The 56,740-nt window shown below is 58.6% G+C and carries 52 protein-coding genes and 1 pseudogene (1 of these 53 only partly in view); 26 read left to right on the top strand and 27 right to left on the bottom strand.

Annotation, left to right across the window (positions count from 1 at the left end):
• Window positions 1–5: 5 nt before the first annotated feature.
• The 7 genes and pseudogenes from ROR01S_RS09385 to pptA all read left to right on the top strand — a co-directional run bounded on the left by ROR01S_RS09385 (window position 6) and on the right by pptA (window position 5,214).
• Window positions 6–515 (top strand): GNAT family N-acetyltransferase, encoded by a 510-nt coding sequence (locus ROR01S_RS09385; protein WP_064359373.1) that lies wholly within the window; start codon window positions 6–8, stop codon window positions 513–515.
• 9 nt (window positions 516–524) lie between these two features.
• Window positions 525–1,454: an amino acid ABC transporter permease gene (locus tag ROR01S_RS09380; RefSeq protein ID WP_004861632.1), complete on the top strand. Its 930-nt coding sequence runs from the start codon at window positions 525–527 to the stop codon at window positions 1,452–1,454.
• Window positions 1,438–2,214 carry an amino acid ABC transporter ATP-binding protein gene (locus ROR01S_RS09375; protein ID WP_004861634.1) on the top strand — a complete coding sequence of 259 codons (777 nt, stop codon included), beginning with the start codon at window positions 1,438–1,440 and terminating at the stop codon, window positions 2,212–2,214. The genes ROR01S_RS09380 and ROR01S_RS09375 overlap by 17 nt, the downstream gene beginning before the upstream one ends.
• Window positions 2,211–3,105 (top strand): annotated as a pseudogene (locus ROR01S_RS09370) (transporter substrate-binding domain-containing protein). The gene ROR01S_RS09375 and the pseudogene ROR01S_RS09370 overlap by 4 nt, the downstream one beginning before the upstream one ends.
• A 324-nt stretch (window positions 3,106–3,429) precedes the next feature.
• On the top strand, window positions 3,430–4,086 hold the full coding sequence (locus ROR01S_RS09360; RefSeq protein ID WP_049814439.1) for a hypothetical protein: 657 nt from the start codon (window positions 3,430–3,432) through the stop codon (window positions 4,084–4,086).
• A gap of 215 nt (window positions 4,087–4,301) precedes the next feature.
• Complete coding sequence (locus ROR01S_RS09355) at window positions 4,302–4,919, top strand: glutathione S-transferase family protein (protein WP_004861641.1); 618 nt, start codon at window positions 4,302–4,304, stop codon at window positions 4,917–4,919.
• 67 nt (window positions 4,920–4,986) lie between these two features.
• Entirely contained in the window at window positions 4,987–5,214 is a 228-nt protein-coding gene (gene pptA / locus ROR01S_RS09350; protein WP_004861642.1) for a tautomerase PptA, read from the top strand.
• Between the two features lie 208 nt (window positions 5,215–5,422).
• On the opposite strand, the gene ROR01S_RS09345 is transcribed toward pptA, so the two are convergent.
• Genes ROR01S_RS09345 through ROR01S_RS09335 form a run of 3 tightly spaced genes read right to left on the bottom strand, consistent with a single transcriptional unit; the run spans window position 5,423 to window position 10,051 of the window.
• Window positions 5,423–7,027 (bottom strand): carbohydrate porin, encoded by a 1,605-nt coding sequence (locus ROR01S_RS09345; RefSeq protein WP_032717399.1) that lies wholly within the window; start codon window positions 7,025–7,027, stop codon window positions 5,423–5,425.
• 44 nt (window positions 7,028–7,071) lie between these two features.
• Complete coding sequence (locus ROR01S_RS09340) at window positions 7,072–8,454, bottom strand: MFS transporter (RefSeq protein ID WP_032699948.1); 1,383 nt, start codon at window positions 8,452–8,454, stop codon at window positions 7,072–7,074.
• A gap of 25 nt (window positions 8,455–8,479) precedes the next feature.
• A complete protein-coding gene (locus ROR01S_RS09335; protein ID WP_044351475.1) occupies window positions 8,480–10,051 on the bottom strand; it encodes an alpha-L-rhamnosidase-related protein in 1,572 nt (523 codons plus the stop codon).
• Window positions 10,052–10,256: 205 nt separating this feature from the next.
• Between ROR01S_RS09335 and ROR01S_RS09330 the strand changes: the two genes are divergently transcribed.
• Window positions 10,257–11,078: a helix-turn-helix domain-containing protein gene (locus tag ROR01S_RS09330; RefSeq protein WP_064359372.1), complete on the top strand. Its 822-nt coding sequence runs from the start codon at window positions 10,257–10,259 to the stop codon at window positions 11,076–11,078.
• 8 nt (window positions 11,079–11,086) lie between these two features.
• Here the strand turns inward: ROR01S_RS09330 and ROR01S_RS09325 are convergent, their stop codons facing one another.
• From ROR01S_RS09325 to ROR01S_RS09310, 4 genes are all read right to left on the bottom strand, one after another.
• Window positions 11,087–11,605 carry a ClbS/DfsB family four-helix bundle protein gene (locus ROR01S_RS09325; RefSeq protein ID WP_015584398.1) on the bottom strand — a complete coding sequence of 173 codons (519 nt, stop codon included), beginning with the start codon at window positions 11,603–11,605 and terminating at the stop codon, window positions 11,087–11,089.
• A gap of 122 nt (window positions 11,606–11,727) precedes the next feature.
• Window positions 11,728–12,504 carry a DNA alkylation repair protein gene (locus ROR01S_RS09320; RefSeq protein ID WP_004861654.1) on the bottom strand — a complete coding sequence of 259 codons (777 nt, stop codon included), beginning with the start codon at window positions 12,502–12,504 and terminating at the stop codon, window positions 11,728–11,730.
• Window positions 12,494–13,003, bottom strand: a complete 510-nt coding sequence (locus ROR01S_RS09315; protein ID WP_004861657.1) for a MarR family winged helix-turn-helix transcriptional regulator — start codon at window positions 13,001–13,003, stop codon at window positions 12,494–12,496. Before ROR01S_RS09315 ends, ROR01S_RS09320 begins: the two co-directional genes overlap by 11 nt.
• A gap of 752 nt (window positions 13,004–13,755) precedes the next feature.
• Window positions 13,756–14,337, bottom strand: a complete 582-nt coding sequence (locus tag ROR01S_RS09310; protein ID WP_004861659.1) for a flavin reductase family protein — start codon at window positions 14,335–14,337, stop codon at window positions 13,756–13,758.
• 211 nt (window positions 14,338–14,548) lie between these two features.
• On the opposite strand from ROR01S_RS09310, the gene ROR01S_RS09305 reads away from it, so the two are divergent.
• The 4 genes from ROR01S_RS09305 (at window position 14,549) to nhoA (ending at window position 18,865) form a co-directional block, all read left to right on the top strand.
• Window positions 14,549–15,253: an ABC transporter ATP-binding protein gene (locus tag ROR01S_RS09305; protein WP_162098180.1), complete on the top strand. Its 705-nt coding sequence runs from the start codon at window positions 14,549–14,551 to the stop codon at window positions 15,251–15,253.
• A complete protein-coding gene (locus ROR01S_RS09300) occupies window positions 15,250–16,218 on the top strand; it encodes an ABC transporter substrate-binding protein (protein WP_064359371.1) in 969 nt (322 codons plus the stop codon). The genes ROR01S_RS09305 and ROR01S_RS09300 overlap by 4 nt, the downstream gene beginning before the upstream one ends.
• Before the next feature lie 69 nt (window positions 16,219–16,287).
• On the top strand, window positions 16,288–17,943 hold the full coding sequence (locus ROR01S_RS09295) for an ABC transporter permease (RefSeq protein ID WP_004861666.1): 1,656 nt from the start codon (window positions 16,288–16,290) through the stop codon (window positions 17,941–17,943).
• A 76-nt stretch (window positions 17,944–18,019) separates the two neighbouring features.
• Complete coding sequence (gene nhoA, locus ROR01S_RS09290) at window positions 18,020–18,865, top strand: N-hydroxyarylamine O-acetyltransferase (protein ID WP_064359370.1); 846 nt, start codon at window positions 18,020–18,022, stop codon at window positions 18,863–18,865.
• A gap of 454 nt (window positions 18,866–19,319) precedes the next feature.
• Here the strand turns inward: nhoA and ROR01S_RS09285 are convergent, their stop codons facing one another.
• The gene (locus ROR01S_RS09285) at window positions 19,320–19,730 is read right to left on the bottom strand and encodes a tautomerase family protein (protein ID WP_015584395.1); all 411 of its coding nucleotides are present in this window, start codon (window positions 19,728–19,730) and stop codon (window positions 19,320–19,322) included.
• Between the two features lie 10 nt (window positions 19,731–19,740).
• Window positions 19,741–20,055 carry a carboxymuconolactone decarboxylase family protein gene (locus ROR01S_RS09280; RefSeq protein ID WP_064359369.1) on the bottom strand — a complete coding sequence of 105 codons (315 nt, stop codon included), beginning with the start codon at window positions 20,053–20,055 and terminating at the stop codon, window positions 19,741–19,743.
• A gap of 105 nt (window positions 20,056–20,160) precedes the next feature.
• Here ROR01S_RS09280 and ROR01S_RS09275 point away from each other — a divergent pair, with 105 nt between their 5' ends.
• A complete protein-coding gene (locus tag ROR01S_RS09275; RefSeq protein WP_015584394.1) occupies window positions 20,161–21,069 on the top strand; it encodes a LysR substrate-binding domain-containing protein in 909 nt (302 codons plus the stop codon).
• 45 nt (window positions 21,070–21,114) lie between these two features.
• Here ROR01S_RS09275 and ROR01S_RS09270 read toward each other — a convergent pair whose 3' ends face one another.
• The 7 genes from ROR01S_RS09270 to ROR01S_RS09240 form a co-directional block, all read right to left on the bottom strand.
• On the bottom strand, window positions 21,115–21,387 hold the full coding sequence (locus ROR01S_RS09270) for a hypothetical protein (RefSeq protein ID WP_032717404.1): 273 nt from the start codon (window positions 21,385–21,387) through the stop codon (window positions 21,115–21,117).
• A gap of 192 nt (window positions 21,388–21,579) precedes the next feature.
• A complete protein-coding gene (gene narI / locus ROR01S_RS09265) occupies window positions 21,580–22,260 on the bottom strand; it encodes a respiratory nitrate reductase subunit gamma (protein WP_064359368.1) in 681 nt (226 codons plus the stop codon).
• Window positions 22,257–22,952 (bottom strand): nitrate reductase molybdenum cofactor assembly chaperone, encoded by a 696-nt coding sequence (gene narW / locus ROR01S_RS09260; protein WP_004861686.1) that lies wholly within the window; start codon window positions 22,950–22,952, stop codon window positions 22,257–22,259. Before narW ends, narI begins: the two co-directional genes overlap by 4 nt.
• The gene (gene narH / locus ROR01S_RS09255) at window positions 22,952–24,478 is read right to left on the bottom strand and encodes a nitrate reductase subunit beta (RefSeq protein WP_015584391.1); all 1,527 of its coding nucleotides are present in this window, start codon (window positions 24,476–24,478) and stop codon (window positions 22,952–22,954) included. The genes narW and narH overlap by 1 nt, the downstream gene beginning before the upstream one ends.
• Window positions 24,475–28,215 (bottom strand): nitrate reductase subunit alpha, encoded by a 3,741-nt coding sequence (locus tag ROR01S_RS09250; protein ID WP_064359367.1) that lies wholly within the window; start codon window positions 28,213–28,215, stop codon window positions 24,475–24,477. The genes narH and ROR01S_RS09250 overlap by 4 nt, the downstream gene beginning before the upstream one ends.
• Before the next feature lie 137 nt (window positions 28,216–28,352).
• The gene (locus ROR01S_RS09245; RefSeq protein WP_004861692.1) at window positions 28,353–29,741 is read right to left on the bottom strand and encodes a NarK family nitrate/nitrite MFS transporter; all 1,389 of its coding nucleotides are present in this window, start codon (window positions 29,739–29,741) and stop codon (window positions 28,353–28,355) included.
• Window positions 29,742–30,017: 276 nt separating this feature from the next.
• Window positions 30,018–30,608, bottom strand: coding sequence for a TetR family transcriptional regulator (locus tag ROR01S_RS09240; protein WP_032717407.1), 591 nt, complete (start codon window positions 30,606–30,608; stop codon window positions 30,018–30,020).
• 118 nt (window positions 30,609–30,726) lie between these two features.
• Here ROR01S_RS09240 and ROR01S_RS09235 point away from each other — a divergent pair, with 118 nt between their 5' ends.
• Window positions 30,727–32,217 (top strand): MFS transporter, encoded by a 1,491-nt coding sequence (locus ROR01S_RS09235; protein ID WP_064359366.1) that lies wholly within the window; start codon window positions 30,727–30,729, stop codon window positions 32,215–32,217.
• A gap of 2 nt (window positions 32,218–32,219) precedes the next feature.
• On the opposite strand, the gene ROR01S_RS09230 is transcribed toward ROR01S_RS09235, so the two are convergent.
• Entirely contained in the window at window positions 32,220–33,017 is a 798-nt protein-coding gene (locus ROR01S_RS09230) for an IclR family transcriptional regulator domain-containing protein (RefSeq protein WP_015584389.1), read from the bottom strand.
• 211 nt (window positions 33,018–33,228) lie between these two features.
• On the opposite strand from ROR01S_RS09230, the gene ROR01S_RS09225 reads away from it, so the two are divergent.
• The 7 genes from ROR01S_RS09225 (at window position 33,229) to benD (ending at window position 39,527) form a co-directional block, all read left to right on the top strand.
• A complete protein-coding gene (locus ROR01S_RS09225; protein WP_370313355.1) occupies window positions 33,229–34,395 on the top strand; it encodes a muconate cycloisomerase family protein in 1,167 nt (388 codons plus the stop codon).
• Between the two features lie 19 nt (window positions 34,396–34,414).
• Entirely contained in the window at window positions 34,415–34,705 is a 291-nt protein-coding gene (gene catC / locus ROR01S_RS09220; protein ID WP_004861704.1) for a muconolactone Delta-isomerase, read from the top strand.
• Window positions 34,706–34,782: 77 nt separating this feature from the next.
• Window positions 34,783–35,709, top strand: a complete 927-nt coding sequence (catA, locus tag ROR01S_RS09215; protein ID WP_064359365.1) for a catechol 1,2-dioxygenase — start codon at window positions 34,783–34,785, stop codon at window positions 35,707–35,709.
• Between the two features lie 144 nt (window positions 35,710–35,853).
• The gene (locus tag ROR01S_RS09210; RefSeq protein ID WP_015584388.1) at window positions 35,854–37,236 is read left to right on the top strand and encodes a Rieske 2Fe-2S domain-containing protein; all 1,383 of its coding nucleotides are present in this window, start codon (window positions 35,854–35,856) and stop codon (window positions 37,234–37,236) included.
• A complete protein-coding gene (gene benB / locus ROR01S_RS09205) occupies window positions 37,236–37,721 on the top strand; it encodes a benzoate 1,2-dioxygenase small subunit (RefSeq protein ID WP_004861712.1) in 486 nt (161 codons plus the stop codon). Before ROR01S_RS09210 ends, benB begins: the two co-directional genes overlap by 1 nt.
• Before the next feature lie 9 nt (window positions 37,722–37,730).
• Complete coding sequence (gene benC, locus ROR01S_RS09200) at window positions 37,731–38,744, top strand: benzoate 1,2-dioxygenase electron transfer component BenC (protein ID WP_064359364.1); 1,014 nt, start codon at window positions 37,731–37,733, stop codon at window positions 38,742–38,744.
• 9 nt (window positions 38,745–38,753) lie between these two features.
• Window positions 38,754–39,527, top strand: a complete 774-nt coding sequence (gene benD / locus ROR01S_RS09195) for a benzoate diol dehydrogenase BenD (RefSeq protein ID WP_064359363.1) — start codon at window positions 38,754–38,756, stop codon at window positions 39,525–39,527.
• Here benD and yddG read toward each other — a convergent pair.
• Complete coding sequence (gene yddG, locus ROR01S_RS09190; RefSeq protein WP_004861717.1) at window positions 39,524–40,402, bottom strand: aromatic amino acid DMT transporter YddG; 879 nt, start codon at window positions 40,400–40,402, stop codon at window positions 39,524–39,526. The genes benD and yddG overlap by 4 nt on opposite strands.
• Window positions 40,403–40,625: 223 nt before the next feature.
• On the opposite strand from yddG, the gene fdnG reads away from it, so the two are divergent.
• From fdnG to fdnI, 3 genes are read left to right on the top strand one after another with little or no spacing between them, the layout of a single operon-like run.
• Window positions 40,626–43,673, top strand: a complete 3,048-nt coding sequence (gene fdnG, locus ROR01S_RS09180) for a formate dehydrogenase-N subunit alpha (RefSeq protein WP_086816658.1) — start codon at window positions 40,626–40,628, stop codon at window positions 43,671–43,673.
• A gap of 11 nt (window positions 43,674–43,684) precedes the next feature.
• Window positions 43,685–44,569, top strand: coding sequence for a formate dehydrogenase subunit beta (fdxH, locus tag ROR01S_RS09175; RefSeq protein WP_015584385.1), 885 nt, complete (start codon window positions 43,685–43,687; stop codon window positions 44,567–44,569).
• Entirely contained in the window at window positions 44,562–45,230 is a 669-nt protein-coding gene (fdnI, locus tag ROR01S_RS09170) for a formate dehydrogenase-N subunit gamma (RefSeq protein WP_004861726.1), read from the top strand. Before fdxH ends, fdnI begins: the two co-directional genes overlap by 8 nt.
• 36 nt (window positions 45,231–45,266) lie before the next feature.
• On the opposite strand, the gene ROR01S_RS09165 is transcribed toward fdnI, so the two are convergent.
• Together ROR01S_RS09165 and ppk2 are read right to left on the bottom strand one after the other, a co-directional pair.
• The gene (locus ROR01S_RS09165; protein ID WP_044348267.1) at window positions 45,267–45,698 is read right to left on the bottom strand and encodes a VOC family protein; all 432 of its coding nucleotides are present in this window, start codon (window positions 45,696–45,698) and stop codon (window positions 45,267–45,269) included.
• A gap of 158 nt (window positions 45,699–45,856) precedes the next feature.
• Entirely contained in the window at window positions 45,857–46,675 is an 819-nt protein-coding gene (ppk2, locus tag ROR01S_RS09160) for a polyphosphate kinase 2 (protein WP_004861730.1), read from the bottom strand.
• 300 nt (window positions 46,676–46,975) lie between these two features.
• Between ppk2 and ROR01S_RS09155 the strand changes: the two genes are divergently transcribed.
• Together ROR01S_RS09155 and araJ are read left to right on the top strand one after the other, a co-directional pair.
• Window positions 46,976–47,308: a hypothetical protein gene (locus ROR01S_RS09155; protein WP_004861735.1), complete on the top strand. Its 333-nt coding sequence runs from the start codon at window positions 46,976–46,978 to the stop codon at window positions 47,306–47,308.
• A 217-nt stretch (window positions 47,309–47,525) separates the two neighbouring features.
• Window positions 47,526–48,695, top strand: coding sequence for an MFS transporter AraJ (gene araJ, locus ROR01S_RS09150; protein WP_004861738.1), 1,170 nt, complete (start codon window positions 47,526–47,528; stop codon window positions 48,693–48,695).
• Here the strand turns inward: araJ and ROR01S_RS09145 are convergent.
• From ROR01S_RS09145 to adhP, 7 genes are all read right to left on the bottom strand, one after another.
• Window positions 48,692–49,786, bottom strand: coding sequence for an alkylhydroperoxidase domain protein (locus ROR01S_RS09145; RefSeq protein WP_015584383.1), 1,095 nt, complete (start codon window positions 49,784–49,786; stop codon window positions 48,692–48,694). The genes araJ and ROR01S_RS09145 overlap by 4 nt on opposite strands.
• Window positions 49,787–49,794: 8 nt before the next feature.
• Window positions 49,795–50,784: a putative FMN-dependent luciferase-like monooxygenase gene (locus ROR01S_RS09140; protein WP_015584382.1), complete on the bottom strand. Its 990-nt coding sequence runs from the start codon at window positions 50,782–50,784 to the stop codon at window positions 49,795–49,797.
• Entirely contained in the window at window positions 50,781–52,385 is a 1,605-nt protein-coding gene (locus ROR01S_RS09135; protein WP_004861748.1) for a dipeptide ABC transporter ATP-binding protein, read from the bottom strand. The genes ROR01S_RS09140 and ROR01S_RS09135 overlap by 4 nt, the downstream gene beginning before the upstream one ends.
• Window positions 52,382–53,233 carry an ABC transporter permease gene (locus ROR01S_RS09130; protein ID WP_004861751.1) on the bottom strand — a complete coding sequence of 284 codons (852 nt, stop codon included), beginning with the start codon at window positions 53,231–53,233 and terminating at the stop codon, window positions 52,382–52,384. Before ROR01S_RS09130 ends, ROR01S_RS09135 begins: the two co-directional genes overlap by 4 nt.
• Window positions 53,230–54,174, bottom strand: coding sequence for an ABC transporter permease (locus ROR01S_RS09125; RefSeq protein ID WP_004861753.1), 945 nt, complete (start codon window positions 54,172–54,174; stop codon window positions 53,230–53,232). The genes ROR01S_RS09130 and ROR01S_RS09125 overlap by 4 nt, the downstream gene beginning before the upstream one ends.
• A gap of 10 nt (window positions 54,175–54,184) precedes the next feature.
• Window positions 54,185–55,807, bottom strand: coding sequence for a TIGR04028 family ABC transporter substrate-binding protein (locus ROR01S_RS09120; protein WP_064359362.1), 1,623 nt, complete (start codon window positions 55,805–55,807; stop codon window positions 54,185–54,187).
• A 205-nt stretch (window positions 55,808–56,012) separates the two neighbouring features.
• On the bottom strand, window positions 56,013–56,740 hold the 3' portion of the coding sequence (gene adhP / locus ROR01S_RS09115; protein WP_004861757.1) for an alcohol dehydrogenase AdhP. 283 nt of this gene lie beyond the right edge of the window; the window shows 728 of its 1,011 coding nt (coding positions 284–1,011); its start codon lies beyond the right edge, outside the window — the gene reads right to left on this strand; it ends in the stop codon at window positions 56,013–56,015.

Below are 56,740 nucleotides of genomic sequence, written 5' to 3'. Positions count from 1 at the left end.
GCAATATGAGTGCAGCATTTCGCGATATCTCACCTGAAGCGCCGGAACTCCAGCCGATTATTCACGGCCTGTTCGCCGAATACGCGTCGCGCTATGGCGACTATTTTTCTCGCGATGCGGAGGTTGAGCTGACCGAGTGGTATCTGCCGCCGCAGGGGCTGTTTATCGTCCTTGAACGTGAAGGCGAAATTATCGCCACCGGCGCCTATAAGCCGAAGGACAGTCATACGGCGGAAATCAAACGCATCTGGACCCATTCGGCCCTGCGCCAGCAGGGGCTGGCGGCGAAAGTGGTACAGGAGCTGGAGCGGCGGGCGGTTTTGGCAGGTTACAGCCATATCTACCTGACGACCGGCTTTCGCCAGCCGGAAGCGGTCAGGCTCTATCTGAGTCAGGGGTACGACGCGCAGTTTGACCTGGCACGCAACCCGGAAGAGTACAGCCAGCCGCCATTTGACGGACGGTTACGGTTCACCAAAGCGCTGGCAGTAAGCGTTTTAACCCGCAGCGCCTGAGGAGAGAACATGAACAGATCGGAAACGATTAAAGTGATCCCGGCGCGCTATCCGCTGCGCGCCGTTGGCGCGGTGGTGGCGCTGCTGGTGCTGGCGGTCGTCGTGCAGTCGGTAGCCTTTAACCCGCGCTGGGAGTGGGCGGTTTTCGCCCGCTGGTTCTTTGACCCGGTCATTCTTGAAGGGCTGGGACAAACGCTGCTGCTGACGCTGCTGGGTACCGTCCTGAGCGTGATTTTTGGCGGACTGCTGGCGCTGGCCAGGCTCTCTTCCTCGTGGCTGCTGAGCAGCCTGGCCTGGGGCTATATCTGGCTGTTTCGATCGCTGCCGCTGATTGTGGTGCTGATCATCCTCTACAACTTCTCTTATCTGTATGACACGCTATCGCTCGGTATTCCGTTTACCGGGATCAGCTGGGGGAGTTATCAGACCATCAATGTGCTGGGGCAGTTCTCCACCGCGGTCGTGGGGCTGACGCTGGTGCAGAGCGCCTATACCGCGGAGATCATTCGCGGCGGTTTCCTCGGCGTTGACCACGGTCAGTATGAGGCGGCTGCGGCGCTGGGGCTGCCGGCGTGGCGGCGTACGCTGCGTATTATTCTGCCTCAGGCGCTGCGCACGATTTTACCCTCTGGTTTCAATGAGATTATCAGCCTCGCCAAAGGGACCGCGATGGTTTATGTGCTGGCGATGCCCGAGCTGTTTTACACCATCCAGATGATTTACAACCGAACCCAGGAGGTGATCCCGCTGTTGATGGTGGGGGCCGTCTGGTATCTGGCTATCACCAGCGTCCTGTCGCTGATTCAATATCTGGTGGAACGCGCCCTGGCGCGCAGCGAACGCCGTTCGGCGGTCAACTCGCCGCGCCGGGCGCGCGCCGATGAATCCTCTCGCCAGCCGCAGAAACCGCAGGAGGCCATTCATGCCCAACTCTCATAACGGCCATATCTCGATTACCGGCGTCAGTAAGTATTTTGGCCGCCATAAAGCGCTGGATGATGTCTCGCTGGAAATTGCGCCCGGCACGGTGACGGTGATCCTCGGGCCATCCGGTTCGGGGAAATCAACCCTGCTGCGTGCCATAAACCATCTTGAGCGAGTGGATGAAGGGTTTATTCAGATTGATGGCGACTACATTGGCTATCGGCGCCAGGGCGATAAGCTCTATGAACTGAAGGAGAGAGAGATTCTGCGCCAGCGCGTTAACGTCGGCTACGTCTTTCAGAACTTCAACCTGTTCCCGCATCTGACGGTGCTGGAAAACCTGATTGAAGCGCCGATTGCCCACCGGCAGGCGAGCCGCAAAGAGGCCATCGCGCGCGCTTATGAGCTGCTGGACGTGGTGGGGCTGCGCCACAAGGCCGAGGCCTGGTCGCGCCATCTCTCCGGCGGCCAGCAGCAGCGTATTGCCATCGCCAGGGCGCTGGCCCTCAAGCCGCGAGTGCTGCTGTTCGATGAACCGACATCGGCGCTGGATCCGGAGCTGGTGGGCGAAGTGCTCGATGTGATTAAAAAGCTGGCCCGCTCCGGTACCACGCTGGTGGTGGTGACGCATGAGATTGGTTTTGCCCGCGAAGTGGCCGATCAGGTGGTGTTTATGGTCGAGGGGAAAATTATTGAGCAGGGCAGCAGCGATGCGGTGCTCAATCATCCGCAGCATCAGCGTACGCGGCAATTTTTATCAAAGGTGCTGGCATGAAAAAAAGGATAGTCGCCCTGGCGCTGGGCGCGCTCTCTGCGGGAGCGCAGGCGGAAATCGATCTCCAGGCGAATGAACGGCCGCTGCCGGTAACGGTGGACAACGCCGCGATCGCCAGGATCCCGGCCAGCTATCGCTTTGTTGAACCCGGTACGCTGACGGTGGCGATTTCAGCGCTTAATTCCCCGCCGCTGGCGCTGCTGGCCAGCGACAACCGGACGCGGATCGGTAGCGACCCGGATATTGCCCGTCTGCTGGCCGGCAGTTTAGGCCTCAAGCTGAAACTGGTGCCGACGGCATGGGAAGACTGGCCGCTGGGGATCACCTCCGGGCGCTATGACGTGGCGCTGGTCAATATCGCCGTCACCGAACCGCGCAAAGAGAAGTTCGATTTCGCCACCTATCGCGTCGATTCGCTGGCATTTTCGGTTAAATCCACCAGCGCCATCGACAAAATCAGCGGTGCGGCGGATCTCTCCGGGCGGAAGGTGATCGTCGGATCCGGCACGAATCAGGAGCGCATTTTGCTGGGCTGGAACGGGGAAAATGAAGCGGCGGGACGTCAACCGGCTTTGCCGATCTATTTGACCGATGACGCCTCCGGCAACCTCTATATTCAGTCAGGGCGCGCCGACGTCTTTTTTTGGCCCGCAGTCCACGGCAGCCTATAAAGCGGCGCTGACCGGAGCAACCAAAGTGGTTGGGCTGGGGCCGAAAAAGGCCTGGGTCGCCACCACCACCAAAAAGGGCAATGGCCTGGTGTATGCGTTGCAGGCGGCGCTCGATGGCGCCATTGCGCGCGGAGAGTACCAGCAGGTGCTGGCGCGCTGGGGCGAACAGGGAGAGGCGGTGACACAATCGCAGGTGAATCCGCCGGGCATTACCTACTAAAAAAACCGCTGTTTCGCCGGAGTACGGGGCGAAACAGCGGGGGATTATTATTGATAGCGACTTTCATCGCGGTGTTCAGCAATCGGCAAAGATGATGTCAATGTCACTTTATGCGTTGTGTGGCGGATTTAACTTTCGGCAACGTATTTAATATGATAACTGCACCATCATTTTCAGCTCGCCGGTTTTTAATTCCAAAGATAAATATGATGATGACGATTTTGATTTTTATCAAAATCCGTATATTTTTCGTGTGGTTAATATTTTCACTCCGCGGTTCTGCTGGGACCATCTCTTTACATCAATAATCATCAAGGGATTGAAGTGAATATATTATCAGAAGTTATTATACCCTTATCGGGCGTGGTGTTTCCTGCTGTTGTCGCATTCATTCGCGCTGTTTATAATCGCTGGGGAGAAGGCAGGAAGCTTCATCGTGACAGTCAGTTTGATAAAGTGAATGTGGAAAAGCGCCTGGCAACGTTTCGCCGTATTAATCAATTGAAAAATAAAAACGATCTTACCCCGTTTGATTTACTGGCTATCAAGGCGTTATATGAAGGTATCGGCATAAGATATCCGGTGACCATCAGCCATAAAATTCTCGAGTATATTGCCAGCAACAATATCGATTTCAATGAGCCAACCCTGAATAGCTTTCTTCGGATGTCGAGGCTGCTGAATGTTACGGATTCAGGCGTGACGCAACCGTCCAGTAAAAGGAAAAAGGCGCGCCGGGAGATAGTTATTTTCGGCGGGCTGATGATTGCCGCTATCATATACGGATTCTTTATGTCGGTGCCCGACGTGGTAGCCGAAATGTCAGGCGCGGCCGCGGTAGCCTGTTTTGTCGTTTTATTTCTTGTTTACCTGGCGATGTTTATTCTGATTGTCAGTGCCGTGGTTAACAGCTTATATGACATTCAGTGTGCCAAAAAATTCTGGAAGACATTTTCACCCTTTCTCAATCGTCAGCCATGAATATTGCTTGCAACGCCGCGAGTATTCTGCGGATAAACGGTAAGGTATGAGGTATTGAAAAGCAGGGCGTCGCTACGCTAAACGTAGCGCTACCGGTCAAAGATCATCGCGGATAACGCCTGTTCTGTAGCATCTTGCGCCGTACTGCTGGCCGGATCTCCAGCATGTCAGCCCGATTTTGTGTCTAAACTTAAGCTTTATCGTGGAGGCAGATGATGATTACTGTCTATGGCGTTCCCGGCTGGGGATCGGCGATCGGTGAGCTGATGCTGACCCTCGCCAACATTCCTTACCATTTCGTTAACGTAGCAGGCTTCGACCAGCCGGGGCCGCAGCGCGATAGCCTGATGCAGATAAACCCGCTGTGTCAGGTTCCCACTTTGCGACTGGCGGACGGCAGCGTGATGACCGAAACCGCCGCGATGGCTCTGATGATCCTCGATAGCCGTCCGGATCTGGCGCCGGCGCCGGGCACAGCGCAGCGCCATCAGTTTCAGCGTCTGTTGATCTGGCTGGTGGCCAATGTTTATCCCACCTTTACCTACGCCGATTATCCGCAGCGCTGGGCCGCCGATGCGGCGGAGCAACTGCGGCAAAACTGCATCCGCTATCGTCAATCGCTGTACCTGTGGCTGGAGCAGCAGCTGGCGGCGGCGCCTTATGCGCTGGGGGCGGAGATAACCCTGCTGGATTGTTATATTGCGACGATGTGCCGCTGGGGTCCGCGGCGGGAGTGGTTTTCCGCCCATACGCCGAAGTTTGTCGCCGTGGCTGACAAAGTCTGTCAGCACCCGGATCTGCAGCAGGTACTGCGTGACAACGAGTTGATTTAAAGCACAAAAGGCCAACCGACTGACTACCGCTATGCTAGTTTATCGCTCTCACAATAAGGAGCCTGCTATGCCGCATGTTGATATTAAATGTTTTCCCCGCGAACTGACCGATGATCAAAAAAGCGCCCTGGCCGCCGACATTACCGAGGTGCTGATCCGCCATCTGAACAGTAAAGACGGGGCGGTGAGCGTCGCCCTCAATCTGGTTGAGCAAAGCGACTGGCAAAAAGTCTGGGACAGCGAAATCGCCCCGCAGATGGAGCAGCTGATTAAGAAGCCGGGTTACAGCATGTAATGGCGAACCTTTCCCGGACAGTGATTGCCGCACCTGTCCGGGCTACCTGTCAGCTGGCCGCTGCCAGGCCCGTCGCCGTGGTGGTCTGTTGTCACGGAGTACGGTTTTAAAAGGGTGCGGATGTTGTCGCCCGGGCGATGCTGTGCAGGGTCCGGGCGACCTGTTTTCTGCAGATCATCATCCGCAGCAGCGGCCACGGTTTTGCCGATTAGAACCAAATCTCCGACTGGATGCCGAAGTTCCAGTTCCCCCCGGCGGTAAAGCCTTTGCTGCCAAAATCATCGTTGATAGCGTAGTGATCCAGCGCTTTGTCCCAGTTCATCCACGTTACGAAGAACCGAATTTCCGGGCGAGCCTTGATATCAAACACATCGCCGACCTTAAACGTCGGCGCAAAGGTCAGCTTATAGAAATCGCCGCTCACCGCCTGATACTGGTACAGATTGTCGTTATAGCGGTAGCTACGCCCGTCAGGATTCAGGTCCATATACTGCCATGACGCTTCGTACAGCAGAGCGAAGTTACGGGTCAGCGCCTGCGAGACGCGCAGATTGAAGGTCGCCCAGTCGTAGCGGTCGCCGTCGCGGTAGCGGTTTTCACTATGCTGGGCAATCACCGATGGCGCCAGCTGCCAGTTTTTCCCCAGCGGTAAAATGCCGTACGAGGCAAAACGTAACGATTTGGCGTTCTCGGTGAGGTCGCCGTCGCTACCGGGCTGCCGCGCCTCGGCGCCCAGTCCGCTGCCGTACTGCAGAGCACTTTCCGATACTCCCGGTGCCAGACCGTAGAACCGCTCTTTGTCGTGATACGCGAGCATCGCGTAATAGCCATTTTTCGCCGTATTGTCGCTGCGCAGAGCGTAGCTGCCGGTGGTGGAGGTATTATCTTTCAGCGAATCATTGCCCTGAGCGGTCATCGCGGTGGTCATCAGCTGCCATTTTTGCCAGAAGTGGTTTGCCGTGAACATCAGGTTCTGAATGTCGTTATCTGCGTAGTTATCGCTTCCCAGGTCGCCAAAATTACGCGCATAGAGCGAATAATCGCCGCGCAGGCTGTCGCCCCAGTTGACGTCGTAGATCCCGCCGCCGGTGCCGCCAAGGAACATGATATCGCTGTCGGTAAAGTGGATATCAAAGTTATCGCGGTCAAAGCGTTTACCCGCCCAGATCGACGCGTGCTTAAACGGTCCGGAGAAGTCGGCGAAGTTTCCCATCTCGACGTACAGCTGGCGCACGTTCAGATGATGGCTGTCGTTATCCTGTACCCACGGGTCCGGGTTGGTCGCACCATCGGCCAGCATCGTTTTGAAGCGTGCCCACGACCCGTCGCTGAAGGTCATCTTCTTGCCAAAGCTTAGCTCGACGTAGTTATCCTTTTCATTGCCAAGACGGCCAACGTGGGCATCACCGTTGAGCGAACTGGCCGGAGAGATCCCCGGGCCGCCGCGTGCGCCTTTGCCGTGGCTGTCAACCAGCATCCCGGCGCGGGCATAGGCATTGAACTCAAACCCGTCGCTTAGGCTGCTCTTCGCCAGCTGCTTGTCGGTCGCCTGCTGTTTTTGTTCGGCCACCGCGGTTCTTTGGCTCAGGGTCTGTATCTGTTTTTCCGCTGCCGCCGCACGTTGCTCGGCGGCGGTGGTCCGTTGTTCCGCCTGTTGCACCCGGCGGTTTGCTTCTCCCGCCTCACGTTCGGCATGGTTCAGGCGAGCCTCCAGCTGCGCCAGCCTTTGTTCGACAGAAAGCGGCGTGGCATCGGCGGCGAAGGCCGAAAAAAGGGCGCAGCAAACCGCTGCGCTTATCACAGAGATGCGCATATCAATCCTTATTTATTCCAGAGGTAGAACGGTGCAGGGGCGCCTTAGATGGCGTGTTTTTCTCCTGAAGCCACCGACGGATCGGGCGGCGCGCGGCGGCCTGCATCGAGGTCAGCGCGAATCTGTTCGTAATGATCGTCAAGGCGATAGAAGCGCCCGATCCACAGCATTGAGGCAACGATCAGCAGCGCCGGGATGTAGAGATAACAGGCTTTAATCGCCAACATTGCGCTGTCGCTCTGTACCTGGTTAGCGATATAGCCGCCGGAAGAGAGCAGCACGCCGGTGATCGCACCCGCGCCGGCCATCGCCACTTTCCCCAAAAAACCGTTGATGGAGGTTAAAATCCCCGCCGTATTGATGCCGGTTTTCCACACGCCGTAATCCACGGGATCCGCCTGCATGGAGAAGTAAATGGCCGTTCGCTGACCGGCGCCGAGGGACAGTACCACCGCCCCGGCAATCAGCCCCCAGCTGTTAGCGCCGGCCGCCATCATCATGCCCATACCCATGAGGTTAATCGCGCTCGCCCACAGATAAACGTGGCGCTTTTTCATCCGGCTGGCGAGCAGCGGAACGGTGAGAGTGCCCAGCAGCGGGACAAACGTGGAGATCCCGGCAACGATCGCCGTCAGATCGTTATTGCCAACGTAGTAGTGGAAGAAATAGACCAGCGCCCCGGTCTGGAAGAAGAACGCCCCCCACATCAGGAAAATGTTCACCGCGAAGACCAACCAGGGACGATTGGCGCGCAGGCTGACCCACGCACGTTTTAAGGTCATCCGTTCTTCGGTGATGCGGATGTTTTCTTTGACGTTACGGAAGCTCACCAGCAGGAAGAAGGTGGCAATCACGCCGAAAACCACCGCGGTATAGAAGAAACCATCGGCCTGGCTACCGTTGCCCAGCGCCCCGACCAGCGGTAGGGTAGCGACCGCGACAATCGTTGCCCCAAGTGAGCCCAGCAGAATACGCACCGCCGATAGCGTGGTGCGCTCCCGCGAGTCGTTGGTCAGAAACGGTAGCATCGCGCAAAATGGAATATTGACCAGGGTGTAGAGAAACGACAGACACAGGTAGGTCACAAAGGCGTAGAGCAGCTTACCGGTGGTGCCAAAATCGGGCACGTAGAAGGCCAGAATACAGAGCACACCGAAGGGTACTGCGCCAATCAGCAGGTACGGACGGCAGCGCCCCCAGCGGGTGGCGGTATTATCGATCACCAGCCCCATCAGTACGTCAGCGACGCCATCAACCAGACGGGTGACGAGGAACATCAGGCCGACATAGTAGGCGGGAAGGCCCATCACATCGGTATAAAAGAACATCAGATATAAAGAGATCATCTGCCACACGAGGTTGCAGGAGAGGTCGGCGATGCCATAGCCAATGCGCTGCCGCCATCGGGTAAAGAATGTTTCTGCCATAAAATGCACTCGCTTATTGTTGTTGTTAAAGTCCGTACTGGCGAATAAACCAGGCCGGGGTACAGCTCCACGCATGGCAATAGCTGTTGATCAGTTTGCTGCCATAAGGGGAAAACTCAGGATCCGCCGGGTCAAAAATTTCCCAGAAGGTATCGGCGCCGTAGTTGATCATCGCGCCCCAGTAGGCCTTGATTTCGGCAATGGCTTCTTCACGGAGCCCGCACTGCAGCAGGGCGGCGATATAGTGATGGCGCAAATAGGGGGTATTCATGGCGATGGCCGGCGGATGGCGTCGCAGGTTATGCATGATCTCCCGACGCTGCCCGGCGCTACCGACTTCCGCCAACACCAGCCAGATCTGCGAGGCCCAGGAGACCTGGCGCTGTGCGCCGCTGACGTAAAATCCCTGCTTCTCATCCCACAGTCTCTCCTGTACCGCTGCGCAGAGCTGCTGCAAACGGGCGCGGTAGTCCGGCACCCGCTCAGGCTCAAAGCGCTCGGCCAGCCGGATGGCGCGGCGCAGGCAATAGATCAGCACGCCCTGAGCCGCGGCTTGTTTATTCAATGATGCCTGCCAGTCGATAAAGACCCACCAGTCATCGCTATCGCGCACCAGGCCAGACGCTTCGCAGCGGGCCAGGGCGAGGTCGATTTGTCGACGCGCCGTCGGCCAGAGTTCGCGAGCGGTTTTGTCATCTTCGGTACTGTGCAGATAGTTATAGAGAATATCGGCAAAAAAAAGAGAGTAATCAAAGAGAAAGGTATCATCAGCCAGCACGTCCGGCTGGACGAAAACGTTGGCTGACACCATCCCGTCTTCCCGGGTATGACCGGCAAACAGGTACAGACAGCGGCGGACCAGATCGTGGTGCGCGAAGGTAACATCATTGACCAACGCCTGCAGGCGTAAATCCCCGAGCCACAGGCGGCGGTCACGTTTCGGACCATCTTCAAACACCTCCTGCATACAGTTCTTCAGAGTCAGGACGGCAACCCGGTCAATAGCCTGAAGCTGCGGATCGGTGGTCACCGCCGGCGGGCAGGTTTGCGTTGCTGACGTCACGGCATTGACCTGGATCTGGTTGAGACGCAGGCGGAATTTCTCCGACACCGCCTTAACCTCCACTTTCAGGTAGCGAAAGCAGTAGCGGCGTGGCAGGTCGACGGCGGCGGGCAACACGTCAAGCCACAGGTCCTGCTGCTGCAACCAGCTGCTGCTGAGCCAGCCCTGATAATCGCTGAAGGGTTCGCACACTTCGCACAGGGTTTCGCCGAAGGTCAATTGCAAATGGGCCGGGGCGTCGGGGGGGCTGCCGGCGCTCAGACAGGTGAAGTGCAGATAGCCGACGATGTGGCTGCCGAAATCGATGATCGCACTGTCACCGCTGGTCAGTTCACGCCGGGAAAAGTCCGCTAAGGTGCCTACTTCATCCCCGCGCCAGCCGAACAGGGCCTCGGGGTCGGCATGGGCTTGTATCACCGCCATCGGCTGGCGCGACTGGCTGCGCAGTACGGGTCTGAGCGCTTCGGCGGTACGTAAAAAATGCGGGTGGCGGGTCATCGCGACCTGCGCGTTGCGTTGAATGGCCTGTGACATACTGCGTCCTCTGAGTTGATTTTCACGCAGCATAAGATGTCGACGCCCGCCACAACCACTCTGGCAATGCCAATCCTGTTATGAAAATGGCACTGATAGTGGGGTAGGACGGTTGGCGATCACAATTCTATAAATCTTGTACGTGGCAGCCAGTAAAATGCATTATCGTGCCACTGCCCGAATGCCGTTTTGGATATTGTTAACGATGATATTAACCGTTGAGTATTATTTCGCCGATCCGCAGGATAAACTGGGGATGTACGCCAGCGATCCGGAAGATAACAGTCATGAACACAGCCACGAGTTTGCTGAACTGGTGATAGTGGACGAGGGGCACGGCTTACATATTATTAACGGCCGGCCATTATATATTCAGCAGGGCGACGTTTTTTATGTTCAGCCTGGGGATGTACATTATTATGATGAGCTTGGAACACTGAAATTAATTAATGTATTGATTAACCCCGAGGTTGAATTTCATTATTTACAGCATCTCGATTCGCTATTGCAGACCTTCTCTTCCCGGCAGGCCTCCTGCTACGGCTGGCTGGCGCCAGATGCCCGCCATATCTGCAAGGAACTGGTGGGGAAAATATTTTCAGCGGATGCCCAGCGGGGGGAAAACAGGGCGCTGCGGGAAGCCGCATTTTTCCAGCTGGTGACGACCATAATGTATGCGGAAACCGAAGCGGAATATAGCAATACCAAATATAAACTGCATAAGCTGCTGACCTGGTTACAGGAGCACTGTTTTGAAGACCATAACTGGCAACAGCTGGCCGAAAAATTTCATCTGACGTCACGTACTGCTTTTCGCCATATAAAAGAAGCCACCGGGATGACGCCGGATAATTATTTAAAACGCCTGCGTTTAGTCTCAGCGCGAGTAAAGCTCCGGGAAACGGATATGACGATTACCGATGTGGCTTATTTGTGTGGATTTGCCAACAGTAACCACTTCACGACCCTGTACAAAAAGGTTTTTGGGGTGACCCCCAGCGAAGACAGGCGTCGTTTGCTGCGCTGAGGGAGCCACTATTTCAAGGCGACATTTTGTGCCTTCGCCCACTTGCGCAGGCGGGCGCAGGCGTTGGCATAAGGCGACGAGGTGTTGAGTGAAATCATCCGCCCCAGAGTCCATTTCCCATACCACGGCCGACCGTAAAGCGAATCATTGTCCTGGGCTTCGATGCAGGCGATAAGCCGCCGTTTAGCCTGATGCAGAGAATCGAGCAGAGCCGGGTAGTCCTGCGCAGGGTAATCGAGGTAGAACTTTTGCGCCAGCAGCCCAAGCTGGTTCCATTGAAAACCGGTTTCCGGGAAGTCGATGGGCTGCTGCGCTTCATTGTGAGCCAGCCATTTGAGAACCAGTTCATTCCATCCCAGCAGATAACAGACCAGATCGCGAACGCTCATTTCGGTGTTCTGTGCATGACCGGGAAGGGTCTTTTGCTCCGTCATCTCCGGGGGAATATGCGTCAAATAGCCGGCTAGTTTAGCGTAGTTTTTATTGATGGCTTGCAGGAGTTGCGCCTGGGTTTGCGGTACGCTCATAGCGAGTTCCTTTCGGTAGGATGAGTTGGTTATACGGTATGTTTGCGCAGAACGACGCAGGGGGCGACCGTGCTCAACAATCGGCGCCGTTTGTCGCCCGGGCAGGGCACCTGCGTCGCTCATCAGATTAAATTTCGCCTCGCGCGCTGGCAAATGCGCAAGGTGGCGGGAGACGGGTTGTCTGCCAGCCATTGCGCGCAGAGCGACTGTACCCACTCTGCTCTCTCTTTACCCGCGTCATTCAGCCAGTTGGCCACAGAATCCTGGACATATCTCGACGGATCAGCACGCAGTGGGGAAAGTATTGCCAGCGCCCGCTGGGGCTGTTGTTTCAGCTCAGCGATATGCGCGCACCAGACGCCGCGCGGGCGCAGGGACTCGCAGGCAAAACGGCGAATGTACTGCGATGCGCAACAGGTCCAGGGGGTGAGCAGGGCGATAGTAAGATCCAGATCGTGCGCCAGATGCGGACGCAGCGCCAGCCACGCCCATTCGCGAACACCAAAATGACTATCGTCGGCCAGGGGATAGATAGCGTGTAAGCGCGCATCGAGCGTTAAATCCGGCGCGGCGCCGAGCATAAAACAGGCCCAGCCGCGCACGGTATCCGACGAATGAGCCGCACAGCGGTCGAATCCACTCTCCCCGAGTTCGCTCAGCAACAGACGAGCAATACCCGCCATTCGTTTAACAATACCCTGCGCAGCCAATCCCTCTGCGGCCTGGTGGGAAACCGGCGACAGCTCTGGAAAGACCGAGCGCAGCAGAACGGCCTGATCGATGGCCAGGATTTCCGTCAGGTTGGCACCTGGCAACTCTCCCCGCGAAAGCCGGTGCAAAATGTCGTCAGGGATATCCGCGACGCGGGTTGCGCCTTTACGTTGTTGTTCAACCGGCATGGGCATCTCCTTTTCCTGCCTGGGTACCGGCGGCAACTTTCGCCAGCAGTTCAGACAGCTGGGTGCGTTCTTGCGCCGAGAGAGGGCTGAACAAACCGGCGATCCAGCGGCTGTGTCGGGCAAAAACGCGGGCGATAAGCTGCTTCCCCTCAGAGGTTAATGCGATACGCATGGCCCGGCCATCAAGGGGATCGGCGTGGCGTTCAATCAGCCGGTCGCGTTCGAGACCGTTCAGCAATCCGGTAATGGTTGCCCGGGTGACGCCGGCTTTTTCCGCCAGTACGTTGGGGGCCAGACCGTCAGGCGCGCCATCGAGTATAAACAACAGAACAAAGCGCCCCTCGGACAATCCCCATGGCGCCAGCAGCAGCGCACAATCGCGATCAATCGCAGCGGCCAGCGAGAGGGTCTGAAAACAGAGACGGATCGTATCGACATCGGCAAGCTGAAGACGCCGGGCCTCCTGCAATAACGAAAGATATTTCTGTTCAAGCTCCATCGCGGCCTCTGCAATATAGTATGGCGCCTAACTATATGGGTGAGTTTATCGATAATCAAATGTCAACGCGCGTTTTGTGAACATCAGCATAAAAGATGATAAATCGGGCCTGGACAGCGTGCCGGTATTTTGCCGGGTGGCGGCTGACGCCTTACCCGGCCTACAGGGGGACACGGGTGATAGCGGAATAGCCTGACCGGCGAGGGAGTGGATGTCATGCGCCGATCGTGTAGGCCCGTGCCAGCGAAGCGCCGGCGGGCAATTTCCCGAAGCGTATATGCGGCCAGCAAGCCAGGCTGGCCAGGCAGTAAATACGGTGTTGCGGATGTGATAGCAGGCGAGGGAGTGGATGTTATGCGCCGATCGTGTAGGCCCGTGCCAGCGAAGCGCCGCCGGGCAATTTCCACGAAGCGTATATGCGGCAAGCAGGCCAGCCAGTAAATACGGGGTTGCGGATGTGATAGCAGAATAGCCTGACCGGCGAGGGCGTGGATGTCATGCGCCGATCGTGTAGGCCCGTGCCAGCGAAGCGCCGCCGGGCAATTCCCCGGAGCGCATATGCGGCCAGCAAGCCAGGCAGGCGAGCCAGTAAATACGGGGTTGCGGATGTGATAGCAGGCGAGGGAGGGGATGTTATGCGCCGATCGTGTAGGCCCGTGCCAGCGAAGCGCCGCCGGGCAATTTCCCCGAAGCGCATATGCGGCCAGCAAGCCAGGCAGGCCGGTAAACCCTGCCTGCGCCGGCGAATGGGGTTACTCTTCCGGAGTATTGGCGCGCACGTGGCGGCCGCTGGCGACAAAGTTTCCGGTGCCGAGATGATGCAGCGTATTGATCTTATCGTCGTCGAACTGCCAGCGTCCGGTGACGAAAGCGCGCTCATCGGCGGCGGCGGAAACCACCTCGCCAAACAGCGTGTCGTACTGCTCCTGAGCTGCCGTTGGCGGCAACAGTCGGCACTCCATCCACGCCAGGCACTTCTCTTCAATCAGCGGTAATCCCAGCTCCGGCCCCTGCACCACGGGGATGCCGTAAGCGTTAAATTTATCCTCATCACGTCCACTGATGCTGCCGACCGCGTAGGTCCAGCTGGCAGCTTCTACGCCGGGGACCACGATGCCGAAGGTACCGTTGCGCTCAATGATCTCCCTTGTCCAGGCACTTTTATCCACCACGATGGCGAGTCGCGGCGGGGCAAATTCCACCGGCATCGACCACGCGGCGGCCATGACGTTACGGCGTTGAGAAGCGGCATCGTAACTGGTTATCAGAATGGTCGGGCCATGATTGAGCAGGCGACTGGCGTACTGGAGTTCCACGTGGCGAAAACGGCTCATAAGCGTTCCTTGGTAAATGGGTCTGATGCCAGACAACACGTTAATCCGCAATGAAAATGTAATCAATATGTCATGCGGGCTCCCTATAGTCGGCACCACTAAATCCCAAAGAGGATAACAATATGTTAGCTCTCCTGTCTTTATCACAGGTGAGTGCGGCCCGCCGGCTGTTGACGGCGGGCGGAGCAACGCTTTCCCGGCAGGGAGGGCGATAATGCGCGCGCTTACCGGCATCAAACTCGACGGCGTTTCGTTCGCCTTCGGCACTCATACTGTCCTGAATCAAATAGACCTGCATATCGATGCGGGTAGCATCGTGGCGCTGCTGGGGCCGTCTGGCTGCGGCAAAAGTACCCTGTTGCGCCTGTTGGCGGGGCTCAGCGTTCCGGCAGCAGGCGAGATACGCTTTGGCGATCGTCTGGTGGCGAAACCCGGCTGGGGTATGGCGCCGGAGCAGCGTGACATCGGCATGGTTTTTCAGGACTACGCCCTGTGGCCGCATATGACGGCGGCGCAGAATGTCGCCTTTCCACTGCGGATGCGCGGCGTAGCGCGCGCAGCGCGACAACAACGGGTTAATGATGCGCTGGCGATGGTTGGCCTCAACGGCTTTGCCGATCGTAAACCCTCCGGTCTTTCCGGCGGTCAGCAGCAGCGCGTCGCGCTGGCTCGCGCCATCGTTGCCGAACCTCGCGTGCTGTTGTTTGACGAACCGCTCTCCAACCTCGATAGCGAACTGCGCGAATCGCTGTGTGTCGAGATGAGCCGTCTGCTGCGTCAGCTGGGGATCACCGCGGTATATGTCACTCACGACCGCCGCGAAGCCGAACTGCTGGCCGACCGAATTGTTCATTTATCTGCCGGCACTATTGCCGCCGTTCGCACCATCACTTCATCCTCCGGGGAACTCGCATGAAAACCGTTATGACCGTTAAGAAAGGAGCTGTGCTCGCGATGTTGTTGTCTGCCACCATGATGACCAGCGCCCACGCGCTGACCGTATATACCGCCGGGCCGGGTTCGCTGGCGAAAAGTCTCGCCAGCGGCTATGAAAAGAAAACCGGGGTGAAGGTCAATATTTTCCAGGCCACGACCGGTAAGGTGATGGCGCGTCTCGACGCGGAGCAGGCCAATCCGCAGGCGGATGTGCTGATCTCCGCCTCCTGGGATACCGCGGAAGATTTGCATCAACGCGGCTGGCTGCTGCCGTATCAAAGCGCCAATGCCGATAAGGTCCCGGCGAACCTGAAATCTGCGGATTACGTTGCGCAGGGGATATCGGCACTGGGGATCGTCTGGAACAGCAAAAGCGGCACCCCGGAGCCGAAAGAGTGGCGCGACCTGACCGAAGCGGCGTTTAAAGATAAGGTCACGACGCCAGATCCGGCGCTCTCAGGCGCATCGCTGGATTTGCTGATCGGGTTGCAGAATGGCATGGGCGACAAGGCCTGGGCATTGTTCGACGAACTGAAAAAGAACGGCATGGTGGTCAGCGGGCCGAACGCTCAGGCGGTGACGCCGGTCATGCAGGGGGCGAAAGCGGCGGTGTTCGGCGCGGTGGACTATGTCTCTTACGGTAATATCGACCAGGGGGAATCCCTGAAAGTGATTTTCCCCGCCAGCGGCACGGTGATTGCCCCGCGGCCGATGATGATCCTTAAAACCACGGCGCATGCTGACGATGCCAAAGCCTTCGTTGACTATGTCCTGTCGCCGGAAGGCCAGGCGCTGGTCGCCGGCGCGTGGCTGATGCCCGCACGTAGCGATATCCCGGCTAAACGTCCGCTGCTTAATGAACTGAAAATTCTGCCGACCACCAGCGATGGCAGCAGCGAACGCAGTACGGTACTTTCCCGCTTCAATACCCTTTTCGCGCAGTAATTTGCCTTTCTCCCGGGGGGCGGTTGACGCCTGACCCGGGAGACGGGGCCGTATTCCCAGGACTCTACCGTGAAACAGAAACTGATTTCCGGCGTCACTCTGACGGTGCTGCTGGTGCTGGTGGCGTTACCGCTTTTATTCATCGTCTTACAGGCGATTTTCCCCCATTTCAGCGCCGGTTCCCTGAGCGGAGCGCTGACGGGCGTACCGATGCTGTTCGCCGATCCTCAGCTCCTGCCGATGCTCGGCGGCACCCTGTGGGTGGCCTGCGGCGTCGCGCTGATGAGCGTGGTTATCGGCCTGCCGCTGGGGGTGCTGCGCGGCCTGTTTAATGTTCCGCTGCCGCGCCTGTGGGATCTGCTGTTCCTGATCCCGTTCCTCACGCCGCCATATATCGCGGCGCTGTCGTGGATGCTGGTGCTGCAAAGCAACGGCTATCTGCAACAGCTCACCGGCTGGGATCTGAACGATCTGCTGTTCAGCCGCGGCGGGATCGTGCTGGTGATGACCTTTAATATCTTCCCGGTAGTCTATTTTGCCGTTTCCCGCAGCCTGCTGGCGAGCGGTCAGCGGCTGGCGATCGTCGCGCGCGTTCACGGCGCCAGCGCCTGGCGAGCCTTCTGGCATATTACGCTGCCGATGCTTTCCCCGGCGCTGGCGGCGGGGATGCTGCTGGCGTTTACCCTGGCAATTGAGGAGTTTGGCGTCCCGGCGGCGTTAGGATCGCGGGCCGGTCTGGTGATGCTCACCGTCGGTATTGAGAAAAAACTGGCTGACTGGCCCATCGATCTGCCCGGCGCGTCGCTACTGTCGCTGCTGCTGATTGGCGTCGCGCTGCTGGCCTGGTGGCTGCAAAAGCGGTTGGTGGGGGATACCGAGGTCACCAGCGTGACCGGCAAGCCGGGGGAAAACAGCGGGGCGGAACTGGGGTGGCTGGCGCTGCCCGCTGTTCTGCTGATGCTGGGTATCGCAGGCGTCGCCGTGGTGCTGCCGGGCGCGGCGATGGTCCTGACCGGCCTGATGGGGACCTTATCAGGCGGCATTCATGCCGATAATTTTACTTTCCGCCATTTTGCCGCGCTGTTTGCCAGGCAGGGGGATGCGTTGTCGGCGCTGGGAACCAGTCTGTCGCTGGCGCTGGCGTCGGCGCTGATCGTCGGCCTGGTGGGGCTGATTGTCGCATGGCTGGTGCTGGTGCAGAAAATCAAAGGCCGTGGCATCGTCGATGCGCTGTCGCTGATGCCGGCGGCGCTGCCGGGGGTGGTCGTGGGCGTCGGGCTGATTCTGCTGTGGAACCAGCCGTTCTGGCCGGTTTCGCCCTATAACAGCGGATGGATGCTGCTATTGTCATACTGTTGCCTGCTGCTGCCGTGGCCGGTGCGCTATGTTGGCAGCGCTCTGCGCCAGCTGGGGAATAATCTCGAACCGGCGGCGCGGGTCCACGGCGCATCGCCGCTGCAGGCGCTGCGGCTGATTGTGCTGCCGCTGGTCTTTCCGGCGCTGCTGGCGGCGATGCTGATGGTGTTTGCCGTCGCTTCGCGTGAACTGGTGACATCGCTGCTGTTGGCTCCGGCGGGGACGCAAACCGTGTCCGTGTTTATCTGGCGTCAGTTTGAGCAAGGGTCGATCGGCCAGGGCATGGCCATGGCTTCGCTGACGCTGTTGACCGGCCTGGCGTTGATGCTCGGCGCGCTGGCCTTGATGCAACGCGGCGCGCGCGGTTAAGGGTGACCGCACAAAATATGCAGTCGGCCGGGGAAAATAGGCTATAAATGTCGAACACCGATTGCTGGAGGCATTGATGAGTCGATTTTTAAGCGCTTATTTTTCTCGTCTGGGCTGGACGGGAACCCCTGATGTATCGCTTAACACCTTGCGCGAACTGCATATTCACCACAATGGCGCGATCCCGTTTGAAAATCTGGATGTTCTGCTGCCCAGAGAGATCCATCTTGACGATCGGACGCTGGAAGAGAAGCTGATTAACGGCCGTCGCGGCGGTTACTGCTTCGAGCAAAATGGGCTGCTGGAGCGGGTACTTCGCGAGCTGGGTTTTAACGTCCGTAGTCTGCTGGGGCGCGTGGTGCTGGCCAATCCGTCGCAGATGCCGCCGCGAACCCATCGCCTGCTGCTGGTTGAGGTCGACGGTGAGCGCTGGATCGCCGATGTCGGCTTCGGCGGCCAGACCCTGACCGCGCCTGTCCGGCTGCTGGCGGATGCGGAACAGTCAACCCCGCACGGTGTCTACCGACTGATTTGCGAAGGGGATGAGTGGACGTTACAGTACTGCCATCACGGCCACTGGCAGTCGATGTACGTTTTCGACCTCGGGCGCCAGTATGCCGCTGACTATGTCATGGGGAATTTCTGGTCGGCGCACTGGCCGCAATCGCATTTCCGCCACCATCTGCTGATGTGTCGTCATTTGCCGGACGGCGGGAAAATGACGTTAACTAACTTCCACTTTACCCATTGGGATAATGCCCATGTGGTGGAGAAGATCGATTTACCGGATGTTCCTGCGCTGTATGAGGCGCTGCAAACCCGCTTCGGTCTTGGCGTCGATGATGCCAAATATGGCTTTACTGAAGGTGAGCTCGCAGCGGTCATGGCGGCGTTTGATACCCATCCTGAGGCGGGGAAGTAGGGGCGACGCTGTCCAGACAGAAGGGGCGGTCGGCCGTGCAGGCGGACCGCATCTATCGCATCGCCAGACCCGCAAGGTGAAAGGTCGCATCTGAAATCCTCCCCGGTTTTTTTCAGGGCGTCGTCCTGGCGAAAACAGAGTATAGCGACCGCCTTTTCTCGGCCATAAACCGGGGAACTGCGGCATTTGTCCTGTCACTTTCGGCGATGTTAACCCACAAGAGACATGCTTCCAGCGTCACCCGTTGTTCACCAGTATCCCCCGGGGCCGCGGTCTGCTAATCCCGGCCGCGAGCGGTATCGGGCACCTGCTCTTTACCCGAGAGTCATGCTTCGCGATGACCCAACGTGGTGGCGCTGCGTCTCCTGTAGCGTCAGCCGCCGGGAAGCATCCTCAGCAACCGGGTCGGCTTCCGGCTCCTGACTGGTCACAGCCTCTGTTATTGCAGCGTTGCTTAGCGCGGCGGAGGAATATCCGTCAGGCTGAACATTTTCCCGCTGCCGAATGACCAGTCTTCCGGCTCGGTAAAGCCGATCACCACCATCACCTCATGCGGGCTGATGCCCAGCGACTGCTCAAGTCGCGTCACTAAATCCTGATAAAAACGCTGCTTTTGCAGATGGCTGCGTGGCTTACCGGCGGTTATCTGAAACAGCAGGAAATCATCGCTGCGTCCGGCTTCAGCCCTACAGAGATAGTGCGGGTTAACTATCCGCTGCCCTGGGCTGTAGCAGTCAAAAAGCTGAAAGCAGTCGCCGGCCGGGACCGAAAAATGATCTTCAAGCGCCTGCTGCAAATCGATAGAGATTTGAGCGTGCCATTGCGCGAAACGCTGCGCAGAAATGGCGATGCGGGTTATGGGCATGCGCGTCTCCTCATTCGGTATCAAGCTGGCTAAACACATTGAGTGCTGAAACCGCCGCTGGCCATCCGGCGTAAAACGACAGGTGGGTAAAAAGCTCGGTGATTTCGCTCTCCGTTACGCCGTTTTCCCGGGCGAATGTCAGGTGCCAGGCAAGCTGTTCAGGACGATACATTGCGACCAGCGCGCTGAGAGTGATGAGGCTTCTGTCACGCGGTGACAGCGCGGGGCGTTGCCAGATATCGCCAAACAGGATCTCTTCACTCAGTGATGCCAGCTTTGGCGCCAGCGCTGCCAGGGTTTCCCGGGTCAGACTAACTTTGTCCATTTGCAACCTCATAGGTGGGATGTCACGGAGACGATATCCGGTTATGATGGTTTCGATAATCATATAATTTGTGAGTAATAATCCTGAAAAACGGGATGATTAATGATGACCAGACGACCACTGACCTTTGATGCCGACGCGCTACGCGCTTTCGTGACCGGAATGGAACTCGGCAGTTTTGCCCTTGCCGCCGAACGCCTGGGGCGTTCAACGTCGGCGATCAGCGCTCAGCTTAAAAAGCTTGAGCAGCAGAGCGGCACGGCGCTGGTACAAAAGGCCGGGCGTCATCTGGCGTTGACCGCGGAAGGGGAAATTATGCTGAGCTACGCGCGGCGAATGCTTAGCCTGAATGACGAGGCCTGGGCCGCGCTGCAGGCCAGAGGGGTAAGCGGCGAGGTTCGTCTCGGACTGCAGGAGGACTTTGGCGAGGTGTTACTGCCGGCGGTCCTCGGGCAATTTTCCCGGGCTTGTCCCGAGGTGGAGATTGCGGTTACCGTCACGCGGAATGCGCCGCTGCGCGAGGCGATGATGCGCCAGGAGCTCGATCTGGCCCTGAGCTGGGAAGGGCGCGACGCACCGGTTTTTGATCATCTGCTGGGGAGACTGCCGCTGCAGTGGATCGCGGCGGCGGCGTTCGATGTTGCCCGTTATCTCGACAGCAACCAGCCGCTGCCGCTGCTGGCCTTTGAAGCGCCGTGCGTCATGCGCACCGCCGCCACCGCGGCGTTAGATAAAGCCGGAATCCCCTGGCGTATTGCCTTTACCAGTCGCAGTCTGAACGGAATCTGGGCTGCCGCATCTGCAGGACTGGGGGTGGCGCTACGCACAACGATAGGCATGCCTGCTACGCTGCAGATCGTTGATTGCGCAAAATTGCCCGCGGCGGGTGACATTGGGGTGGGATTATATGGCGATGAAAATCGGCTTACCGGGCCGGCGAAACTGCTGCTGCACACTATTACCGCCTGTTTTGCGCTGCATATGCCGCCGACGGATAATTGCGCTTTGCGCTGAAATCCGCTTGTTAATCTGTTTGTTGCGCCTGGAGGCGTAAATTTGCTATCTGTTTGAAAATAGAAAAACGATGAAAGCAACAATCGCGCACAGGCACACAAATATGACGCTCGCGGTGTACTCCTTTACCTCCGTCAGATAATCGTCATTAAATCTGTTTAACGCTTTAACGGCATCGTTTTCGTTTTCAGCTTCTACCTCAACGTGATGTTTTCTGAATCCCTGTCGTTTCATCTCTTTAAGCAAAGAGGATGTCACTGCGTCTTTTGCTACGGCTCTCCCGCCGCGACTGCTGATAAAAATGACGTATTTACCCATGGTTCCCTCACCTACGTATCATCCGGTTGAGTCAGCGCGTTTCAAGAGAAGAGATTACGTGCGGGAACAGTATAAGTCATTGCGGGAAGCGACTACAGGTTTACCTTTTCCCCCTGTTTTAACAGCGTCAGCCTCCTGGCGCGGAGGCTGACGGGTTAGCTCATAAGGGTTGACAGAGAGGGAGTCAAACCTTCAGCGTCGGGATCTCACCAGCTGGTAGCGGCGGGTCAAATACTCTATTGGCGCGCTCCAGACGTGCACCAGGCGAGTGAACGGGAAGATCAGGAAGATGGTCATCCCCAGCACCAGGTGAACGCGGTAGATAAATGCCACGCCATCAAGATGCGCCGAGGCGCCGCCGTGGAAGGTCACCACCGCCTGCGCCCAGTCCACCAGCTTCAGCATTTCACTGCCGTCAGGATGTTGAGCGGAGAAGGGGATGGTCGTCAGACCCAGCGCACACTGAATCAGCAGAATGCTCAGAATCATAATATCCGCCGTCGATGAGGTGGCGCGAATGCGTGGGTTGGTCAGACGACGAATCAGCAGCCCGGCGCCGCCCACCAGCGTCAGTACGCCGCAGATCCCGCCGAGAATCATCGCCATCAGCTGCTTTTGCGACATTGGCAGGAACCAGGAGTAAACCCAGTGCGGGGTCAGCATCCCGAAGAGGTGGCCGAAGAAGATGCCCAGGATGCCGATATGGAACAGATTCGACCACAGCACCATGCCGCGTTTGTCGAGCATCTGGCTGGAAGAGGCGCGCCACGTATACTGCCCGTAGTCGTAGCGTAGCCAGCTGCCGATGAGAAACACCGTCCCGCACAGATAGGGGTAGATATCGTAAAAAAAGACGTTCAGGTACTGTATCATTTCGGGCCTCCGGCACCGACGTCGACGTACTGTGGCGCGACGTCCTGGCTAAAGCGTCGTTGATAATGTTGCATCGGGGAGCTGTCGCAGGCGGTGGCGTTATCTTCGATAAACTTCACCTGCTCCTCCTCCCACACCGCATCCAGCGCCTGGCGGGTATCATCGCGCTTTTCACCCGCCACCTGCCTGGTGACACTGTCACTGCTGAGCGCGCTGCCAGCCAGCGCCAGCAGGACGTCAAACAGCTGATAATATTGACACTGGCGCTGTTTGACGCGCCCGCCAAGCAGCGCCAGAATCGGGGCCACGTTTTGCAAGCCTTCTCTGGCGTCGTCTGGCGGCAGGCTACTGAGGTACTCCAGATAGAGCGGTAGATGGTCAGGCAGCTCCCGGCAGTCGATGTGCAGCCCGGCCTGCTCATACTGATTCATCAGCTCGACCATCGCCTGGCCGCGGTCGCGGGACTCCGCGTGCACGTGCTCAAACAGCAGCAGCGAGGTGGCCCGTCCGCGGTCAAACACTTCACACCATTCGGCCTGGCGGTCGAGCAGCGGGGCGGCCAGCAGCGATTCAACAAACGGCAGTAGCGCCGGCGCATCGGCACGGACCAACTCCAGCGCCTCTTCACGGTTGTCCCACAGCAGGCTATCCGGATACTCCAGCAGCAGACCGATAATTTTGAGGATCCGCATTACTCTTTCTCCCCGATGTTGATCGCGTCGATGCGCTGGCTGTTGAACAGGTTGAATTTGGTATCCGACCCGTGACAGCCATCGCCGAAGGTAAATCCGCAGCCGTTGCGTTCCGGGAAAGCATCTTCCGCCATTTCCCGGTGGCTGGTGGGGATCACGAAGCGATCTTCGTAGTTAGCGATGGCCAGGTAGCGGTACATCTCCTCGACCTGTTCCACGCTTAAGCCCACCTCTTCGATAGCCCGGGTGTCGGTCACTCCTTCGACGGTCTGTGAGCGTTTGTAGTGGCGCATCGCCATCATGCGTTTCAGGGCGCGCAGCACCGGGCCGGTATCGCCGGCGCTCAGCAGGTTGGCGAGATACTGCACCGGAATGCGCAGGCTTTCGACGGCAGGCAGAATGCTGCCATTATTTGGCAGGCCGCCGGCGTCGGCGACCGACTGAATCGGTGACAGCGGCGGGACGTACCAGACCATCGGCAGGGTGCGATACTCCGGGTGCAGCGGTAGCGCCAGCTTCCAGTCCATCGCCAGTTTATACACCGGCGATTTCTGCGCCGCGTCGATGACGTTATGCGGGATCCCTTGTTTCAGCGCCTCTTCAATCACCGCCGGGTCGTGCGGGTCGAGGAATACCTCGCACTGGCGTTCATAGAGGTCGGTTTCATGTTCGGTGCTGGCCGCTTCCTCAATCCGGTCGGCGTCATACAGCAGCACGCCGAGGTAGCGAATGCGCCCGACGCAGGTTTCCGAACAGACCGTCGGCTGGCCGGATTCAATCCGCGGATAGCAGAAGATGCACTTCTCCGATTTGCCGCTCTTCCAGTTAAAGTAGATTTTTTTGTACGGGCAGCCGCTGATGCACATGCGCCAGCCGCGGCATTTATCCTGATCGATCAGTACGATGCCATCCTCTTCGCGCTTATAGATAGCCCCGCTCGGGCAGGTCGCGACGCAGCTCGGGTTAAGGCAGTGTTCGCACAGGCGCGGCAGATACATCATGAAGGTGTTTTCAAACTGGCCGTACATCTCTTTCTGCATGGCTTCGAAGTTACGGTCACGGGCGCGCTTTTCAAACTCGCCGCCAAGCAGCTCTTCCCAGTTGGGGCCCCAGCTGATTTTATCCATTCGCTTACCGCTAATCAGCGAACGGGGGCGGGCGGTAGGCAGATGCTGGCTCTCCGGCGCGGTATGCAGATGCTGGTAATCGTAGGTGAAGGGTTCGTAATAGTCGTCGATGCCCGGCAGCTGCGGGTTGGCGAAGATTTTTGCCAACACGCCAACGCGGTTGCCGAGGCGCGGCGTCAGCTTACCGGTGATCCCGCGGATCCAGCCGCCTTGCCACTCTTCCTGGTCTTCCCAGTTTTTCGGGTAGCCGATACCGGGTTTGGTTTCGACGTTGTTAAACCAGGCGTATTCCATCCCTTCGCGCCCGGTCCAGACGTTCTTGCAGGTGACCGAGCAGGTGTGGCAGCCGATGCATTTGTCGAGATTGAGCACCATTCCAACTTGTGAGCGGATTTTCATTTTTTCGCCTCCTGTACCTGATCGCGACCTTCGTCATCCAGCCAGTTAATGTTTTTCATTTTACGAATCATGATGAACTCATCGCGGTTGGAGCCGACGGTACCGTAATAGTTAAAGCCGTAGGCCAGCTGCGCATAGCCGCCAATCATGTGGGTGGGTTTCGGGCAAATGCGGGTCACCGAGTTATGAATGCCGCCGCGACGGCCGGTGACTTCAGATCCGGGAATGTTCATGATGCGCTCCTGCGCGTGGTACATCATGGTCATGCCGGGCGGTACGCGCTGGCTGACCACCGCCCGGGCGGTGAGCGCACCGTTGGCGTTGAAGGCCTCAATCCAGTCGTTGTCCTCAATGCCAAGCTCTCTGGCGTCGGTTTCACTGATCCAGACGATCGGCCCGCCGCGCGACAGGGTCAGCATCAGCAGGTTTTCGCTGTAGGTGGAGTGAATCCCCCATTTCTGGTGCGGGGTGAGGAAATTGAGCGCCTTTTCCGGGAAGCCGTTCGGCGGAATCTGATGCATATGGCTGACGCTCCGGGTATCAATCGGCGGCCGGTAGACCACCAGACTTTCACCGAAGGCGCGCATCCACGGATGATCCTGATACAGCTGCTGGCGGCCGGAGAGCGTGCGCCAGGGGATCAGTTCATGGACATTGGTGTAGCCGGCGTTGTAGGAGACGTGCTCGCTTTCCAGCCCGGACCAGGTCGGACTGGAGATGATTTTGCGCGGCTGGGCCTGAATATCGCGAAAGCGAATCTTCTCATCTTCTTTGTTGATAGCCAGATGGGTGTGATCGCGTCCGGTAAACTCTCCCAGCGCCTGCCAGGCTTTGACCGCCACCTGGCCGTTGGTTTCTGGCGCCAGGCTGAGGATCACTTCCGTGGCGTCGATGGCGCTGTCGATGCGCGGGCGGCCTTTTGCCGGGCCGTCGAGCTTGACGTAATTGAGTTTGCCGAGGAAATCGACCTCATCCTGCGTTTTCCAGCTGATGCCTTTACTGCCGTTGCCCAGCTTATCCAGCAGCGGGCCCAGGGAAGTGAAGCGCTCGTAGGTGGCAGGGTAATCGCGCTCGACTACCGCAATGGTCGGGGCCGTTTTCCCCGGAATCAGATCGCACTCGCCCTTATGCCAGTCAACCACATCGAAAGGCTGGGACAGTTCGCCCGCAGAGTCATGCTGCAGAGGCAGAAGCACCACATCGGTCTCCGCGTCGAGATGGCCGACGCAGACCGTCGAAAAGACGTTGGCGATCTCTTTATAGATTTCCCAGTCGCTTTTGGCTTCCCAGGCCGGGTCGACGGCGGCGGAAAGCGGGTGGATAAACGGATGCATATCCGAGGTGTTCATATCGTCTTTTTCATACCAGGTGGCGGTCGGCAGAACGATATCTGAGAACAGGCAGGTGCTCGACATGCGGAAATCGAGGGTCACCAGCAGATCGAGCTTGCCTTCAATCGCCGGCGTCTGCCACTCGACCTCTTCCGGTTTAACCTCGTCCGTCGCCCCCAGTTCATCGCCCTGGATGCCGCTGTCGGTGCCCAGCAGATATTTGAGCATGTACTCATGCCCCTTGCCGGAGGAACCCAGCAGGTTGGAGCGCCAGATAAACATATTCCGCGGATGGTTTTTACCGTTGTCCGGCTGCTCGCAGGCAAAGCGGATGGCGCCGGATTTTAACGCCTGCACGGTGTAGTCGGCGGGTGAGAGGCCGGCGGCATCGGCCTGCTGCTTAATGGTCAGCGGATTGACGCTGAGCTGCGGGGCGGAAGGCAGCCAGCCCATGCGCTCGGCGCGCACGTTAAAATCAATCAGGTGTCCGGTATATCGACTGGCGTCCGCCAGTGGTGAAAGCAGCTCCTGGGCGGTCAGCTTTTCATAGCGCCACTGGCTGGAGTGGTTGTAGAAATAAGAGGTGCTGTTCATCTGGCGCGGCGGGCGGTTCCAGTCGGTGGCAAACGCCAGCGGCAGCCAGCCGGTCTGCGGACGCAGTTTTTCCTGGCCGACATAGTGCGACCAGCCGCCGCCGCTCTGTCCGACGCAGCCGCAGAACACCAGCATATTGATCATCCCCCGGTAGTTCATATCCATGTGGTACCAGTGGTTGACGCCGGCACCGAGGATAATCATCGAGCGACCGTGGGTTTTATGCGCGGTATCGGCGAACTCCCAGGCGATTTGCTCTATGTGGTGGCGGGGAACGCCGGTAATCTGCTCCGCCCAGGCCGGAGTGTAGGCTTTCACCTCGCTGAAATCGCCGGCCGCGTTCTCATCGTCGAGCCCCCGGTCGAGGCCGTAGTTAGCCAGGACCAGGTCATAAACGCTCACCACCAGTTTGCTCTCGCCGCTGGCCAGGGTCAGACGTTTGGCCGGAAGCCGATGAATCAGCACCGGCTGCTGCTCAACGCTGCGAAAATGCGGGTTCTCGTTGCCACCAAAGTAGGGGAAGCCCACGGCGGCGACGGTATCTTTGATATTCAGCAGGGACAGCGCCAGTTCGGTCTCCTTCCCGGCGGCCCGCGGTTCGAGGTTCCATTTCCCTTTTTCGCCCCAGCGAAAACCGATAGAGCCATTGGGGGCGACCAGTTCACCGGCGGAACTGAAGGCCACGGTTTTCCACTCCGGATTGTTGCTCTCACCCAGCCCGTCCAGCAGGTCAGAAGCGCGCACCATTCGCCCGGGGACGGTGGTACCATCGTCGCGATCGTCGAGCAGCACCAGCATCGGCATGTCGGTGTAGTGGCGGCAGTAGTTAAGGAAGTAATCGCTCGGATTGTCGAGATGGAAGCGTTTTAAGATGACATGGCCCATCGCCATGGCCAGCGCGCTGTCGGTACCCTGTTTCGGCGCCAGCCACTGATCGCACAGTTTCGCCACTTCCGAATAGTCCGGCGTAATAGCAATAGTTTTGGTGCCTTTGTAGCGCACCTCGGTAAAAAAGTGGGCGTCAGGCGTTCGGGTCTGCGGCACGTTAGAGCCCCAGGCGATGATGTAGCTGGAGTTATACCAGTCGGCAGATTCCGGTACGTCGGTCTGTTCGCCCCAGGTCATCGGCGAGGCGGGGGGCAGGTCGCAATACCAGTCGTAGAAGCTCAGGCAGGTACCGCCAATTAGCGACAGGTAGCGGGTACCAGCGGCATAAGAGACCATCGACATCGCCGGGATCGGCGAGAAGCCGACAATGCGGTCCGGGCCATAGTGCTTGATGGTCCAGACGTTGGCGGCGGCAATCAGCTGGTTCAGCTCTTTCCAGGTCGAGCGAATAAACCCGCCTTTGCCGCGCATCTGCTTGTAGCTGAGACACTGCTGCGGATCTTCCATAATGCTGTTCCAGGCATCGACCGGGTCGGGATGGCGGGCCAGCGCCGTGCGCCACAGCTCAATCAGCCGTTTACGTGCCAGCGGGTATTTGAGTCGGTTGGCGCTGTAGAGATACCAGGAGTAGCTGGCGCCGCGCGGGCAGCCGCGCGGTTCGTGGTTGGGCAGATCCGGGCGGGTACGCGGATAGTCGGTCTGCTGGGTTTCCCAGGTGACCAGCCCGTTTTTGACGTAAATTTTCCAGCTGCATGAGCCCGTACAGTTTACTCCGTGCGTGGAACGGACGATCTTGTCGAACTGCCAGCGCTGACGGTAACTATCTTCCCAGTCACGGTTGGTATCCAGGACCTGACCGTGGCCGTTGGCAAAGGTCTCGCGTTTCTGCTTAAAGTAGCGAAAGCGATCCAGTAGTTTACTCATGACGTTTCTCCTGCTCCGATAATGTCCGGCATCAAGCCCTTGCCGGATGCGACGCGTTAGCGCCTTATCCGGCCAGCAAGACCGCACGATCCCGTAGGCCGGATAAAGGCGTCAGCCGCCATCCGGCAACGATGCCGTTATTTTTTTGCCGGTTTACGACGACCGTAGACCAGCCAGGTCACCAGTACGCAAACGACATAAAAGACAAAGAAAACCTTCATGGCGCCAACCGGGGAACCGGTCATGGCTAACGAGGTGCCAAAGGCTTTCGGGATGAAGAAGCCCCCGACCGCGCCAATAGCGGAGATAAACCCGAGCGCGGCGGCGGTATCGGTGACCGCTTCGTGCTGGGCCTGCTCATCGCTGCCGCCGCGTTTCTTGACGCTATCGATGGTTATCTGGCGAAAGATCACGGCGATCATCTGGAACGTAGAGCCGCTGCCGAGACCCGCGGTGAGAAACAGCCCCATAAACACCACGTAAAACGCCAGAAAACTCCCGGAACCGGAGCCGGGTAGGGTGAGGAACAGCAGGCCGGTAAACAGCGCCATCAGAATGAAGTTCACCAGGGTGACGTTGACGCCGCCCAGACGGTCGGAAATGATGCCGCCGAAGGAGCGCGCCAGGGCGCCGATAAACGGGCCAAAGAAGGCCAGTTTCAGGATATTCACATCCGGAAACTGCGTTTTGGCCAGCATCGCGAAGCCGGCGGAAAACCCGATGAACGAGCCGAAGGTGGCGAGATAAAGCAGGCTCAGCAGCCACATATGCGGGCGTTTCAACACCGGGAGCTGATCGCGAATGGAGGTTTTGGCACCGGCGATATCGTTCATCCCGAACCACGCCGCCACGGTAGCGGCGAGCAGCAGCGGCACCCAGATGAGCGGCGAGTTGCCGAGCCACAGGGTTGCGCCGTCCGGTTGATCGACGCCGCGAACGCCGACAAAAGTGAAGATCGGCACGAAGATCACTACCGGCGAGAGCAGCTGCATCACGCTGACGCCGAGGTTACCCAGGCCGCCGTTCACGCCGAGGGCGCTGCCTTGCTTCGCTTTCGGGTAGAAAAAACTGATGTTGCCCATGCTGGAGGCAAAGTTAGCTCCGGCAAAACCGCAGAGCAGAGCGATGAGAATAAATATCCAGAATGGGGTTGCCGGGTTTTGCACCGCGATCCCAAGCCACAGGCAGGGCACCACTAAAATAACGGTGCTGATCACCGTCCAGTAGCGTCCGCCAAATATAGGAACCATAAAAGAATAGGGCACGCGTAATATTGCCCCGGACAGCGAAGGAAGCGCGGTTAATAAAAAAAGCTGATCGGTAGTGAAATTAAAGCCGACTTTATTAAGATTCACCGCAACCGCGCTGAATAACATCCAGACGCAGAAGGCAAGAAGTAAACAACTTACTGAAATAAAAAGATTTCTTCGCGCAATGGCTTTGCCTTTATTTTCCCAGAATGCTGGATTTTCCGGGCGCCACCCTTTTAAAAGGTAATGATTATCTTTCTCACTTTCTCTTGACATATTGCCCTCGAATGCACAGTAACCAAAGAAAATTTAAAGATGACAACACCGCAAATTAAGCAGAAGAGGCGATTAAGGCTGGTCGAATGAATTATTGTAGTGTTTGAAGAATAGATAAAAAAAAACGCTTCAGGAAAGCGCGTGCGCAATAGGGGTTTATTATTTGTTACTAAATGTAAATGAAATGTGACTTAAACTGCGCTCCTGTCAGCAGCGGCGACAGGTCTGCCGGGCCGACAGACCGTGCCTTCCCGGCGCATTCAGAAGCTCAGTTGGCTAAATGGTTGGCGGGCGCAGTAGTTCTAACGTTATATAGTAGTTTATATAGCGTGTAAATGCGCTGTCGTCGATCGCTTCCATTCCCAGCGCATAAATCCCATCCAGCCCGCAGACCAGGGCAATTAAACGCCAGGCGATATTCTCCGCGCTGTCATCGGGATGAAATTCACCGCTTTCGCTGCCGAGACGAATAATATTGACCGTCTCTTCGTGCCACATCGACATGGTGAGCAGGTAGGCCTCTTTGATGTCGCTATCGCTCCCGGAGAGCAGTTGGCCTTCGCGCCACAAACGGATATAGGGATCCAGGCGGCCATCTTCGCTGCCGAGCATTGAAAACAGGCGCTCGCGCGAGCTGGCGTCTTCCGCTACCAGCTGGATATCCAGCATCTCACGAATTAAACGAACGAAGGCCTGCGCCTTAAGCTCGCCGATGGAGGTGAAATGGTGATGCAACTGCCCTGTGGAGACTCCGGCTTCGGCGGCGATTTGCCGGACGGTCATGGCGCCTAAGCCCCCCTGCAGCGCGACACGCATCGCCGCCAGCATGATCACCTCCCGACGCGCTTCCCGATTTAAGTAGTGCATATTTCCCCGCTGAGCCGTGGTTTTCTTCGATAGTAACAAAAAGTTGGACAGTTGTTCAACAATCCGGCAGGATCGCAATCCTGGACGCGTGTCCAATTTGCAAAATTGAGGAAAAAGTATGTCTCGGCAATGGTTAACGCTGGTGGCGATTTTGTTGGTGTATTTACCGGTGGCGATTGATGCCACGGTACTGCATGTCGCCGCGCCAACGCTTAGTATGTCGTTGGGGACCAGCAGCAATGAGCTGCTGTGGATCATTGATATTTATTCATTAGTCATGGCCGGTATGGTGCTGCCGATGGGGGCGCTCGGCGATAAAATTGGCTTTAAACGGCTGTTGCTGCTCGGCAGCGCTATTTTCGGCGTTTCGTCGCTGGCGGCGGCGTTTTCACCCACTGCGCTGGCGCTGATCGCCTCCCGCGCGCTGTTGGCCATTGGTGCGGCGATGATCGTTCCGGCGACGCTCGCCGGTATCCGTAACACTTTTTCGCAGGCGCGCCACCGCAACATGGCGCTCGGCCTGTGGGCGGCGATTGGCTCTGGCGGCGCCGCCTTCGGCCCGCTGGTGGGCGGGATCCTGCTGGAACATTTTTACTGGGGATCGGTCTTCCTGATCAACGTGCCCATCGTGCTGGCGGTTATCGCCTTCAGTGCGCGGATGGTGCCGCGCCAGCCGGCACGGCGCGAACAGCCGCTTAATCTGACCCAGGCATTGATGCTGATTGTGGCGATCCTGATGCTGGTGTTCAGCGCAAAATCGGCGCTGAAAGGGCAGATGGCATTATGGCTGACCGGATCGATCGCGCTGGTGGGCCTGGCGCTGTTGGTGCGCTTTGTTCGCCAGCAGCTTTCCGCCGCTACGCCGATGGTCGATATGCGCCTGTTTACGCATCGCATTATCTTAAGCGGCGTGATGATGGCGATGACCGCCCTGATTACCCTGGTTGGCTTCGAGCTACTGATGGCGCAGGAGCTACAGTTCGTCCACGGCAAAACACCGTTTGAAGCCGGGCTGTTTATGCTGCCGCTGATGCTGGCGAGCGGGTTTAGCGGACCTGTTGCCGGGTTGATGGTTTCTCGCCTGGGCCTGCGGCTGGTGGCAACCGGCGGTATGCTGCTGAGCGCGCTCAGTTTCCTCGGTCTGTCGATGACCGATTTCAGCTCCCAGCAGTGGCTGGCATGGGGATTGATGATTCTCTTAGGCTTCAGCGTCGCCAGCGCATTGTTGGCTTCCGGCTCCGCCATTATGGCGGCGGCGCCGAAAGAGAAAGCGGCGGCGGCCGGCGCCATTGAAACGATGGCCTACGAGCTGGGGGCCGGTCTGGGGATCGCGCTGTTTGGCCTGATTCTGACCCGCAGCTACAGTTCATCGATTGTGCTGCCCGCCGGGGTGGACGGTCAGGCCGCAGCGCAGGCCTCGTCGTCCATCAGCGAAGCGATCGCCCTGGCGCAATCGCTGCCCGCAGTTCCGGCGCATTCGCTGATTGCAGCGGCGAAAACCGCGTTTATCAGCGCCCACAGCATCGTGCTGGCCACCGCCGGGGTGCTGCTGCTGCTGCTGGCAGCCGGGATCTGGCGCAGTCTGGCGCAGGCGCCGAAAATGAACTAGCCCTACAGCTGGAGAGAAAGCTCCATGGCCGCCCGCCGCAGCGGGGCCAGCGCTTTCTCTCTCAGCGCGGCGGCGCTCATGGCACTGGCGGGCACGCCGACGTTGAGCGCCGCCACCACCTGGCCGCTGCGTGACAGCAGCGGTACCGCCAGCGAACATAATCCCACCTCAATTTGCCGATCGGCGATCGCATATCCCTGCATACGTACTCTGGTTATTTCCTCCCGCAATCCCGCTAAATCACACAGCGTATGCGGGGTGTAGCGAATTAAATTCGCGCGTGACAATGTCACGTCCAGCTGCTCTTCCGCCAGGGCGCTAAGCAGTACGCGGCCCATTGAGGTCGCCCATGCGGGGAGACGGCTGCCGCGACCGATATCAACGCTCAGCAGATTATTGACTGCGGCCCTGGCAATATAGAGCACGTTATCGCCATCGAGGGTGGCGGCGGAGCAAGATTCGCCGAGGCTCTTACCGAGGTTATCCAGCGCGGTCTGGGCCACTTTCGCCAGCGGCGTTCCGGCCAGATAGGCGTGGCCGACGGCCAACACCCGCGGCAACAGTTCATAGCTGCGTCCGTCAGGACTGTGCACCATGCCGAGTGCGGCCAGGGTATACAGGCAGCGGCGGACGGCGGCGCGGGAAATCTGCGTTTTCTGGCTGAGCTGCGAGATAGTCAGCCGCTGGCGCTGGGGAGTAAAGGCGCTGAGAACTTCCAACCCGCGCGCCAGCGACAGCATGAAATTCGGGTCGTGTTCGGCCTGCCTGGCGCTGAGGGGGGTTGGCGGTGTCGCGCTCATTGAATTCCTCTCCATTCGAAAACAAAAGCTCACGGGCACCACTATACCGTGGGGAAAAAGGGCGGCGACGGAATGTGCCTGTTTTACCACCCGGATCACATTATTAACCTCATTTTAACAAGCGCGTCGATAATCGCACAACATTTCGATTATCGCCGTTGACCATTTCACCGGCTCCCCCCTATTGTCAAAGTCACCGTCACCCTTCGTTATGGTTGGCGTCACAAAAAGTTATGAATTTAACGATCAGGAAGAAAACATGACCGCGACCGTAGAACGCATTGAAAGCTGGCTGGTTGATGTCCCGACCATTCGCCCGCACAAACTCTCAATGACAACCATGGGCTGCCAGACGCTGGTGATTGTCCGCATTACGCGCTCTGACGGTATTTGCGGTATCGGCGAGGCGACCACCATCGGCGGGCTGAGCTATGGCGTCGAGAGTCCGGAAGCCATCTCCAGCGCCATTAACCATTATCTGACGCCGCTGCTCAAAGGGCAGCCCGCCGATAACCTGAATGCGCTGACGCAGCGTATCAACAGCGCCATCAAAGGTAACACCTTCGCCAAATCCGCCATTGAAACCGCGCTGTTGGATGCGCAGGGCAAGGCGCTGGGGCTGCCGGTTTCAGCGCTGCTTGGCGGCGCGCTGCAGACCTCGCTGCCGGTGCTGTGGACCCTGGCGAGCGGGGATACCAACAAGGATATCGCCGAAGGGGAAACGCTGCTGGCCGAAGGTCGCCATCAGGCATTTAAGTTGAAAATTGGCGCCCGCGAACTGGCGACCGATTTACGTCATACCCGGGCGATTGTCGAAGCCCTCGGCGATCGGGCGAGCATTCGTGTCGATGTCAACCAGGCCTGGGACGCCACTGTGGCGGCAAAAGGCTGTCGTGAACTGGCGGCGATGGGCATCGACTTAATTGAACAACCGGTCAGCGCGCAGGACAACGCGGCGCTGGTTCGCCTCAGCCATCACATTGAAACCGCGATTCTGGCGGATGAAGCGGTGGCGACGCACTACGATGGCTATCGCCTGGCGCAGCAAGGCTTCAGCGGCGCCTTTGCCTTGAAAATTGCCAAAGCGGGCGGCCCGGCCAGCGTTTTAGCCCTGGCGCACGTCGCGCAGGCGGCGGGTATCGGATTGTATGGCGGCACCATGCTGGAAGGAACCGTGGGCACCGTCGCATCGTTGCACGCCTGGTCGACGCTGCCGCTGCAATGGGGCACTGAAATGTTTGGTCCGCTGTTGCTCAAAGATGACATCGTCAGCGTGCCGCTAACGTTCACCGACGGCAGCGTCGTCCTGCCTCAGACGCCGGGTTTAGGTGTCGAACTCGATGAAGATAAATTGCAGTTCTATGCCCGCAAAGCGTAGGACATGACAGGAGAAAAATATGCTGTTTAAAGTGGATATGACCGTCAAGATCCCGCTGGGATATCCCGCCGCCGAGCTTGAGGAGATTAAACAACGAGAAAAAGCCTATTCGCAGCAATTACAGCGTGAAGGCACCTGGCGACATATCTGGCGCGTCGCCGGACTGTACGCCAATGTCAGTATTTTTGATGTGCGTGATGCCGACCAGTTACACCAGATATTAATGGCTCTGCCGTTATACCCGTTTATGGAAATACGCGTCGAGGCACTGTGTCGTCATCCCTCCTCGATTCGTGAAGACGATAGCTAAAAATAATAAAAAACCTCGCGCCGGATATTCCGGTGTAAACCCTACAAGCCAACTGCAAGCAATAAGTGAGAATCACAATGAAAAATTCTTTCGTACAACAAGAAGCCGTGCAGAAATTATTACGTGAAAGTGCCGGGTTAAATGTTCCCGGCGGTAATGAACGATTTAAAGCCATTGTGCATCGTTTACTGGAAGATATGTGCACCCTGATCGACGATTATAATATTACCCAGGAAGAGTTCTGGCATGCGGTGAACTATTTGCATGAACTGGGCGGGCGTCAGGAAGCGGCGCTGCTGGCGGCAGGTCTCGGGCTGGAACACTTCCTCGACCTGCGTCAGGATGCGATTGACGCCGCAGCGCATCGGGAAACCGGTACGCCGCGCACCATTGAGGGGCCGCTGTACGTGGCCAATGCGCCGCTCGCAGAAGGGCACGCGCGGATGGATGACGGCCGCGATGCGGGTGAAGTCATGTGGCTGCACGGTCAGGTGTGCGACACCCAGGGGCGTCCGGTTGCCAACGCGATTGTGGATATCTGGCACGCCAACACCCTGGGGAACTATTCGTTCTTCGACCAGAGCCAGAGTGAATACAACCTGCGTCGCCGCATCCGCTCCGGCGCAGATGGCCGCTACAGCGTGCGTAGCATCATGCCTTCTGGCTACGGCTGTCCGCCGGATGGCCCGACCCAAAAGCTGCTTAACCAGTTGGGTCGTCACGGCAACCGTCCGGCACATATTCACTTCTTTGTTTCCGCGCCGGGCCACAAGCATTTAACCAGCCAGATTAACCTTAACGGTGATAAGTATCTGTGGGATGACTTTGCCTTCGCCACCCGCGATGGCCTGATTGCCGACCCGGTTAAAATCACCGATCGTGAGCTGATTCAGCAGCGTGAGCTTGACGGCGAACACACCGAAATTCGCTTCGACTTTACTTTGTGCCCGGCCCTCAACGCCGACGAAGAACAGCGTATTTCCCGCCTGCGCGCACAAGAGTAATGACCGGCGCACCTCCCGGGCCGGTGCGCCCGGGGCGGTGAGTCATGCTGTTGCCCGGCCTGCCACGCGCGGCCGGGGATATTCCCGAATTGATTATTCTCTCTGACTTTATTAATTCCTGAATTCTGCAGGAGGGCTAAGCTCATGCAAAAAACACTCTCGCTATTAAAAGATAAAATCAGCAATGCATTAATTGTTGACCGGCAAAAACATATTTATCGCTGCCATCGTTCGATTTTTACCGATCCGCAGCTATTTGAATTTGAGATTAAACATATATTTGAAGGGAACTGGGTGTTCCTCGCCCATGAAAGTCAAATTCCTGAGCCTGGTGATTATTTTACTCTGACTCTCGGACGACAGCCGGTTATTATCACCCGCGATAAACAGCATGCCTTGCACGCGTTAATTAATAGCTGCGCCCATCGCGGCGCCATGCTCTGCCGTCGTAAAACCGGCAATAAAAACTCGTTTACCTGTCCGTTCCACGGCTGGACCTTTGGCAACAACGGTAAATTGCTGAAAGCCAAAGATGAAAGCACCGGCGGTTATCCGGAGACCTTTAAACATGAAGGGTCGCATGACCTGAAAAAACTGCCGCGCTTTGCCTCATATCGCGGCTTCTTATTCGGCAGCCTCAGCGAGGACGTGCAGCCGCTGGAAACTTATCTTGGCGAAACCTGCAAAATTATCGATCTGATGGTCGATCAGGCGCCGGAAGGGCTGGAAGTGCTGAAAGGCTCCTCCAGCTATGTCTACGAGGGCAACTGGAAGCTGGGGGCGGAAAACGGCGCCGACGGCTACCACGTTAGCGTGGTGCACTGGAACTACGCCTCCACAATGTCGCGCCGCAACTACGAAGCCGAAGGGACGCATTCCGTCGATGCCAACGGCTGGTCGAAAAGTCTCGGCGGAGGTTACGGTTTCGAAAACGGCCATATGCTGCTGTGGACCCGGGCGCTCAACCCGGAAGTGCGCCCGGTTTTCGCCCATCAGGCCCGCTTACAGGCCGAGTTTGGCGAGCTGCGCGCCGACCAGATGGTCAATGAAACGCGCAATCTTTGTCTCTATCCCAACGTCTATTTGATGGACCAGTTTTCCACACAGATCCGCGTCATTCGCCCGCTCGCAGTAGACAAAACCGAAGTCACTATCTGGTGCTTTGCGCCGAAAGGCGAGCCGGACCAGGCCCGCGCGCTGCGCATCCGCCAGTACGAGGATTTCTTTAACGTCAGCGGCATGGGAACGCCGGACGATCTGGAAGAGTTCAGCGCCTGCCAGCGCGGCTATCTCGGCGAGAACCTGGCGTGGAGCGATCTCAGTCGCGGCGCGCTGCACTGGGTCGATGGCCCGGATGAACACGCCCGGCATGCCGGATTCACTCCGCTGCTTAGCGGGGTGAAATCGGAGGATGAGGCGCTGTACATCGCCCATCACCATCACTGGCAAAACGTGATGCTGGCGGCGCTGGAAAAAGAGCAGCAGCGCTATGAACAGTCCATAACCCAACGCGTGGAGGTGGTGTGATGCTGACGCTTGAACAGGTTCGCCAGTTTCTCTATTACGAAGCCCGCCTGCTGGACGACCGCCAGTGGGATCAGTGGCTGACGTGCTACAGCCCGAAAGTGGTGTTCTGGATGCCGGCATGGGGCGATGACGACAAGCTGACCCGCGACCCGCAGCGCGAAATATCGCTGATCTATTACCCGAACCGCGAGGGACTTGAGGACCGCGTCTACCGCATCAAAACGGAACGTTCTGGCGCCAGTACGCCGGAGCCGCGTACCACCCACCTGATCAGCAACGTTGAGCTGCTCGGCGAAAATGAGCAGGGGGTGGAGGTGCGCTACAACTGGGTGACTTACAACCACCGGTACCAGCACACCGATGCGTGGTTTGGCTCGACCTGCGTCACCTTGACGACCTGCGACGGCAAACCGCAGATCCTGCGTAAGACGGTGCGGCTGAACAACGATTATATCCGTCAGGTGATTGACGTTTACCATATTTAAGAGGTGGATATGTTTACTATCGCACTCAATTTTGAGGATGGTATTACCCGCTTTATCCAGTGCAATGCGGGAGAAAAAGTGCTGGACGCCGCCTACCGCCAGAAGGTCAACCTGCCGATGGATTGCTCGGACGGCGTCTGCGGGACCTGCAAATGCCATTGCGCCAGCGGCGACTATGGCATGGGGGAAGAGTATCTCGAGGAGGCATTGAGCGAAGAAGAGGCCGATGCTCGTCAGGTGCTGACCTGTCAGATGATCCCGACCAGCGATTGCGTGATTGACGTTCCGGTGGCTGCGGCGCAGTGCAAAACCGCGCTCGCCAGCAGCGGTGCGGCGGTGATGCAGGTGAATCACCTGTCGGAGACCGCCATTGAGCTGGTGCTCCAGCTGGATGAACCGCTGGCTTTTCTGCCCGGACAATACATCAACATTCAGGTACCGGGCACGCCGCAGGTGCGCGCTTACTCTTTCAGCTCGCTTCCGGGCGAGCGCGAAGGTCGGTTCCTGATCCGCAATGTGCCCGGCGGGGTAATGAGCCAGTGGCTGACGAGCCAGGCGGCAGCGGGCGATCGTCTCACCCTCAGCGGCCCGATGGGCAGCTTCTACCTGCGCAACGGGGAACGTCCGCTGCTGATGCTGGCGGGCGGGACCGGGCTGGCGCCGCTGCTGTCGATGCTGCACACCCTGGCCCTGCAGGGCAGTACCCGGCCGATTACGCTGCTCTATGGCGTCACCCGCGATAGCGATCTGGTGAAGACCGAGGCGCTGGATGCGTTTGTCGATCAGCTTTCCGGCTACCGCTGGCTGCCGGTCGTTGCCGATGAACAGAGCGCCTGCCCGCAGCGCGGGTTTGTCACCGGGCATCTTGATGACGCGATGCTTAACGATGGCGATGTCGACATCTATCTGTGCGGCCCGCCGCCGATGGTCAACGCGGTTTCCGGCGCGCTTCGCGAGCGGGGAATTAATCCGGCAGGTTTCTGGTACGAAAAATTTCTCGCCAGCCAGAGTGCGGCGGCATAAGGAGGAGCGATGCGTTTTCAACATCAAGTGGTGGCCATTACCGGCGCCGCCCAGGGCATTGGCCGTCAGACGGCAGAGCAGGCCGCCCGTGAAGGGGCCCGTTTGCTGCTGATCGACCGTTCGCGCTATGTCCACGAGCTGGCGGCGACGCTGGTCGAGGGGGGCAGCGACGTGCTGGCGCTGGAGGCAGACCTCGAACAGTGGGAGAGCACCGAGCAGGCTTTTGCCGCCGGGGTCGCCCATTTTGGCCGACTGGACGTGGTGATTAATAACATCGGGGGGACGATCTGGGCGCGGCCGTTTGCCGAATATCAGCCGGATCAGATTGAAAAAGAGATTCGTCGCTCGCTGTTTCCGACGCTGTGGGGCTGCCGCGCGGCGCTACCGTGGATGCTCAAACAGGGCAAGGGCAGCATCGTTAACGTCTCGTCCGTTGCCACCGCGGGCGTTAACCGGGTGCCTTACTCGGCGGCGAAAGGCGGGGTCAACGCGCTGACCCGTTCGATTGCTATGGAGTACAGCGGCAGCGGGATTCGCATCAACGCCGTGGCGCCGGGCGGAACCGAGGCGCCGGCGCGCTTAACCCCGCGGAATCATGAAACGCCCACGGCGCAGGAGCAGGAGTGGTATCAGCAGGTGGTCGATCAAACCGTGGAGAGCAGCCTGATGCATCGCTACGGCACGCTGACGGAACAGGCGAACGCGATCCTGTTTCTCGCCAGCGATGAGGCAAGCTATATCACCGGCGTTACGCTGCCGGTGGCCGGAGGCGACCTCGGCTAACGTCGGGTGGCATACCAGCAGAGCAGGGAGCCGGCGCATACCATGCCGGCGCCCTGCCAGAATGGCCAGGAGAGGACCGCGCTGAGCAGCACCGCCGCCAGCGCCGAAGAGAGCACCGGGGTAAAGTAAGAGGCGGCCGCCAGCAGGCTGACGTTACCGTGGAGAATACCTACGTTCCAGGCCGCATAGCCAAACCCCAGCGCCACCGCGCACATCACCAGCTTAATGACCACCGGCCAGCTGAAAATCATCGGCGGTTGATCGCTGAACATAAACTTGAGCCACAGGGTCAGGGCGGTTAATAAAACAAACAGGGTGATGCCGTTTTTGCCGCGCGCATATTTTGCGGTGACCGTGCAATAGGTCGCCCAGATAAATGCGCCGACAAAGGCCAGAATATAGCTCAGGGGGCTGGAGACGACGTTCCGGGTAATTTCATCGATATTCAGGCCATGCTCACCGCCTAATACCCAGGTGACGCCAAGCAGCGCGAGAAATAAGCCGGGAACGACCAGCCAGCTGGTTTTCTGACCATTAAAGAGAATGGCAAAGAGAATCGTCAGGCTGGGCCACAGATAATTGACCATCCCGACTTCAATCGCCTGCTGGCGGCTGCCGGCAAAGCCCAGCGACAGCGCCAGACAAATTTCATAGCTGACGAACAGCAGACTGCCGGCCAGCAGATAGGCGCGCGGCATTTGCCGCAGCCGGGGAAACCCGACGGTGGCCAGCAATAATAAGCCGCTCAGCGTATAGATCATTGCCGCGCCGCCGACCGGACCTAACCCTTCACTGACGCCACGAATTAATCCGACCATCGTGCTCCACAGCACAATGGCAGCCAGGCCGGTCAACGTTGCTTTTTTCTTTTCCATGTCAAACCTGACACCGATATTCATCAAGAGTCGATTTATAACACTTTTTCATTCCTTCTGGCCCCTGTTTTCCTTCGCGCTTAATACAAAGGGAGTAATGAAATCCGCTGACCTTGACTATTAAGGGGGCGATGGTTTTCGACATTGATTTGACGCAAAAAAATCAGGGGCATTGCTGTTAGTTTCCCCCGCGATGAACACGCATCCTGCATGGAGAAAATCAATGGACGTCAGCCGCAGAAAGTTTTTTAAAATCTGCGCAGGCGGTATGGCCGGAACAACAGCTGCTGCCCTGGGTTTCGCACCCAAAATGGCGCTGGCTCAGGCGCGTAATTACAAATTATTGCGCGCCAAAGAGATCCGCAACACCTGCACATACTGTTCCGTGGGCTGCGGGCTATTAATGTATAGCCTGGGCGACGGCGCGAAGAACGCGAAAGAAGCCATTTATCATATTGAAGGGGATCCCGATCACCCGGTCAGTCGGGGCGCTTTATGCCCGAAAGGGGCGGGGCTGCTGGATTATGTTCACAGCGATAACCGTCTGCGCTATCCGGAATACCGCGCGCCAGGCTCTGACAAATGGCAGCGCATCTCCTGGGACGATGCCTTTACCCGTATCGCCAGACTGATGAAAGCCGACCGTGATGCCAACTTTATTGAGAAAAACGAGCAGGGCACCGTGGTCAACCGCTGGCTTTCAACCGGGATGCTGTGCGCCTCGGCGGCGAGTAACGAAACCGGGATGCTGACGCAGAAGTTTGTGCGTTCGCTCGGCATGCTGGCAGTGGATAACCAGGCGCGCGTCTGACACGGACCAACGGTAGCAAGTCTTGCTCCAACATTTGGTCGCGGTGCGATGACCAACCACTGGGTTGATATCAAAAACGCTAACGTCGTGGTGGTGATGGGCGGCAACGCCGCTGAGGCTCATCCGGTGGGATTCCGCTGGGCGATGGAGGCGAAAAACAACAACGATGCGACGCTGATCGTCGTCGACCCGCGCTTTACGCGTACGGCTTCGGTCGCCGATATCTATGCGCCGATTCGATCCGGGACCGACATTACCTTCCTGTCGGGAGTGCTGCTGTACCTGATTGAAAACAACAAAATCAATGCGGAGTACGTTAAGCACTACACCAACGCCAACCTGCTGGTGCGCGATGATTTTGCCTTCGAAGATGGCCTGTTCAGCGGCTACGACGCTGAAAAACGGCAGTACGACAAAACGTCGTGGAACTATCAGTTCGACGAAAATGGCTACGCCCTGCGCGATGAGACCCTGCAACATCCGCGCTGCGTATGGAACCTGCTGAAGCAGCATGTCTCCCGCTATACGCCGGAAGTGGTGGAGAATATCTGCGGAACGCCGAAAGCCGACTTCCTGAAAGTGTGCGAAGTGCTGGCTTCCACCAGCGCCGCGGACCGGACCACCACTTTCCTGTACGCATTGGGCTGGACGCAGCATACCGTCGGCGCGCAGAACATCCGCACGATGGCGATGATCCAGCTGCTGCTCGGCAACATGGGGATGGCCGGCGGCGGCGTTAACGCATTGCGCGGCCACTCCAATATTCAGGGCTTAACCGACCTCGGCCTGCTGTCGACCAGCTTGCCTGGCTATCTGACGCTGCCGTCTGAAAAACAGACCGATCTGCACACCTGGCTGACGGCGAACACGCCAAAAGCAACGCGACCGGATCAGGTGAACTACTGGAGCAACTATCCGAAGTTTGCGGTCAGTCTGATGAAAGCGTTTTACGGCGATGCGGCGCAGAAAGAGAACGACTGGGGCTTTAACTGGCTGCCGAAATGGGATCAGGCTTACGACGTCATCAAGTATTTCAACATGATGGATAAAGGTCAGGTCACGGGCTATATCTGCCAGGGCTTCAACCCGGTGGCCTCGTTCCCGGACAAAAACAAGGTGGTTCGCAGCCTGAGCAAGCTGAAGTACATGGTGGTTATCGACCCGCTGGTGACCGAAACCTCGACCTTCTGGCAAAACCACGGCGAGTCGAACGATGTTGACCCGGCGGCGATTCAGACCGAAGTGTTCCGTCTGCCCTCCACCTGCTTTGCTGAAGAGGACGGGTCGATTGCCAACTCCGGGCGCTGGCTGCAGTGGCACTGGAAAGGCCAGGATGCGCCGGGCGAAGCGCGTAACGACGGCGAAATTCTGGCCGGGATTTACCATCGCCTGCGCGAGATGTATCGCCGTGAAGGCGGCAAAGGCGCGGAACCGCTGCTGAAGATGAGCTGGAGCTACAAGCAGCCGGATCATCCGGAGTCGGAAGAGGTGGCGAAAGAGAACAACGGCTACGCGCTGGAGGATCTCTACGACAGCAACGGCGTTCTGCTGGCGAAAAAAGGCCAGCTGTTGAGCAGCTTCGCGCTGTTGCGCGATGACGGCACTACGGCATCGTCCTGCTGGATCTACGCCGGTAGCTGGACGGAGCAGGGTAACCAGATGGCTAACCGCGATAACGCCGATCCGTCAGGGCTGGGCAATACGCTGGGCTGGGCCTGGGCGTGGCCGCTGAACCGACGCGTGCTGTACAACCGGGCGTCGGCGGATATTAACGGCAAGCCGTGGGATCCGAAGCGGATGCTGATCCAGTGGAACGGCAGCAAGTGGACGGGGAACGATATTCCTGACTTCAATACCGCCGCGCCGGGCAGCAATACCGGGCCGTTTATCATGCAGCCGGAAGGGTTGGGGCGTCTGTTTGCGCTCGATAAGCTGGCCGAAGGGCCGTTCCCGGAACATTACGAGCCGATGGAAACGCCGCTGGGGACCAACCCGCTGCATCCGCAGGTGATCTCCAGTCCGGTGGTGCGTCTGTATGAAGAGGACGCCCTGCGCTTAGGGAAAAAAGATAAGTTCCCTTACGTCGGCACGACCTATCGCCTGACCGAGCATTTCCATACCTGGACCAAGCATGCGCGGCTCAACGCCATCGCCCAGCCGGAACAGTTTGTGGAAATCAGCGAAGGTCTGGCGCAGGCGAAAGGCATTGCCAACGGCGATCGGGTGACGGTGAGCAGCCAGCGCGGCTTTATTCGCGCGGTGGCGGTGGTGACTCGCCGTCTGCGGACCCTCAACGTTCACGGCCAGCAGGTGGAGACCGTCGGGATCCCGCTGCACTGGGGCTTTGAAGGGGTGGCGCAGAAAGGCTATATCGCCAATACCCTGACGCCAAACGTCGGCGATTCCAACTCGCAAACGCCGGAGTATAAAGCGTTTCTGGTCAACATCGAGAAAGCGTAAGGAGCGATTCAATGGCGATGGAAACACAAGACATTATTAAGCGCTCCGCTACCAACCCGATAACCCCCGCGCCGCGTGCGCGGGACTACAAGGCGGAAGTGGCTAAGCTAATTGATGTCTCCTCCTGCGTGGGCTGCAAAGCCTGCCAGGTGGCCTGTTCCGAGTGGAACGATATCCGCGACGAGGTGGGGCATTGCGTCGGGGTGTACGATAACCCGGCGGACCTGAGCGCAAAATCCTGGACGGTGATGCGCTTTAGCGAAACCGAGCAGAACGGCAAGCTGGAGTGGCTGATCCGTAAAGATGGCTGCATGCACTGCGAGGAGCCAGGCTGTCTGAAAGCCTGTCCTTCCGCCGGCGCGATTATTCAGTACGCCAACGGCATCGTCGATTTTCAGCAGGAGAACTGCATCGGCTGCGGCTACTGCATTGCCGGCTGTCCGTTTAATGTCCCGCGTCTCAATAAAGAGGATAACCGGGTCTATAAATGTACCCTCTGCGTGGATCGCGTTAGCGTCGGTCAGGAACCGGCGTGCGTGAAAACCTGCCCGACCGGCGCCATCCATTTTGGCAGCAAGAAGGAGATGCTGGAGGTCGCGCAGGAGCGGGTCAACAAGCTGAAAGCGCGCGGCTATTCACAGGCCGGGGTATACAACCCGCAGGGGGTGGGCGGTACCCACGTGATGTACGTCCTGCACCATGCTGACCAGCCTGAGTTGTACCACAATTTGCCGAAAGAGCCGCAGATTGATACCAGTATTAATCTGTGGAAAGGGGCGCTGAAACCGCTGTCAGCGGCCGGTTTTATCGCTACCTTTGCCGGGTTGATTTATCACTACATCGGCATCGGGCCGAACAAGGAAGTGGATGACGACGAGGAGGAGCATGATGAATAAATCGAAAATGATTGTGCGCACAAAGTTTATCGATCGCGCCTGTCACTGGACGGTGGTTATCTGCTTCTTTCTGGTGGCGCTCTCCGGGATCTCGTTCTTTTTCCCGACGCTGCAGTGGCTGACGGAAACCTTCGGTACGCCGCAGATGGGGCGCATTTTGCATCCCTTCTTCGGCGTGGCTATCTTCATTGCGCTGATGTTTATGTTTGTACGCTTTGTCCACCATAACATTCCGGACAAGCAGGACATCCCGTGGCTGAAGGGCATTGTTGAAGTGCTGAAGGGCAATGAGCATAAGGTGGCCCGCGTCGGCAAATATAATGCCGGGCAGAAGATGATGTTCTGGACCATCATGAGCATGATTTTCGTGCTGCTGGTGACCGGGGTGATCATCTGGCGTCCCTGGTTTGCCCCTTTCTTCCCGATCCAGGTCATTCGCTACAGCCTGCTGATTCACGCCACCTCGGCGATTATTTTGATTCACGCCATCCTGATCCATATGTATATGGCATTCTGGGTGAAAGGGTCGATTAAGGGGATGGTCGAAGGGAAAGTCAGCCGTCGCTGGGCGAAGAAACACCACCCGCGCTGGTATCGCGAGGTTGAGCGCCTGGAAGCGAAAAAAGAGAGTTCGGAAGGCATCTCGTCCCGCCGTTCTTGACCGTTTCATGGCGCGACCTGGTCGCGCCATGTGCTTTCAGCTCTCGCTACGCAGGACTTCCAGCCCAACGCGCTGGCCGTAAGAGAGTTCCAGCGTATTGCCATCCGGGTCGCGGAAAAAAACGTAATAGCCCACCGGTTCCCCAAGTTGCTCCGGCTCCTTTCTCAGCACGCCCTCCCGCCGCGCCATCGCGGTTTTCCCGTCGATCTCCGCTTTGGTCGCGCAGGCGACACCTAAATGACCAAACGGCCCCAGCGGGGTATCGGTCGGCTCGTCCGCCTGCACCAGCACCAGGGCGAATAAGCGGGTACGATCGCTTAACCACGCCACGTGGCGTGCGGAGGGAAGATTCGGCGAGCGCCGGTGAATCACCTGCATGGCGGTATAACGGGTATAAAAATCGATGCTCCTGTCGAGATCCCGCACCATAAAGGCGACGTGGGTAAAACCGCTGTCAATCTCATGCATATCATGTCCTTATTGTGGTCTGACGAGGATGCGTTAAGGGTAATACCTGAAGTTAACTTGAGGTAAACGGCGGATTTGTCGATTTGAGCTCCCCAGAAAAGGGGGGCCTTGCCCGCCCCGGCACCGAAGGGCCGAGGCGGACAAGGCGGAGTCCGGGCTCAGAAACGCTCGGCAATAAAACGGAAAGGGTAATCGGCCGTTTTCACTTTGCCAATTTTACGTTTGGGTAATTTGACCGGTTCGGTATGGACGCTCTTATAGGGGATCTGCGACAGCAGATGCGTAATGATATTCAGGCGCACGCGCTTCTTCTCTTCCGAACGGGCGACAAACCACGGCGCCCAGGAGGTGTCGGTGGCGGCAAACATCGCATCCCTGGCCTGCGTGTACTCATCCCAGCGGTTAAATGACTTGATATCCATCGGTGATAATTTCCAGATTTTTCGCCCGTCATCGATGCGGTCGCGCAGCCGACGTTCCTGCTCTTCCGGCGTCACCTCGAGCCAGTATTTGAGCAGGATGATGCCGGACTCCACCATCGACCGCTCTACCAGCGGCGCGCCTGCAAGGAATTTTTCCACTTCGTCGGCGCTGCAAAATCCCATCACCCGTTCAACGCCGGCCCGGTTATACCAGCTGCGGTCGAAAATGACGATTTCTCCGGCGGCCGGCAGATGCGGGATATAGCGTTGAAAATAGAGCTGGGTCTTCTCCTTGTCGGTCGGTGCCGGCAGGGCGATCACCCGGAACACACGCGGGCTGACCCGCTCGGTGATCGCTTTGATGGTGCCACCTTTACCGGCGCCATCGCGGCCTTCAAAGACAATGCAGACCTTCAGTCCCTGACTGACCACCCACTGCTGCAATTTAACCAGCTCAACGTGGAGCTTGCGCAGCGCTTTTTCATACTCTTTGTCGCCAAGCGGCTTCATTTTGGTCGAACCCGCTACACCCTTGGCCTTCTTGTTGTTTCCCATGGCTATCGCTCCGTTCTGAGAGGGGAAATGGGACCCGTGTACCGTAAAGTGTAATCACCCCGGGCCAGAGTGGCGGACATTATGACAATTCCGCGGGTTAACGGCTGAAAGCGGCAAGGCGTCACGCGGCAGAAGGCATGAAACTTGTCCAGATTTGGACAAGTTTTCTCTTTTCATTCCGCCAGCGAGCGCATACCGTTTGCCGACTCTTTGCCATCAGACCGCGAGGTCTGGCTCCTGAGGATTGCCCGTAGGGCTGGCGTGAACGCCTTCGGGAGCGAACTAAAAAGGAATTGACCGATGAAAACAGCGAACGGTATAGCCATTTTTTTGGGATGCGCACTGACCTTTTCCGTCAGCGCGATGGATAAAACGGCCGGTGGCGCCGTGGCGGGGGCCGCCGTGGGGGCGCTAAGCGGAAAAAGCGTGCGCTCTACGGTACAAGGCGCGGTCGTCGGTGGCGGTATCGGCGCCATGACTGAACACGGCGACAAAGGCAAAGCCGCACGTACCGGCGGGGCCATCGGCGCCGCAGTCGGAGCGGGCGCCGCAGCCGTTTCCGGCAACAGCGTGCTGCAGGGCGCGGCGCTGGGCGCCGGGGCCGGCGGCATGATCGGGAAAGCGACCCACTAACGCTCTCCAGCCGTATTGCGCTGCGATACGGCTGACTGCCTCTGCGTCACGCCGACGCGCCGGCCATCCTCTCCAATTCATCTCTCCCGCCCCCAGACTCACATGCAGGGATCGCGCTATTTTATGGACAAACGGGTCAGCGGACGTTTTTGTCTGGTTTGCCGATCCTGAATGGTCAATAATGCCGGCCAAAAATCCAAACTACGTGATTAACTGAATGAAAAAGACGATTTTTTCGCTCGCGCTGGGTACGTTTGGCCTGGGCATGGCGGAATTTGGCATTATGGGTGTGTTGCCGGAAATTGCTCACGATGTCGGGGTCTCCATTCCTGTCGCCGGCAACATGATCGCCTGGTATGCCTTCGGGGTGGTGATTGGCGCGCCGGTGATGGCGCTGTTTTCCAGCCGCTTTTCATTAAAGTCGGTGATGCTGTTTCTCGCGGCGCTCTGTATTGTCGGGAATACCTTGTTTACCTTTTCTTCCAGCTATTTCATGCTGGCGACAGGGCGGCTGGTGTCCGGCTTCCCGCATGGCGCCTTTTTCGGCGTCGGGGCGATTATTCTGTCGAAGGTGGCGCCGCCGGGTAAAGTGACAGCTGCGGTGGCGGGAATGATTGCCGGGATGACGGTGGCTAACCTGGTCGGCGTCCCCGCCGGGACATGGCTTGGGCATCAGTTCAGCTGGCGCTATACCTTTCTGGGCATTGCCGTCTTCAACGTGGCGGTGCTGATGTCGATTCTCTGGTGGGTACCGACCGTCTTTGACCGATCCACATCGCGGCTGCGGGAGCAGTTTCACTTCTTATCGTCGCCTGCGCCGTGGCTTATTTTTGCCGCGACCCTGTTTGGCAACGCCGGGGTGTTTACGTGGTTCAGCTACATCAAACCCTTTATGATCCATGTCTCCGGATTTTCCGAAAGCGCGATGATCGCCATCATGATGCTGGTAGGGCTGGGGATGGTTATCGGTAATCTGCTGAGCGGGAAAATCTCCGCTCGCTACAGCCCGCTGCGCATTGCGGCCGCCACCGACGGCGCCATTGTGGTGGTGATGCTGCTGATCTTTCTCTTTGGCGACCATAAAACGGCATCGCTGCTGCTGGCATTTTTGTGCTGCGCCGGACTCTTTGCGCTGGCGGCGCCGCTGCAAATCTTATTGCTACAGAATGCGCGGGGCGGAGAGATGCTGGGGGCGGCCGGCGGGCAGATAGCCTTCAACCTCGGCAGCGCGATCGGCGCATTTTGCGGCGGGATGATGATTACCTCGGGCTTTGGCTGGAATGCGATTGCGCTCCCGGCGGCGTTACTCTCCTTCCTGGCCATGACATCCCTGTTGATTTACGCCCGCGGCCAGCGAAACCGCATCGCGGCGGGCGCGGTGAATTAATCGGTTTCCCACGGTTCGCCAAGGGTCAACATCAGGCGGTTAGCCCATGCGAAAAAGGCCGCCGATTGCAGTAAATCGAGCTGGGCCAGCGTGTCCAGCCCCTGTTCTTCAAGGCCATGAAGATGCGCTGTGGTCAGGGCTGGCGGCGTGACGGAAAGGGCGGCGGCAAAGTCTATTTCCGCCCGCCAGCGCGGCGACTGGCCGTCGCTCAATGTTTCCCCCGGCGTCACCGCCAGCAGCGTTTCTATCGCACTCTCATCTTTTGCCAGCTGCGCCGCCTTGCGGGCATGGACCGATGCGCAATAAATACAGCCGTTAACTTTACTGGCGACCGTGGCGGCCAGCTCCCGTTCCGCACGCGGCAGACCGCCTGGAGTGTAGAAGATGCCTTTGTCGGTCAGCGTACGCTGCTCCAGCACCGGCTGATTGCGCGCCAGCAGCCGGAAGTAGGGGGAATCCGTATGGCCAAATTTCGCCAGAATCGCCCGTTCGTCGTCGTTGAAGGCTTCCAGCGGTTTGGCCTCAAGCCAGGGCTCCCAGTTGAGCTCATCTCGGGTGAAATGTCCCGGGGCCGGCCTACCGCTGACCGTTTGCCGGGTGGTATGCCAGAAACCGGCCGCCACCGGCGTATCGGCGCTGGCAAAGGGTTTGCCGTTCAATAACCGCAGACCATTGAGCAACCGGCTCTGGAAGCTGACGAAGGCGATCAGCTGGGCGAGGGTGACTATCCCCCGCGGGGTCCAGCCGCCGCGGGTAAGCGCCTGCAGCGCCGAGGGCGTGGCCTCCACCGGGCTGAAGGTTAACAGGCGGGCAAACGCCAGCGCCGGTGTCAGCCGCGCGGAGGTCGGGTCGGCGAGGCCAAAACCGGCATAGTGGGCGGCCAGCGCATCGGCCTGATGCAGTTTCGCCACTTTGGCGGCGACGGCAAAACGCTCATCGGGTGGAAAATCTTCATCCTGCTGGCTGAACAGCACCTCATAGCTGCCCTGCGCATGGCGGGTCGCTGCGTCGCGCACGGCCCGGGCCTCGGCTAACGGGGAACCCGGGGAAATCTCTGCCAGCTCTGCCAAAATATCCTGACTCAGTGTCATGGTGACTCCTACCTTAGTTGCGGGGCGATATGCTGAGCGATCAGCTCAAGGGAACGCAGCGTGTCACGGTGCGCGGGCTCAACGGAGTGGACCTGGAACGAAATATCGGTGACGCGGGCCAGCACGCTGTCCCGCGCCAGAGACGCCTGTACATGTTCGACATCCCCGACGTGGGCATCCAGTTGCGACAGATGGTCGGTGACAGTGTCACCGATTATTTCATGCCCGGCGGCGCGATGCGCCGCCGCCTGCTGGCGTAATCCGGGTGCTGCAACCTGCAGAGCGTACTCCTGGCTGTCGGCAATAAAGGCGGTGCGCGAGGCGAGGATCCTTGGCGCTTTGCCGGCGGGCAGCGCCGCGAGGTAGGCATCGATCAGCGGATTCTGGATGGCATCAAGCGCTAAATATGGCTGCCCGGGCGGGCGCGGCTGCGTGCGGGAGAGCATCAGGCCGTGACCGGCCTGACCGGCGCGAATGGCACCGTCAATTGAAAACGTCGCTATCCAGATCCGTTCAGCCAGCTGCGGCGCCGGCGGGTAGAGATGGTTTTCTGGATGGGCCAGTGAATCACCGCGCCAGGCGCTGTGGATCAGATGCAGATTATCGGCAAAGGCGGCGCCCCGCTGTTCGCTGGTTAAGCCAAACGGCAGAAATGAAGTGGGCGTACCGCCGGAGCCAAAGCCGACTTCAAGACGCCCGTTGGCCAGGAGATCCAGCACCGCCGCGTCTTCGGCGACCCGCAGTGCGTTCTCCATCGGCAGCGTAATAATGGCGGTACCGAGGCGAATATGTTCGGTCTGTGCCGCCACGTGGGCGAGAAAGACCAGCGGCGAAGGCAGGCCGCCTTCATGCTCGTGGAAGTGATGCTGGGCAATCCACGCGCTGTCAAAGCCGAGACGTTCGGCGTGGCGAATCTGTTCGGTTGCCAGCCGGTAGCGCTCTTGCGCAGGGGCAGAGTCCAGCAGGCGGGTGAAAAAACCCAGGCGTTTACGCGTCATGCGATCTCCTTGCTCAGAGTGGACAGGTGGGGAATAGCGGCGATGAGTTCACGGGTATAGTCGTGCTGCGGCTGGCTAAACAGGCGGTTGACCTCGCCGTATTCCACAACCTGACCGGCGCGCAGTACCGTGACGCTCTGCGCGATGCGACGCACCGTCGCCAGGTCGTGGGTGATAAACAGATAGGTCAGCCCCAGCTGTTGCTGGAGCTGCTGAAGCAGGGCCAGAATCTGCGCCTGCACCGTGACATCCAGCGCGGAAGTCGCTTCGTCGAGGACCAGAATCGTCGGCTCCAGCACCAGCGCCCGGGCAATGGCGACCCGCTGGCGCTGGCCGCCGGAAAGCTCGCGGGCGGTCCGCGTCAGCAGCTCCGGCGCCAGTGCGACCCGGGCGGCAACCGCCTCGACCCGGGCACGACGGATGGCCGGGCTCAGCGGTTCGAAATTTTTCAGCGGCTCTTCGATAATCTCAAACAGGGTCTGACGCGGGTCGAGCGAGGCGAACGGGTTCTGGTAGACGAACTGAATTTTACGCCGCAGCTGACGCTGCGCCTCGCGACTTAAATGACCGGCATCGATACCATCGATGGCGATGTGGCCGCGATCGGCCTGTTCAAATCCGAGCAGAATCCGCGCCAGCGTGGTTTTGCCCGAACCTGATTCACCCACTAACGCATGGGTTGTACCGCGTTTCACCTCAAAGCTGACGGCGTCAAGCGCCTGCAGCCCGGCGTCGCCCAGCGAAAAACGTTTACTGATATCCGCGACCCGGATAGCGGCCGTCGCCGGATGGCGGCGCTGCGCTGCCCCTATTGTCGGCTGGATTCCCTGCAGATCGCTCAACAGCTGGCGAGTGTAGGCGTGTTGCGGTGCGCGGATAACATCCGCCGTAATGCCCTGTTCCTGAATTTCTCCGTGGCGAAAAACCAGCAGCCGGTCGGCACGCTGCGCCGCCAGCGCCAGATCGTGGGTGACGAGCAGTACCGCCGTCCCGGACTCCCGGCGCAGGGTATCGAGGAGGTCGAGAATACGTTTTTGTACGGTGACATCGAGGGCGCTGGTTGGCTCGTCGGCAATGATCAAGTCCGGCTTCAGGGCAATGGCGATCGCAATTAACACCCGCTGCTTCATGCCGCCGGAGAGCTGATGCGGATACTGATGAAAACGCTGTTCGGGGTGGCTGAGACCAACTTTGCTCAGCAGGGCCAGCACCTGCTGCTTACGTACGGCGGCGGGCTCTTTCTGGTGCAGACGCAGAATTTCGCCAACCTGCGCGCCGATCGTTTGTACCGGGTTCAGGGAGTTGCCCGGGTCCTGCGGGACCAGACTGATGCGCGTGCCGCGCAGACTATCAAGTCGTTTCCCCGACCAGCCGCTGATATCCTCGCCATTGATCTCCACTCGTCCACTGTCGCGTCGGGCATTGTTCGCCAGCAGGCCGATAATGGCCTGGGCGGTGGTGGTTTTGCCGGAACCCGACTCCCCGACAAATGCCAGCATTTCACCGCGTTGCAGGCTGAAACTGACGTTATGCACCACTTCCTGCCAGCGGTGCTGCGAGCGGTAGCTGATGCGCAGGTTTTCCACGCGTAATACGTTCATGAGCGCTCTCCGCTAAATTGACGGCTGATGCGGTTGGCCGCCAGCACCACCGCGACGACCGCCACGCCGGGAAAGGTGGTCAGCCACCAGGCGGTTGAGAGATAGTTACGACCTTCGGCAATCAGCAGCCCCCATTCCGGCACCGGCGGCGGGGTCCCGTAGCCGAGAAAGCTCAGGGTGGAGAGGGCGAGAATCGCCTGGCCAAACTGCAGCGTGGCGAAGGCCAGTACGGCGGTGAGGGAATTAGGTAAAATATGCCGCCAGAAGACGGCGAAGAAAGTGCCGCCGCTGCCAAAGGCCGCTTCGACGTAGTCGCTGTGCCGCACGCGGACTACTTCCGCTCGCGCCAGGCGGGCAAAACTGGCAATGGCGGCAACGCCCACGGCAACCGCGGCGTTCAGCGTGCCGAAGCCAAGCAGGATAATCACCGTTAATGACAGCAGCAGCGACGGGATGGCCAGCAGGACGTCAACCAGCCGCATCACCAGCGACTCGACGCGTCCGGCAACGGCTCCGGCCAGCGTACCGAGCGCGGTGCCGACCAGCAGCCCGATAGCGACGGCCGCCAGCGCGGCGGAAAGAGAGTGGACCGCGCCATAGACGATCCGCGTCCACAGATCGCGTCCCAGCTGGTCGGTTCCCAGCCAGTGGCCGACCTGCGGCGCCAGACGCTGCGCGCCGGAGGTCCCTTCAAGCGGGTTATAGCCGCTGAACAGCTGCGGGGCGAGCGCCATCAACAGCGCGGCGATCATGATGCTCCAGGCGAGCCATAGCCCCGGCTGGAAACGCAGCGGTCGACGGCCGGGCGCCCGCCGGCGGGCGGCGGTAGCGTAATCAACGAGGCTCATACCACTCCTCCGGTCACTGTTTTCAGGCGGGGATCGAACAGCGGCATCAGCAGATCCACCAGCAGGTTAATCAACACAAACGCGAGGGCGGAGATCATCACCACCGCCTGTAAGACGGCAATATCCTGATTGTTGACCGCCTGCTGGGTCAGTTGACCCAGACCGCCGCGGCCGAAGACGGTTTCGGTAATCAATGCGCCGGCGATCAACTCCCCCAGCAGCAGCCCGGCGATATTCAGCGCCGGTAGCAGGGCGTTGCCGGTAACGTGTCGCCACAGGACGCCGGTTTCACTCATCCCTTTGGCGCGGGCGACGGCGACAAACGGCAGGGCGGCCACCTGGTCCATGCTGCGCATCAGGATCTGCGCCAGCGGGGCGGAAATGGGCACCGCGACGGCAATGATCGGCAGTATCAGGCCCTGTAGCGGGCCGGGGTTGATCACCGGGATCCAACGCAGCTGGAAGGAGAAGAGTTGAATCAGCGCAATGCCCAGCCAGAAGGTCGGCAGCGAGATAAACAGCACCGGCAAAGATTGTAAGGTATTGCTCAGCCAGCGCAGCCCCGGCAGGCGTGAGGCGAAGGCCAGGCTAAAGGCCAGCACGATAGCCAGTATAAACGCCGGGATCGCGAGGCTGAGCGTATCCGGCAGGTTGCTGGCCAGCAGCGTACTGACCGCAATACCCGCCTGTAACGAGTAGCCAAAATCCCCCTGCAGCATCGCCGCTAAGGTGTGGAAATACTGCGTCCAGATTGGGCTGTCGGCGCCGTAGGCGATACGCATATCGGCGATTTGCGCCGGACTGAGACCCAGATCCGGATTCTGGAACTTGATCAGTACCGCGTCTCCCGGCAGCACCTGCAGCAGCACGAAGGAGAGGGTGAAGGCCGCCCACAGCACCAGTAAACTCTGGCCCAGACGTCGCAGAAGGTTATGGCTCATCCCATGCTCCTCAGTGCTTTTCCAGCCAGCTGCCGTAGAACGACGGACGACCAACGGCTTCAAAACTCACGCCCTTCACCCACGGCGCGCCGGCAAAGACCTGCGGCTCTTCAAATATCGGGATCACGTAGGCGTTATCCAGCAGATAGCGCTGGGCATCGCCGGTCAGCTGCAGGCGTTTTTGCGCATCGACTTCGGCGGAAATCGCGGTCAGCAGATCGTTAAGCTTATCGTCGCGGAAGTGCTGCACTTTGTCGCTGGAACCGCCCTGTTGCAGCAGGGCATCGCGGTTGGTCGGGAAGAACATGCTTTTCACCACGTCCGGGTCGGCGCGACCCACTTCTGAAACGGTCAGCGGGGTCTTCAGCGGATCGAGGTTATCAATTACCCGGCTACCGGCATCGCCCGCTTTTACGCTCAGCGCCGCCCCCACCTGGCGCCACTGCTGGGCGATCAGCTGGAGCACCTCTTTGTTTTGCGGCTGCGGCAGCGATTCATAGACCGTCAGCGCCAGGCGCTGGCCATCTTTCTCTCTGATCCCGTCGGCGGCCGGTTTCCATCCGGCTTCATCGAGCAACTGTCTGGCTTTGGCCTGATCGAAGGTCAGCTTGTCGCTCAGATTGACATAACCTGCCGCCGTGCTGGCGATAGCCGAGGTCGCCTGCGGGTAGTTGGCGGAGAACAGCGTATCAACCACCTGTTTTGCATTGGTGGCATGCAGCAGCGCCTGGCGGACGCGCAGGTCGGACACCAGCGGGTTATCCGGGCGGAAACTCAGGCTGTCATTGACGCCGCGGGTGGGGGCGGCATAAATCCTGAATCCCTGGTCGGTCGCCTGCTTTTCATCGTAGGCCTGGACCTGGCGGATAAAGTCGGCCTGACCCGCCAGTAACGCCCCGATACGCACGCTGTCTTCCGGAGTGACGATAAAGGTAATGCCGTCGAGGTTGGCCGGCCCCTGTTGAGCCAGGTTTTTCGGCCCCCACTGGTAATCCTTACGGGCGACCAGCGTCAGCTCGCGACCCGGCTTTTCATCTTTAACGATAAAGGGTCCGGAGCCGATAAAATTGCGCGCGTCGCCGAGCTCGTCGAAATTACGCTGCAAGGTGCTGAGAGAGACCAGCCCGGAGCCAATGGTGGCGGTACCCTGCAGGAATCCTGGCGACGGTTTTTTGAAGTAAAACTTCACCGTTAGCGGATTGATGACTTCGCTATGGTCGTAGTTGTTGATCACTTCAGAGACCGGCAGCCGGTGGGCTTTATTGCCGAGACCGTAGGTATCAAAATTTTTGGCCACCGCGTTGGCATCCAGCGGGGTACCGTCGGAGAAGGTGATGCCCGGACGCAGCGTAAAGGTGTATTCGGTTTTGTCGGCGTTCGTGACCCAGCTCTCGGCAATCCACGGTTCAACCGCCAGCGTCTTCGGGTTTTGCCAGGTGAGCTTATCGGTTATCTGATTGAGAATGCCGCCGTTGGGGTAGAAGCCTCCGGCCGGTGGATAGAGATTGGTGTGCGGCTGCTGCTCCAGATAGATTAATGTCCCGCCTTTGACCGGCGTATCGGCGGCCCAGGCGGAAAAAGCGCCGGATAAAAAGAGGGCTGCCAACGCGGGCAGACGAAAACGGCTTTGCATGGTGAATTCCTTTGTTATCTATTGTGTTGCCATCATCGGGCGCGGATATAAACAAAGGAACCAACGAATTGCGCTAAGCATTTGCGGAAAAGGCATTTACCGCGTCGGGGAAATATTCTATGTGGGTAACAGCCGGAGGAATGCGTTCATGCCGGATGGCCAGCGTCATGAAACGGCCTCTCCCTGAGCGGGAGAGGCGCGAGGCTTAGCGGCGGAAATCGATAACCATACGGCCGCGAATTTGCCCCTGTTCCATCTCTTTAAAGATGGCGTTGATGTCGCCCAGCGGACGCAGCGTCACTTTAGGAACGACTTTCCCTTCGGCCGCGAACTGGAAGGCTTCGGTCAGATCCTGACGGGTGCCGACCAGCGAGCCCACCACTTCGATACCATCCAGTACCAGACGGGGAATATCGAGGCTCATGGCTTCCGGAGGCAGGCCAACGGCCACCACGCGGCCTCCGGCGCGAACGGCGTCAACGGCGGAGTTAAACGCCGCTTTGGCGACAGCGGTGACGACGGCCGCGTGAGCGCCGCCGGTTTTTTCCTGAATCACCTTCGCCGCATCTTCATTGCGGGAGTTAATGGTCAGATCTGCGCCCATCTCGGCCGCCAGCGCCAGCTGCGCATCGTTAACGTCGATGGCGATGACTTTGGCATTGAACACGTTTTTCGCATATTGCAGCGCCAGGTTGCCGAGGCCACCAAGACCGTAGATGGCAATCCATTGGCCCGGTTTAATATGGGAAACTTTCACCGCTTTATAGGTGGTAACACCCGCGCAGGTGATGCTGCTGGCGGCAGCAGAGTCGAGGCCGTCCGGCACTTTGACCGCATAGTTAGCGGTGACGATGCACTCTTCAGCCATGCCGCCGTCTACGCTGTAACCGGCATTTTTTACCGAACGGCAGAGCGTTTCGTTGCCGCTGTTAC

This window comes from Klebsiella ornithinolytica NBRC 105727 = ATCC 31898 (assembly GCF_001598295.1).
Classification (GTDB): domain Bacteria; phylum Pseudomonadota; class Gammaproteobacteria; order Enterobacterales; family Enterobacteriaceae; genus Klebsiella; species Klebsiella ornithinolytica.
This window is presented reverse-complemented; position numbering and strand designations above follow the sequence as displayed.

Bases quoted from the DNA above. Each gene is read 5' to 3' on its own strand.
- fdnI (WP_004861726.1), top strand. From the start codon at position 44,562: ATGAATAAATCGAAAATGATTGTGCGCACAAAGTTTATCGATCGCGCC.
- ROR01S_RS09300 (WP_064359371.1), top strand. From the start codon at position 15,250: ATGAAAACCGTTATGACCGTTAAGAAAGGAGCTGTGCTCGCGATGTTG.
- ROR01S_RS09145 (WP_015584383.1), bottom strand. From the start codon at position 49,786: ATGACACTGAGTCAGGATATTTTGGCAGAGCTGGCAGAGATTTCCCCG.
- ROR01S_RS09140 (WP_015584382.1), bottom strand. From the start codon at position 50,784: ATGACGCGTAAACGCCTGGGTTTTTTCACCCGCCTGCTGGACTCTGCC.
- narH (WP_015584391.1), bottom strand. From the start codon at position 24,478: ATGAAAATCCGCTCACAAGTTGGAATGGTGCTCAATCTCGACAAATGC.
- ROR01S_RS09280 (WP_064359369.1), bottom strand. From the start codon at position 20,055: ATGGACAAAGTTAGTCTGACCCGGGAAACCCTGGCAGCGCTGGCGCCA.
- ROR01S_RS09345 (WP_032717399.1), bottom strand. From the start codon at position 7,027: ATGCGCATCTCTGTGATAAGCGCAGCGGTTTGCTGCGCCCTTTTTTCG.
- ROR01S_RS09270 (WP_032717404.1), bottom strand. From the start codon at position 21,387: ATGGGTAAATACGTCATTTTTATCAGCAGTCGCGGCGGGAGAGCCGTA.
- araJ (WP_004861738.1), top strand. From the start codon at position 47,526: ATGAAAAAGACGATTTTTTCGCTCGCGCTGGGTACGTTTGGCCTGGGC.
- ROR01S_RS09235 (WP_064359366.1), top strand. From the start codon at position 30,727: ATGTCTCGGCAATGGTTAACGCTGGTGGCGATTTTGTTGGTGTATTTA.
- ROR01S_RS09335 (WP_044351475.1), bottom strand. From the start codon at position 10,051: ATGTCACAGGCCATTCAACGCAACGCGCAGGTCGCGATGACCCGCCAC.
- fdxH (WP_015584385.1), top strand. From the start codon at position 43,685: ATGGCGATGGAAACACAAGACATTATTAAGCGCTCCGCTACCAACCCG.
- ROR01S_RS09310 (WP_004861659.1), bottom strand. From the start codon at position 14,337: ATGAGCCGTTTTCGCCACGTGGAACTCCAGTACGCCAGTCGCCTGCTC.
- ROR01S_RS09240 (WP_032717407.1), bottom strand. From the start codon at position 30,608: ATGCACTACTTAAATCGGGAAGCGCGTCGGGAGGTGATCATGCTGGCG.
- ROR01S_RS09165 (WP_044348267.1), bottom strand. From the start codon at position 45,698: ATGCATGAGATTGACAGCGGTTTTACCCACGTCGCCTTTATGGTGCGG.
- ROR01S_RS09245 (WP_004861692.1), bottom strand. From the start codon at position 29,741: ATGTCAAGAGAAAGTGAGAAAGATAATCATTACCTTTTAAAAGGGTGG.
- ROR01S_RS09315 (WP_004861657.1), bottom strand. From the start codon at position 13,003: ATGGAGCTTGAACAGAAATATCTTTCGTTATTGCAGGAGGCCCGGCGT.
- catA (WP_064359365.1), top strand. From the start codon at position 34,783: ATGAAAAATTCTTTCGTACAACAAGAAGCCGTGCAGAAATTATTACGT.
- ROR01S_RS09340 (WP_032699948.1), bottom strand. From the start codon at position 8,454: ATGGCAGAAACATTCTTTACCCGATGGCGGCAGCGCATTGGCTATGGC.
- ROR01S_RS09230 (WP_015584389.1), bottom strand. From the start codon at position 33,017: ATGAGCGCGACACCGCCAACCCCCCTCAGCGCCAGGCAGGCCGAACAC.
- ppk2 (WP_004861730.1), bottom strand. From the start codon at position 46,675: ATGGGAAACAACAAGAAGGCCAAGGGTGTAGCGGGTTCGACCAAAATG.
- ROR01S_RS09375 (WP_004861634.1), top strand. From the start codon at position 1,438: ATGCCCAACTCTCATAACGGCCATATCTCGATTACCGGCGTCAGTAAG.
- benB (WP_004861712.1), top strand. From the start codon at position 37,236: ATGCTGACGCTTGAACAGGTTCGCCAGTTTCTCTATTACGAAGCCCGC.
- ROR01S_RS09135 (WP_004861748.1), bottom strand. From the start codon at position 52,385: ATGAACGTATTACGCGTGGAAAACCTGCGCATCAGCTACCGCTCGCAG.
- ROR01S_RS09355 (WP_004861641.1), top strand. From the start codon at position 4,302: ATGATTACTGTCTATGGCGTTCCCGGCTGGGGATCGGCGATCGGTGAG.
- ROR01S_RS09210 (WP_015584388.1), top strand. From the start codon at position 35,854: ATGCAAAAAACACTCTCGCTATTAAAAGATAAAATCAGCAATGCATTA.
- ROR01S_RS09285 (WP_015584395.1), bottom strand. From the start codon at position 19,730: ATGCCCATAACCCGCATCGCCATTTCTGCGCAGCGTTTCGCGCAATGG.
- ROR01S_RS09225 (WP_370313355.1), top strand. From the start codon at position 33,229: ATGGTTGGCGTCACAAAAAGTTATGAATTTAACGATCAGGAAGAAAAC.
- benD (WP_064359363.1), top strand. From the start codon at position 38,754: ATGCGTTTTCAACATCAAGTGGTGGCCATTACCGGCGCCGCCCAGGGC.
- ROR01S_RS09320 (WP_004861654.1), bottom strand. From the start codon at position 12,504: ATGCCGGTTGAACAACAACGTAAAGGCGCAACCCGCGTCGCGGATATC.
- ROR01S_RS09130 (WP_004861751.1), bottom strand. From the start codon at position 53,233: ATGAGCCTCGTTGATTACGCTACCGCCGCCCGCCGGCGGGCGCCCGGC.
- ROR01S_RS09120 (WP_064359362.1), bottom strand. From the start codon at position 55,807: ATGCAAAGCCGTTTTCGTCTGCCCGCGTTGGCAGCCCTCTTTTTATCC.
- narI (WP_064359368.1), bottom strand. From the start codon at position 22,260: ATGATACAGTACCTGAACGTCTTTTTTTACGATATCTACCCCTATCTG.
- ROR01S_RS09275 (WP_015584394.1), top strand. From the start codon at position 20,161: ATGACCAGACGACCACTGACCTTTGATGCCGACGCGCTACGCGCTTTC.
- benC (WP_064359364.1), top strand. From the start codon at position 37,731: ATGTTTACTATCGCACTCAATTTTGAGGATGGTATTACCCGCTTTATC.
- ROR01S_RS09380 (WP_004861632.1), top strand. From the start codon at position 525: ATGAACAGATCGGAAACGATTAAAGTGATCCCGGCGCGCTATCCGCTG.
- ROR01S_RS09125 (WP_004861753.1), bottom strand. From the start codon at position 54,174: ATGAGCCATAACCTTCTGCGACGTCTGGGCCAGAGTTTACTGGTGCTG.
- catC (WP_004861704.1), top strand. From the start codon at position 34,415: ATGCTGTTTAAAGTGGATATGACCGTCAAGATCCCGCTGGGATATCCC.
- pptA (WP_004861642.1), top strand. From the start codon at position 4,987: ATGCCGCATGTTGATATTAAATGTTTTCCCCGCGAACTGACCGATGAT.
- ROR01S_RS09325 (WP_015584398.1), bottom strand. From the start codon at position 11,605: ATGAGCGTACCGCAAACCCAGGCGCAACTCCTGCAAGCCATCAATAAA.
- nhoA (WP_064359370.1), top strand. From the start codon at position 18,020: ATGAGTCGATTTTTAAGCGCTTATTTTTCTCGTCTGGGCTGGACGGGA.
- ROR01S_RS09330 (WP_064359372.1), top strand. From the start codon at position 10,257: ATGATATTAACCGTTGAGTATTATTTCGCCGATCCGCAGGATAAACTG.
- ROR01S_RS09250 (WP_064359367.1), bottom strand. From the start codon at position 28,215: ATGAGTAAACTACTGGATCGCTTTCGCTACTTTAAGCAGAAACGCGAG.
- yddG (WP_004861717.1), bottom strand. From the start codon at position 40,402: ATGGAAAAGAAAAAAGCAACGTTGACCGGCCTGGCTGCCATTGTGCTG.
- ROR01S_RS09155 (WP_004861735.1), top strand. From the start codon at position 46,976: ATGAAAACAGCGAACGGTATAGCCATTTTTTTGGGATGCGCACTGACC.
- narW (WP_004861686.1), bottom strand. From the start codon at position 22,952: ATGCGGATCCTCAAAATTATCGGTCTGCTGCTGGAGTATCCGGATAGC.
- ROR01S_RS09385 (WP_064359373.1), top strand. From the start codon at position 6: ATGAGTGCAGCATTTCGCGATATCTCACCTGAAGCGCCGGAACTCCAG.